This is a genomic window from Halorubrum trueperi, assembly GCF_042662525.1.
In the GTDB taxonomy this organism is placed as follows: Archaea; Halobacteriota; Halobacteria; order Halobacteriales; family Haloferacaceae; genus Halorubrum; species Halorubrum trueperi.
In genome coordinates this window covers 1-56,141 of record NZ_JBHSXI010000001.1, presented here as the reverse complement: position 1 = coordinate 56,141, position 56,141 = coordinate 1, and the positions used below count along the sequence as shown (strand labels likewise).

Genomic DNA, 56,141 nt, shown 5'->3' with positions numbered 1-56,141 from the left:
GGATCGCCATCACGAGCACGTAGCCGACGGCGAACGCGTTGATCGTCTGCGCGAGCGCCGGATCGAACGCGCCGGCCTCACCCGCGCTCACCGCGACCGTCGCGATGATCAGCGAGAACTCCCCGCGGGTGGTCATCCCGAGGGCGACGCGGGTCGATCGACGAGCATCGAGGTCGAACGCGCGCCCGGCGAGGAAGCCGGTGACGAGCTTCGTCGGCGTCGTCACGAGCACCGCGAGCGCGATCAGCGCCGCCACCCCGCCGAACAGCAGCGGGTCGGTGACGAGCCCGATCCAGAAGAAGAACACCGCGGCGAACAGATCGCGAACGGGTTCCAACATCGCTTCGACGTCGTGAGCGTACTCGGTCGAAGCGAACGCCATCCCGACGAAGAAGGCGGCGACCGCCTCGCTCACCCCGAGCGCGAGCGCCGCGCCGGCGATCAGCACCACGGTCGCGATCGTCCGGAGCGCGAGGAACTCGGGGTTGTCGGTCGCGACCAGCCGGGAGAAGATCGGCGTGCCGAAGTGAACGACGCCGAGGAGGACGAGGATGAATCCGATCGCGACTCCGATGTCGACGACCGCCGCACCCACGTCGCCGCCGCCGAGCGCGATCGCGGACGCGACCGCGAGGTAGACGGCGATGAACAGGTCCTCGTACACCAGGGTACCGAGCATCGGTTCCGCCTCGTCGTTGGCGATCCAGCCGAGGTCGATGAGCGACTTCGTGATCACCGCCGACGAGGAGATGTACACGATGCCGGCGATCAGGAACGCCGGCAGGAACGCGCCGAAGACGAGCCAGCCGAGGACGAACCCAGCACCGAAGTTCGCGAGGTCGATCGTGCCCGCCGTCCCGATCTGGACCCGCCGGTCGAACAGCCGGTCGAGGTTGAACTCCAACCCGAGGAAAAACAGGAGGAACACGATCCCGAGCTCCGCCCCGATCGCGATGAACTCCGACTCTGGGACGTAGACGGTGCCGAGCGCCGGTAGCGAGGCCCGCCCGAGGACGAACTCGCCGAGCAGCATTCCGGCGACGATGTAGAAGGGGATCACCGACTGGTCGAGCCGGTTCGCGAGCCCGCCCACGCCCGCGATCGCGGCGAACACGATCCCGAGTTCGAGGAGGGCGTCAGCCACCGATCGCCACCTCCGTGCGGAGTCCGTCGGCGTTTCGACCGCTCATTCCGTCAGGATCTCCTCGAACGCCGCGCAGTTCTCGGGAGTGCCGACGCCGATCAGCGTGTCGGCCTCGCGGAGGGTGGTGCCGGCTCCGGGGCTGTCGATGACCTCGTCGCCGCGTTGGATCGCGACGATCGCGATCCCGGTCCGGTTGCCGATGTCGGCGCTCTCCAAGGTCTCGCCGATCAGCGGCGACCCCGGCTGGAGCTCGTACCACTCGAGGAGGATCCCGCCGGGGAGCGTCGTTTCCTGGGTTTCCGGTTCGACGGGCTGGAAGTACGCGCCCTCGATGATCGACCCGATCGTCCGGGCGAGGTCGTCGCTGAACTCGAACACCTTCTCGGAGTCGGCGTCCGGGTCGGCCCGCCGGAACACCTCGCGTTTGCCTGTGTTGTGGATGACGACGATCATGTCGTCGCCTCGGAGCTCGATCTCGAACTTCTTCCCGACGCCCGGGAGGTCGGATTCCGTGATCGTCATACCGGTGGAAGCGGGGCCACCCTAATAGGCGTGTACGTCGAGGTCGGCGCGGTCGGAATCGTCTGACGGGCGTCAGCCGCCGCACCAAACGCTAAGTGCGGTGGGGTCGAGGCCAGCAACATGTGGCGAGCCCGGAGGAACCGGGACCGGCGGACGGTGATCTGCATCGCGTGCGGAGACTCGGTGCTCCGGGAGGATGCGCGCGAGTACGACAAGGAGGGTGACCGGTGGAGCCGGCGAGACAAGACGTTCGAGTACCTCTGTACCGACTGCGACGACGAGATCTGCCACCAGCCGCGGGACGGGCTCGAATCGCTCCTCCTCTCCATCGAGTCCGACGGAATCGCGCGCGGGGAGTTCCTCGGCCGCTACGCCGACGCCGTCGACGACGCCGTCGACGACGCCGGATCGGCGACGGGCTCCGATCGAGATCGGTGACCGCGGCCGCGGGACGCAACCGCCCTCCACCGCCCGACAGGCCTTTCTAACGGACCCGCGTTGGTGACGGTATGTCAGACGACGAGCCGAAACCCGGGTCCGCCGAGGACCAAGGCCCCGTGACGATCACGGCGGAGTTGGCCGACCGCCTCGCCGAGAAGCGGGCGGATCTGTTCGAGGAGTTCGAGATCCGCGACGAATTCCCGAGCGAGGTCCTTCGCGAGGCCGAGACCCGGACCGAGGGCGTCTACGACGAGATCGAATCGGAGATCGACGAGCGACGAGACCTCCGTGACCTGACGACGTGGACCACCGACCCGATCGACGCGCAGGACTTCGACGACGCCATCTCCATCGAGCGCGAGGAGGACGCCTACCGACTGTGGGTCCACATCGCCGACGTGACGCACTACGTCACCCCCGACACCGCGATGTGGGAGGAGGCCGTAAAGCGGGCGAACACGGTCTACCTCCCCGACTACACGATCCACATGCTCCCGCCGGTTCTCGCCGAGACCGTCTGCTCGCTCGTCCCGAACGAGGACCGGCTGGCGCACACCGTCGAGATGGAAATCGACGACGAGACGCTCTCGTTCGAGGACATCGACATCTACAAGTCCGTCATCAACTCCGACGAGCGGCTCACCTACAAGGAATGCGAGGGGCGGTTGGAAGACCCCTCCTTGCCCCTCGGCGAGGAGAACGAACTGGCCTACGAGCTGGCGGACCGGATGCACGAGCAGCGCAAGGAAGATGGCTCGCTCGTGTTGAACCCCAGCCGCGACCGCGCGCACACCATCATTGAGGAGTCGATGCTCAAAGCGAACAAGGCAGTGACGCACACCCTGATGTGGGACCGCGGCGTCGAGGCCATGTATCGCGTCCACCCGCAGCCCACGCCCGACCAGTGGAACGAGGCGCTCCGCGAGATCCAGGAGCTCGACTCCGTGTCGATCCCCGGCGACGCGTGGGGCGACGACCCGCGCAAGGCCGTCAACGCCGCCCTCGAAACCGCGCCGGACCGACAGCTCAACAAGATCCAGCGCGCCGTGCTGAAGGTGATGCCCCGGGCGAAGTACATGAACGACCCGTTCGGCGGCCACCACGCGCTCAACTTCGACATCTACGGCCACTTCACCTCTCCTATCCGCCGGCTCTCCGACACGATCAACCACTGGATCGTCCACGAGAACGACGTGCCCGAGAACCTCCTCGAACTCTGTGATCACGCCAGCGACAAACAGAAGGACGGCGAGACCGCAGAGCGGCTCTACAAGCAGTTCCTCCAGGAGCAGGGGCTCGACCCGTACGCCGTGAACAACCGCGGCGTCGAAGTCGTCGACGATCCCGAGGAAGCGAAACACGCGGTCTGACCGCGAGAGCGGTGCGTCGCGTCGGCGGTTCCGTTATTTCAGGTCTTCCGGCTGGGTGCCGATCCCCTCGGGCCACCCCGTCGGTCTCGCCGCGCTGGGCTCGGCGTGCGACCGTTTCAACACCATGGGGGTGCGCTCCAACGAGAGCACGAGGTCGCCGTCCTGGTTGTACGCGCGCAGCTCCGTGGTGACGATGCCGACGTGGTCGCGCGAGGACGACTCCCGCTTTTCGAGCACCTCCGACTCAGCGAACAGCGTGTCCCCGTGGAAGACGGGCGCGTGGTGGCGGATGTCGTCGTAACCGAGGTTCGCCGTCGCGTTCGCGCTCACGTCGACGACGCTCATCCCGACGGCGAGCGCGATGACGAAGGTGCCGTCGACGAGGCGCTCGCCGAACTCCGTCTCCGCGGCGTACGCCTCGTTGAAGTGCATCGGGTTGCAGTTCATCGTGACGTTCGTGAACCAGACGTTGTCCGTCTCGGTCACCGTCCGCCCGTAGGGGTGTTTGTACACGTCGCCGACGGCGAAGTCCTCGTAGTAGCGACCCTCCCACCCGCCGACCAGCCGGCGATCGGAGCCGCCGTCGGTCGCGGCGGTGACGGCAGTTTCGGTGGTCGCATCGGCCGCGGCGGTTTCGGCGGTCGTATCGGCCGACGCACTCGATTCCGCCTCCCCCGATCCCGTGCTATCGTGTGCACTGCTGTCTCGGACCATACGGCTAGCGACGCCGAAGGATCAAAAGAGGGTTGCGTTCGCGGCTCCGCTCGGCTTCGCTCGGCGTCGGGGCGACGAGATCGACACCTCACGGGTCAGTCCCGGCGCGTCGCGGCCCGCACGACCGCGGTCGCGGAGAGCGCGCCCACGGCCGCGATCCCCGCCAGCACGACGAACAGCTCGCTCGCTCCCGCCCGGGTGAGCACCGTCCCCGCGAGGGCCGCGCCGAGCGACCCGACGCCGAAGATCGCGAGGTAGGCGTATCCGAACGAGAGCCCCCGAGCGTCGGGCGGGGAGTAGGCCGCGACCGTCGCCTGCGAGAGGGGTTGGACCGTGAACAGCGCGACGCCGAGGAGCAGCGACACCGCGAGGAACGTCGGCGCGCTGCCGCTCGCGGGGACGAACAGCAACGCGAGCACGACCAGCGCGGCCATGAGGCCGATCAGGGCGCGCTCCGGCCGGATCCGGTCGGCGATTCGACCGCCGAGGTACTGCCCGAGCACGCCGACCGTGAGGATCGCGACGTAGAGATACCGCGCCAGGTCGAACTCCTCGGCGTACGGGCTTTCGGGGTCGATCAACTGGACGTCTATCAGCCCGGAGAGCACGTCCCCGAGCAGGTCCGGGAGGAACGTGAGAAACGTCCGGTAGTAGAGCCCGCTCGACGTGGCGAACGCCAACACGATCAGGAACCCGCCGCCCATGAGAACGCGCGTGTCGCCCACGACGCTCGACAGCGTGACCGCCTCGTCGGCGTCGGCCTCCTCCTCGTCTCCTCCCGTCTCCCTCTCCCCGTTGGTGTCGACCGTTGCACCGTACGCGGCGACGACGACCGCAGGGATCGTGAGAAGGGCCGCGACGATCTGCCAGTCAAAGGCCAAAAGCAGGAGCGCGGTCGCGAGCGGGCCGAGTGCGATCCCGAGGTTTCCGCCGATTCCGTGGTATCCGAGGGCGGTCCCGCGCTGGTCGATGGTCTTCGAAATCAGCGCGAGCCCCGCCGGGTGGTACACGCTCGCGGTGACGCCCCACAGCGCGATCGCGAGTCCGAGGGTGAGGAGGTTCGGCGCGAGGCTCACGAGCAGGAACGACCCGGCCATCCCGGCCAGACACGCGAGGATGAGCGGCTTCGATCCGAAGCGATCGACCAAGATCCCGCCCGGAAGCGCACCCACGCCGAACAGACCGTAGCCGATCGTGACGACGACGCCGAGCGTCGCGGCGGTCGTCGAGAACTCCGCGATCCACACCGTGAGCAGGATCGGGATCGAGAGCTCGTAGGTGTGAACGAGCCCGTGTGAGCCGGCCGTGAACGCGACGATTCGCCGCTCGGCGGTGTCCATTGAAATCGTCGTTCTCGACGCCGCGGGATAGACCCGGTGGTAGCTGCCGGGGTTGCCGGGAGGTCCTCTCTGGTCGGTCGGACGCTCGACGCGTGGAAAACGGAACTGTGGGAGTGGGAAGAATGGACCGTCGGAATGGGCGGGCGAGTCACGGGCGCGTTCGCGAAGAGCGCAGTCTGTCTACCCGAGGTTGAACGACGTGTAGAGCAGGAGTCCGACGGATATGGCGATCACGAGCACGAGCCAACCGATCATGATGGCACCCATCTGGCGATGCGTGAGGTTCTGTCCCTCGAGTATCTCGGAGACGCTCATGGTCGAACTAACTCACTGAGAGTATATAATGGGTCTGTATCTAATGGGTCCGTATCGAACGATCGGGCCGAACGCGGCGAGAAGATCGTGCCGAACGCGACGAGGACGGTCCGACCGAACGCGGCCAGGACGGTCCGTGCAACGTGCAGGCGGATGTCACAGGCACAAAGCGGTATCCCCGGAGGCGATCGGCTCGCCCGTCCAATTTTCACGACTGATATTAGTGCCAATAAGTACATAAGTCCGCTCGTCGTCTGCTCTCATAACCAGCGCCCGGTCGGAACGGACGCGGGGCGATGTGGGCGTCGACGGTGGCGCGCTACAGTCCCCGAAGCGCCGTTCCGGCGGTGTACAGCTGGGTTCAACCAATCATGAAACCAACCACCCAATCCGACTCGGACGACCGTGCGGTGAGCCCCGTTATCGGGGTTATCCTCATGGTCGCCATCACGGTTATCCTGGCCGCCGTCATCGGAACGTTCGTGCTCGGACTCGGCGATCAGCTCGGCGAGAGCGCACCGCAGGCATCGTTCTCGACGGATAACGTGACGTACGACGGTACTAACATCAGCTTCGACATCGAGAAGACCGGTGGGCAGGACCTGACGACGAGTGAAGTCGTTCTCTCCGTCGGTGGGGAGAGATACGGTGATGTTAATGCAACCTCATCGGGAGACCTCGGCGAATCGTGGCAAACTGGGACCACAGTTTGGTTCGACGACTACGGTGGAACCTTAGAGAGCGATGAACGCGTCGATATCCAACTGATCCACGAACCCTCGGGACAAGCAATCTACCAAACGACCGTCACCGTTCCAGAGCAATAATCTAGCGGCTATTCGCGGTTTTACTTTTAAATATACACCAACGATTCGAGTAGTCGAATCACCGGAGATCGACCTCCGTATCTAGGGTGACTATTAGATTTCCGGCGTTAATCGCTTATACCCGTTGACAATGCGTTGAGTATCTCCAAAGTTCCATTTGTTCGCTTATCTGTCGTTGCTGGCGCAGTGACCACCCACAAAACCCCAGCTGCGAGGCACGGAGCGCCTCTGGCAGCCGGCGCGCAGCGCCGGCGACTGCCCCTTTGAATCCCGCCCGACCGCAACCACACAGCACCTCACACCTCCCCAACCTCGCGGTTCGCGCTCTCCGAGCGCTCACCGCGTCCCTCGCGCGGTCTGCTCGCGCCCTACCGGCCGCTCGCAGGCACGCGCCACCGCCACGTTCATTTATAAGTAGTCGTCACCATCGCGCTCGCCTATTTAAATAAGCCGTCACCGGCGACGATCTGTAAGACTTGCTCCGAGTGTGAATTCGATGCATGTTGCGCCGCTTGTGCGTTACTTGCGGTGTGAAAGCATGAACTCGCGGGGTCCCCGCGAGCGCAGCGAGCGGGGGCACGCGAGGGAACGAGACGAACGAAGTGAGTCGAGTGGACTCGCGGGGATTTGAACCCCGGGCCTCTTCCTTGCGAAGGAAGCGATCTGCCGCTGATCTACGAGCCCTCATCGTCGAACAATCGCCGTTCGTATTTGTACCTTACCTTTCGAGGACTCGCGCGCGAGTGGATCCCACCCGGAACGGCCGTCGCGGCCCGCCGCAATCCGCCACGGTGACCGCCGGAACCGACGGGGTTAGGTATCCGCCGCCGCGAGTTCGAGTCGAAGCGGACCGGCGTCGTGAAGACGACGCCGAACGTAAACGTGATTAACGTTTTTGGGATGCGTTCCATATTCGTTACCCTTTTGCGTGCGGGCGACCCAGATCGAGGTATGGCAGAAGCGACGGCGACGGCGGATCCCGACCCGGCCGCGATAGCGGCCCTGAAACACGTCGGGCTCGTCGGCGGCCTGACCGAGACGAAGGTGTCGTGTGCGGCCCTCGGCGACCGCCTCGACGCCTCGACGCAAACCGCCTCCCGACGACTCCAGACCCTCGAATCCGCGGGGTACATCGAGCGCGACGTCGTGGGCGACGGCCAGTGGGTGCGCGTCACCGGCGCTGGCGAGGCCGCGCTCCGCGCCGAGTACGCCGACTACCGCCGGCTGTTCGAAACGGAAGTCGACCTCGTCCTCCGCGGGGCCGTCACCGGGGGAATGGGCGAGGGCCGCCACTACATCACGCTGCCCGGCTACGCCGAGCAGTTCCGCTCGCGGCTCGGCTACGAGCCGTTCCCGGGAACCCTCAACGTCGATCTCGCGGAGGAGAGCGTCCGCCGCCGCGGCGAGATGGCCGGCATCGACGCGGTCCCGATCGACGCGTGGGAGGACGAGGACCGGACCTACGGCGCTGCGTCCTGTTACGCGGTCACCCTCGTCACCGACGACGAACGCTACGAGACGGTCCACGCGATCGTCCCCGACCGGACCCACCACGACGACGACCAGCTCGAACTGATCGCCCCGGACCGACTCCGCGACGCCCTCGATCTCGCCGACGGCGACGGCGTCGAGATCCGGGTGGCGGCGACGACGCGGGCGGACGCCCCCGAGACCGACGCCGTCGAGACGGAGGTGGCCTGATGCGGGCGGGCGTCGACGCAGACGGAGAGACGAATGCGGAGGTCGGGGGAGAGGCGGATACAGAGGTGGGGGGCAATGCCGAAACCGCGACCAACCCCGACCGCGGCGATCGCGGCGACTGCGGTGAGTGGCCGACCGCGGTCGACCGCGCGCTCGACGCGTTCCGCGCCGGCGACCCGGTCTGCGTCCACGACTTCGCTGACCGCGAAGGCGAGACGGACATCGTCTACCCCGCAGATGCCGTCGACGAGGCGGCGGTCGCGCACATGCGCAACGACGCGGGTGGACTCATCTGCGTCGCGGTCGACGACGCCGTCGCGGACGCGTTCGAACTCCCGTTCCTCGCGGACGCGCTCGACCATCCCGCCGTCGACGACGACCCCGCCTACGACGACCGCTCGTCGTTCTCGTTGCCCGTGAACCACCGCGAGACGTTCACGGGGATCACGGACGAGGACCGCGCACGGACGATCGTCGAACTCGCGGCCGCGGCCGCCGCGGTCGACGCCGACCCGGCCGGATACGGCCCCGCCGAGTTCGCTGCCGAGTTCCGCGCCCCCGGACACGTCCACGTGCTTCGGGGCGCGCGCGACGGCCTCGGCGGCCGGACCGGTCACACGGAGCTGGGCCTGGCGCTCGCGGAGGCGGTCGACGCCGCGCCCGCCGCCGTGGTCTGTGAGATGCTCGACGACGAGACCGGCGAGGCCCTGACGCCCGAGGACGCCGCCGTCTACGCTCGCCGCCGAGAGATCCCCTACGTCGAGGGGGCCGACCTCGTCGAGGCACTCAAATAACCGACCAGCATGCTGTCGGCATGCGCCGTCCTCACGGCTGGGGTTTTGGAGGAGTCGACTGCGCTGTCAGCTGCTTACAAGCGAACGGCTGGAGCGTTCGCAGTGGATAATCGGTGGTCGCCGCGTTCTCCGCATGTCACAGATTTAAGCCCGCCCACCGTGACCTCCGGGTATGGGATTCGACGAGATGGACGTCGACACGATCTGGAAGAACGGTGAGTTCCTCGACTGGGAGGACGCGACCACTCACGTTCTGACCCACGCGCTCCACTACGGGAGCGGCGTGTTCGAGGGCGTCCGCTGTTACGACACCGAGGAGGGATCGGCGATCTTCCGCTGGGACGAGCACCTCGACCGACTGTTCGACTCCGCGAAGATGTACGACCTCGACATCGGCCACTCCCGCGAGGAGATCACCGAAGCGACCCTCGAACTACTCGACCGACAGGACCTCTCGTCCGGGTACATCCGGCCGATCGCCTACTACGGATACGACTCGCTCGGCGTCTCGCCGGCTGACTGCCCGACCGACCTCGTCGTCGCGGCGTGGCCGTGGGGCACGTACCTCGGCGAGGAGGCCCTCAACGACGGCGTTGACGTGATGGTCTCCTCGTGGCGGAAGCACGCCTCCTCGCAGGTCCCCACGAACGTGAAGACCACCGGCCTCTACGTCAACTCCATGCTGGCCGGCGAAGAGGCCCGTCGGAACGGCTACGTCGAGGCCATCGTTCTGAACAAGGAAGGCAACGTCGCCGAGGGGCCGGGCGAGAACATCTTCATGGTGAACGACGGCGAGATCTACACGACCGGTCCCGCTCAGTCCATCCTCGAAGGGATCACCCGCGACACCGTCATCACCCTGGCGAGGGATCGCGGCTATCAGGTCCACGACGAGGCCGCCATCTCCCGCGGCCAGTTGTACACCGCGGACGAGCTGTTCTTCACCGGCTCCGCGGCCGAGGTGACCCCGATCCGCTCCGTCGACGACACGGAGGTCGGCACCGGTACCCGCGGACCGGTCACGGAGGAGCTGCAGGACGCCTTCTTTGACCTCGTCGAGCGGCGGACTGACGCCCACGACGACTGGTTCACATACTTATAAACAGCAGCTCGGTCGCCGTTCCGCTCCGCGACTCGTCTTCTCCGATCAGTCATCGTCGCCGCTCCCGTCCGTCGTCGATCAGTCGTCGTCGCTGATCAGTCGCTGGCGCTGATCAGTCGCTGTCACCACTTCCGTCCGGTGACGGGCGATCGGACTCGCCCGGGGTTCCGTCAGTGCGGACGCCGCCGACGCCGCCGGGCCGTCCGGTGGTTCCCTCGGGCGGGCGCTCCTCCTCGACGGGGACCTGATGCGCAGATTCAGCGAAGCCGGCGGAGAGGACGCGGGTCATTCCCTCCTCGACGGTCTCGCCGGTCTCCTCGACGCGCTCTGGTTCGACCTCGATCACGAAGCCGGTGGTGATGTTCGGCGCGGTCGGCATGAACAGGACGATCTTCCCGTCTCTGGTCTTCTTTCCGGTTCGGAAGGCCGTCATTCGGATCCCCGGCCACGTCTCGATGTATACCGGACTCTGGAGTTCGTCCGTCCCGGAGACGGCGGTCTCGATGGCGAGCTTCGAGGCGTTGTACACCACTCGAAGGGCGGGAATCCGGTTTATCGCGCCGTCGACGGCCGACTCCGCCAGCCGACCGAACGTCGTCCGCATGAAGTACCCGACCGCGAGGACGACCGTGGCGAACACCGCGAGCGCGATGATCACGCGGGAGACGGGCTCCAGCGGTCCGGGGATGATCGCCGGCTGGAGGTCCTCGATCAACGGGATCGACGCGATATAGCGGTAGATCCACTGGATGACGAGAAGGAGAACTAACAGCGGGGCCAACACGATGAGGCCGCTGGCGAAGTCGCGTTTCCACGTGGACATCTATCGAATTGATATGCGACGGCGATGTTTAAGAGGGCTTCTACGCGACGGCACCGCGACGCGTCGGCTCCGGTGGCGCGACCGCTCCGGCCTCGCGCGACTCGTTGCCTGATCCGGCCTCGCTCGGCTCACTGCCTGATCCGGCCTCGCGCGGCTCATCGCCCGAATACCGCTCGCACGGCGAACGTCAGGTTCTCCCTGCGCTCGCGGACGCGCCGGTAGAAGTAGGAGATCCACTTGTCGCCGTACGGCGCGTACTGGGACACGTCCACGCCCTGCGTGGCCAGGTCGCGCTGGGCGTCTTCGCGAACCCCCATTAGCATCTGGACCTCGTACGCGGTCCCGTGTTCCCGAGCGAGTCGGTCCGAGAGGGCGATCATCGCCGGATCGTGGCTGCCGACGGCGACGCCGCGTTCGCGGCGCTCGAAGAGGAACGCGAGGTCCTCGCGGTACGCCTCGTCGACCCGCGATCGCTTTTTATAAGCGATCGCTGCCGGCTCGTCGTACGCGCCCTTCACGAGTCGAATCTTCCCCGGAACGTCGACTAGCCGTTCGAGGTCTTCGCGGGTGCGCTTGAGGTTCGACTGGAGGCACTGGCCGACGCTCCACGGGTAGTCGGCGGCGATCGATTCGAAGGCGTCGAGGGTCGCGTCGGTGGTGTCGGCGTTCTCCATGTCATACCAGACGAAGGCGTCGTGCTCGTGCGCGCGAGCGACGATTTCGCGATAGTGCTCCTCGAACAGATCCGCCGAAACGTCGAGGCCGATCTGGGAGGGCTTCACGGAGACGCAGGCGTCGAGTCCGCTGTCGGCGATGTCGTCGAGCAGCGCGAGGTACGCGTCGACGTCGGCGCGAGCGTTTCCGGGATCGTCGTAGTGCTCGCCGAGCAGGTTCAGCATGACGGCGACGCCGTCCGCGTTGCGCGCCCGGACGTGATCCAGCGCCTCCGGGACGCTCTCGCCCGCGACGAACCGCCGCGCGATCGGAGGGATCATACCGGAAGTGGGGGCGCTATCGACTTCATTGTTTTCGGCCCCGCGACCCAAGTATCGAGCCGAACCCTCGGCCCCGACCCGAACCCTCGGCCCCGACCCGAACCCTCGGCGGCGATGTGGACGGCGGCTGCCTGAGGTTCCGCGGTCGTCGATCGTGGTTTATAAGCCCGGGACGGGCGTGGACCGCGTATGATCGGTTCCCTCGTCGCGACGGCGTTCTGGGCGATGTTGCCCGCCTACGTGCCGAATAACGCCGCGGTGCTCGCCGGCGGCGGCCGCCCCATCGACGGCGGTCGCGAGTGGCGGGGGACCCGCGTGCTCGGCGACGGGAAGACCTGGCGCGGAACCGCGGTCGGCACCCTCGTGGGGGTCGTCCTCGCGCTCGCGCTCAACGCGCTCAACGACCCCGCGAGCGCCGCGCTCGGTGTGGACCTGCCGACGTTCGCGCTCCCCGCCGCGATCGCGCTCGCGTTCGGCGCGATGTGCGGCGACATCGGGGCCTCGTTCCTCAAGCGACGCTCGGGACGCGAGCGCGGAGCGGCGTTCCCCGGCCTTGACCAGCTCGACTTCGTCGTCGGGGCGCTGGCGCTGGCCTTCGTCGTCGATCCCGACTGGGCGCTCGACGTGTTCACGCTCCCCGTGCTCGCGGTCGTCCTCGCGATGACGCCGGTGCTCCACGTGGTCACGAACGTCGGAGCCTACGCGCTCGGACTGAAGAACGAGCCGTGGTGATACCGAACGAGCCGTGGTGACTACTCGTCGTCGCGGTCGACGATGACCGTGCGACCGGTGAGTCGGTCGGGAACGAACCGGTAGAGGTTGATGTCGAGGTCCGACTTCCCGTCCGCCCATATCTCGAACAGGGGGCGACGGGTTTCCCCGTACTGCGCGATCGTCTCGGGCGTGAGTTCGTCGAGGTCGACGCGGCGGAGCGTCCCGACCCCGACGACGCTGCCGTACTCGTCGCCGTCCTCGTCGTACACCACGATCCGAGCCTGCGGGCTCGACCCGAGGAACTCTCGCTTCTCGCTGTCCGGCGTCGACACCAGCCGGAGGAAGGCGTCCCGCGATTCCGTGTCGAAGCCGTACGAGATGGGGATCGCGTACGGTGTCTCCTCGCGCGCGAGCGAGAGCACGCCGGTCTCGTGTCGGGACAGGAACGCGTCGACCTCCGCGGCGGACATCTCGACCTCGCTGTTCGTCGCCATACGCACCATCTCTTCGCACGCCGGGATAAAGGATACGAGACGAGCGAGCGATCGGGAGTCGACAGGCGACCGGACGACGGAGGGACGGCGAAGAGACGGCGACTGAGCGCGCGGTTAAACTACGCTGGAGGGGGATCCGCCATGTCTCCCTCGGTGACGGGCGCGCCGCAGACGACACAGCCCACGTCGAGCAGCGTCGCCCGCATCGGGTCGTCCACCTCTATCGACCGACGACACTCCGGGCAGACGAAGGTGTGCGTTCGTGGACTCGTCATGGGCGAAATTACGGTACAGACACTCATGAAGGATGACTCGGATTCCTGTCGGTTCAGAATCTGGTCCGCGCAGGATCTGGTCCGCGTGGGATTCGAACGGCGAGGAATTCGATCCGCTCACGGGGCGGATCCCCCGCGGCCCGCTCAGTCGAGGAGCGTCGAGAGCAGCTTCCGCTGTGCGGCCGCCATGTGCTCCGAGAACGTCGACCGGTCGATGCCGAGCAACTCGGCGACCTCGCCGGCGTTCGCCCCCTTCGGATGGTCGAAGTAGCCGGCCTCGTACGCGGCCGTGAGCACCTCCCGCTGGCGCTCGGTCAGGTCGCTCCGGTCGACGGTGACGAGGTCGGACTCCTCCGGTGTCGATGACGACTGGAGCAGCCGCAACACCTGCATGTCCGCGCAGGACTCCCGAAACGCGTCGAGCACCGACCGGAGCGTCGGGAGATCCGTGGCGTGGAAGGTGACGAGTAATCGCCCGTCGCGGATGGTGGTCTCAGCGACGGGCACCCCGTGACGATCGAGCACGGAGAACGGCGAATCGTCCGCACACGGCGTCTCGAATCGGTAGGCGGCCTTTGCGCCGTAGTCGAACACCACGTCGACGCACTCGGGGACCGGCAGGTCAGCGTCGGCGACGAATTCGAGGACGACCGATCCCGAATCGCCGTTCGGACCGCTGCGTGCAACACTGTAGATCGGTCTCGATCCGTCGACGATTCCGTCGAAAGGCGACGGAGACCCCGTCGGGAGCGAGACTTCCGCCCTAATGCCGGATCCCATCTGCATCCGTTCGTATCCGCGGCCGGGCAAAACGTTGACGCCGTTGGCGCGGGAGCGGCACGGGAGCAGTAGTGAACTACCCCACCCTACTCGCTCACCGCTGACGCGGTTCGCTCCTTGAGGGTGGGGCTTCCTGTTTCCACGACGTGCTTTGCAGACACCGAATTGGTGTCCGTAGGGAGCGCAGTCTCCACAGGCGTTGATTCGGAGTGTCCCACTCCTATGTCTTCGAGACCGCGAGAAAGGATGTTCCACGCCGCGTTCGCGTCCCTGTCCGCCTCGAACCTACACGACGGGCACGAGTGTTCACGGACCCACAGCGGCTTATCCGTCTTGACACCGCAGGACGCGCACTCTTTCGTCGTGTCTTTTGGGTCAACTGCGACGAAGTACGTCCCTTCGCGCTCGCACTTGTATTGAAGCATCCGCAAGAACGTTCCCCACGCCGCTCCTGCCCGGTTGCGCGAGTTACCCGGCAGTTCGACCAAGCCCTTCGCGTCCAAGTCTTCAACCGCCACGAGGTCGTACTCGCAGGCGTAGTAGTTCGACAACTTGTGAAGGAAGTCCCGACGCTTCCGCTTGAGGTCGGCGTGACGTTCGGCAACAACCTGCCGTTGTTTCTTCCAATTCGCAGAGTTGTGTTCCTTCCGCGTGAGGTCGCGTTGTGCGCGTTCGAGTCGCTCACGTTCCTCGCTGAAGTCGGGACTCTCGATGGCGTACCCATCGGTGTCGTGGGCGTACTTGAGGATTCCCACGTCGATGCCGACGACCCGCTCGGGATTCTCCGACTTCTCTGATGTATCCTCGTCCACGTCGATGCCGAACGTGGCATACCACTCGCCCGTGGGTTCGCGTTTGACCGCGACCTGTTTGATGGTCGCGTTCTCGGGGATGTCTCGGTGGAGGTGAATCGGGATCTCGCCGATCTTGCTCAACCACAACGTGGGCCGACCACTCGTATTCTTGAGTTCGAAGCCGGACTGGTTGTAGGTGAGCGACCGATACTCCCGAGGTGGTTTCCACTTGAGCATTCCCACGGTGCGTCCATTCTCCTTCTGTGCTTTGAGCGTGGAGAGGTTGTCGTAGAGGCGCTTGACGACCATCTGGAGAACTTTCGAGTGGACATCTCCGAGGTCGTTCCACCACGATTTGAGGTTGGGGAGTCGCCCCTGCACCTCGTAGCGGGCGGGGATGTCGTCTGCCTCGTTGAGCTGGTGGAGGACGTGGTTGTAGAGTTGCCTACAAGTATCGACGTGGTACAGAAGCTCCTCTTCGAGGGCTTCTGGCGGGTTGAGTCGATACTTGTAGTTGTAGTGCATGGGCTATTCGTCTGGGTCGGGGTCGGAGATGCGGACGACTTTCACGTCGGCTCCGCGCCAGCGTTTGGGGACGATGACGTGGGCACTGTTCCCCGAAGGTTTTGCGGTTCCGTCGAGGACTTCTTCTCCTTCAATTTCAAACCTATCCATCATCGACGTATAGACTTTGGATAGACATAAAGGTGGGGGTGGCCTGTGGGCCGAGCGGCGAACGTGTTTGAGGATCGTGCGGCGCTGTATCCCCTCCCTACTGCGCTACTCGGTCGCTTTGCTCCCTGCGTTGCTCCTTGAGGAAGGGGACTTAGCGCCTAATTCCAGTTAAATCGGCGGGGGAGCGCCGCGGGAGCGGAACCCGATCCCGGCCGCTGCCGGCCGATTACTTATAAAACACCCCCTATATGCAGGGCCGGTGTTGGGGTGGGTGGAGTCGGTACCTCCATCCATGAAGCGAAACGAGCGGCGGGCGACCAGTACGACGGCGACGACCGATACGACGACGGCAACCGAGGGGGACGAGATCCTCGATGAACTGTTCGACCTCCTCTCCGACGCGGACTGCCGAGCGATCCTCGGCGTCGCCGACACAGCCATGACGACGAGCGAGCTCGCTGATGCCTGCGACATCGCGCTCTCGACCGCCTACCGCAAGGTCGAGCGGCTGAGCGAGACGCCGCTTTTGATCGAGGGCGTCCGGTTCGATCCGGACGGGGACCACGCCGCGGAATACGCGCGCGGAGTCACCGACGCGGCGGTCGAGCTCACCGACGACGGCGTCTCGCTTACCATGGAGGGATCGACGGCGACGGACCGCGTGTCCGCCGCCTTCGAGACGACGAGCGTCTCGGCGGACTGATCCGTCGGTTCGGATTCAGTTCTGATAATCCGGTAAACAGCCTTATTATTCCGTACAGACCCCGATTCGGTATGTGTGACCGGCCGGACCCAGCGACCCTCCTCGACCTCGCGCAGGACAAGGTCGTGGTCCTCGATGCGAGCGGGGTCTACCAATACCTCAACGCGGCCGTCGTCGACCTCCTCGGATTCGACCCCGACGAGCTGGTCGGCACGGACGCGTTCGCCCTCGTCCACCCCGAGGACGAGCGCTGGCTCCGCGGCGCGTTCGACGCGATCGTCGCCGGCGAGCGCGAGACGACCGACCCATTGGAGTTCCGCTACGGCACCGCCGACGACGAGTGGGTCTGGCTCCGAACGACGGTTCACGTGCCCGACGAGACCGGCGTCGACGGATACGTGTTGACCTCGCGGGACGTCACGCAGGAGGTCGAATCGCGGCGGCGGCTGGAGACGATCACGTCCGCCTCCTCCGACGTGTTCTGGATGTTCTCGGCCGACTGGAGCGAGCTGCTGTTCGTCAACGACGCCGTCGAAAGCGTGTTCGACGTGTCGGCCGCGGAGCTCGAACGCCGACCGCGGCGGTTCCTCGATCGGGTCCATCCCGACGATCGCCCGTACGTCGAGCGGGCGATGGAGCGGCTCTCGAGCGGCGAGTCGACGTTTCTCGATTATCGCCTCGGAGCGGGAGACGGCCCGACGAAGTGGGTCCGCGTGCCCGGCGAGCCGGTGACGGAGAACGGGGAGGTCGTCTCGGTCGCCGGCTTCGCCCGCGACGTCACCGAGGAGTACCGACGGGAACGACAGCTCGCGGTGATGGACAACCTGCTCCGGCACACGATCCGCAACGACATGAACGTCGTCGACGGGACCGCGGAGCGGATCGCCGACCGCGTCGCGGCGGCGGAGGACGAGGAGGTATCCGCCCTCGTCGACGAGATCAGCGAACACGCGGAGACCATCCGTCGAGTGGCCCGAGAGCTGTTGACGACCGCGGAGAAGCAGCGCGGCGTGATCGACCTGCTCCGCCAGCGCGGATCGCCTCACCCCATCGAGATCGAACCCGTCGTCGAGACCGCCGTCGACATGGCGGTCGACGATCTCGACGCCGCGAATCCGGAGGGAGACGCAGACCCGCCAGCTCCCGAGGTATCCGTCTCGTGCCGGTCGGACGTTCTCGCCTTCACCCATCCGGAACTAGACTACGCGATCGCCGAACTGGTGGCGAACGGCCTCGAACACGCCGAATCGACACCCGTCGTTCGGGTGACGGTCACGGAGTCAGCCGAGGTCGTCGAGATATCGATCCGCGACAACTGCTCACCGATTCCGCCAGAAGAGCGCTCGGCGATCACCGACCGGTGGGAGATGGACGACCTCCACCACACCGAGGGGATGGGACTGTGGCTCGTCTACTGGATCGCCGACCGCTCCGGCGGCGATCTTTCGTTCGACACTCACGACGACGGGAACGTCGTAACGCTCACCGTCCCGAACGCCAAGAGCGATGAGGGGGCGAGCGGCGACGAAGCGCCGATCGGCGACGAAGCGGCGATCGATCGGCCGCCCAGAACGTCGACGGGGCGGGGCGAGGGGAAATCCAACTGAAGCGCGAGAGAATACGCGGATCGGAAATTTATCGGAGACACGAGACGAGAGACGTCGCCCGGGCGCGGATCGTCCCGATCGGTCGTTCATTATTGACTCGGCTCCTGAAAATCCTCCCACCGATCTTAAGCCGCGGGTGCGCGTAGGTTAGCGGTGATGGGTACGCTCAACGAGCTGTTCGACCCGGATCGGGTCGCCGTCGTCGGCGCGACGTCGCGCGAGGGGGCCGTCGGTCGGGCCGTCACGTCGAACCTGCTCGACGACTTCGACGGCGACACCGTTCCCGTCAACCCGAACTACGACGAGGTGCTCGGGACGCCCTGTGTCGACGAGGTCGCCGACGCGGACGCCGACGTCGCCGTCGTCGTCGTCCCGCCCTCGATCGTGTTGGACGCGATCGAGGCGTGCGGCGCGGCCGGCGTCCGCAACGTCGTCGTGATCACGGCGGGATTCGGCGAGACGGGGGAGGACGGGGCGGCGAGGGAGCGACGCCTCGCGGAGATAGCCGACGAGTACGACCTCAGCCTCGTCGGCCCTAACAGCCTGGGGATCATGTCGACGCCCTCGGGGCTAAACGCGACGTTCGGCCCGGAGAACGCGCTCCGTGGCGGGCTCTCTTTTATGAGCCAGTCCGGCGCGTTCGTCACCGCGGTCCTCGACTGGGCCAACGACAACGGGATCGGCTTCAAGGACGTCGTCTCGCTCGGGAACAAGGCCGTCCTGGACGAGACGGACTTCGTCGACCACTGGGGCGACGACGACGAGACCGACGTGATCATCGGCTACCTGGAAGGGATCGAGGACGGCCGGCAGTTCATCGAAACCGCACGCGAGACCGCACGGGACACCCCGATCGTCGCGGTGAAGTCCGGGCGGACGAGCGCCGGCGCGCAGGCCGCCTCCTCGCACACCGGGACGCTCGCCGGCTCCGACGAGGCGTACGAGGCCGGTCTCGATCAGGCGGGCGTCATCCGCGCCGAGTCGGTCGACGAGCTGTTCGACTCGGCGGGCATCCTCGGGAGCCAACCGCTGCCCGACACCGACAGCGTCGCGATCGTCACGAACGCCGGCGGCCCCGGCGTGATGGCCACCGACGCCGTCGGCGACGCGGATCTCGAGATGGCGTCGTTCACTCGCGAGACGAGCGACGCACTGGCCGAGTCGATGCCGGCGGAGGCGAACATCCACAATCCCGTCGACGTGATCGGCGACGCCGACGTGGAGCGGTTCCGCGAGGCGCTGGAGATCACCGTCGCCGACGACAACGTCGGGGCCGCGCTGGTGTTGGCCGCGCCGACCGCGACGATCGAATTCGACGACCTCGCGGAGGCGATCACCGACGTGAGCGACGAGATGGACGCCCCCGTCGCCGCCTGTCTGATGGGCGGCGACCGAACTCGGAAACCGAAACGGCGGCTCCAGGCGAAGGGGATCCCCTGTTACTTCGACCCCGCTCGCGGGATCGAGAGCCTCGCGACGCTCGCGGAGTACCGCGACGTCAAGGAGCGAGAGTACGCCGAGCCGATGTCCTTCGACGTCGACCGCGAGCGCGCCCGCGAGATCCTCGGAACGGTGCGCGAGCGCGACGACAACCGTCTCGGCGTCGAGGCAATGGAACTGCTCGACGCGTACGGCATTCCGACGCCCGCCGGCGAGATCGTCGACAGTCCCGAGCGCGCACGAGCGGTCGCCGCCGAGATCGACGGCGACGTGGTGATGAAGATCGTCTCGCCGGACATCCTGCACAAGTCCGACATCGGCGGCGTCGCCGTCGGCGTCGCAGACGCGGACGTGGCGGACACCTACGAGGACCTCATCACTCGCGCGAGAAACTACCAGCCGGACGCGACCGTCCTCGGCGTGCAGGTCCAGGAGATGGTCGATCTGGACGCCGGCGTCGAGACGATCGTCGGCATGAACCGCGACCCGCAGTTCGGCCCGCTACTGATGTTCGGGCTCGGCGGTATCTTCGTGGAGGTGATGGAAGACACCACCTTCCGCGTCGCGCCCGTCTCGGAGCCGGAGGCCAGAGAGATGACCGAGGAGATCCAGTCGGCTCCCCTGCTGCGGGGGGCTCGCGGCCGAGACCCCGTCGACGTCGACGCCGTCGTCGACGCGATCGGTCGGCTCTCCCAGCTCGTCACCGACTTCCCCGCGGTAGTGGAACTCGACATCAATCCCCTCGTCGCACTGCCCGATGATGACGGCGGCACGAACGCCGCCGCCGTCGACGTGAGACTTACGGTTGACCCGGAGGAACTCGACCCATGACAGACACACCCACGACACTCGTCACCGCGACCGGAGACAGCGCCGGGAAGACGGCGATCACCGTCGCGCTCGCGCGACTGGCCGCCGACCGCGACCGCAGCGTCGGCTACATGAAACCGAAGGGGACGCGGCTCCAGTCGAACGTCGGCAAGACGCTCGATCAGGACCCCATGCTCGCCCGCGAAGTGCTCGGTCTGGACGCCGAGATGCACCAGATGGAGCCCGTGGTCTACTCGCCGACGTTCGTCGAGGGCGCAATTCGAGGTACCGAAGACATCGGCGCTCTCCACGACCGGATCCGCGAGGAGTACGAGGAGCTCGCCGCCGACCGCGATCAGATGTTCGTCGAGGGCGGCGGGAGCTGGACCACCGGCGGCGTCGTCGACCTCACCGACGTCGACGTCGCGGAGCTGCTCGACGCGCGCGTCGTCCTCGTCGCCGAGTACGGCTCGCCGAACGACCTCGACGACGTGCTGGCGGCCGCCGACGCGTTCGGCGACCGCCTCGCCGGCGTCGTGTTCAACAAGGTCTCCGACGACGCCTTCAAATCGCTCGATCAGGACGGGATCCCGTTCCTCGAATCGAAGGGAATCACCGTGTTCGGGGCGATCCCGCACGAGAAGGAGCTCGCGGGCGTCACGGTCGGCGAACTTGCCGACGAACTGGGTGCGGATCTGCTCACCGACGCGCCGACCGACGCCTTCGTCGAGCGCTTCCTCGTGGGGGCGATGGGCGGTGACGAGGCGCTCCGCCACTTCCGGCGCGCTCGCGACGCCGCGGTCATCACCGGCGGCGACCGCGCCGACGTGCAGGCCGCGGCGCTCGACGCCTCCGGCGTCGCGTGCCTCGTCTTGACCGGAGGGCACCGTCCGTCCGGGGCGGTGCTCGGGAAGGCGGCCGAGGCGGGCAAGCCGGTCCTCGCGGTGAACACCGACACGGTCACCGCGATCGACCGCGCCGAGGGCGTCGTCCGGGGCGGCCGCACCCGCGATGCGCGCACCGTCTCGCGGATGGCGGAGCTGCTCGACGCGCACGCCGACGTCGACGCGCTCATCTGAGACGACGCTGAGTCGACGCACGCGGCTGAGGTGGTCGCGGAGTCGCGGGGGCGCGCGGCCCCGTCACACCGGGTGTCGGAGGCGAACGTCTGACATACTGTTTTGAGGGTGGACGCCATAGACCGCGTATGACCAGTCTCTCGGAGGCGTACGGCGGACGGGGACGCTCCGAGGTCGACCCGCGTCGCCTGTCGCTCGGCGTGGGCTCGTTCGTCGCCGGAACGCTGCTGCTCGTCGCCGGAATCCTCGTGGCCGCGGAGGTGCTCCTTCCCGGAGGGTACGGCTCCGGCGCGGCGAGACGGCTCGGCGGCGTGCTCGGCGGCGTGGGCGTCCCCCTGCTTTTGATCGGCGTGATGACCGTACTTCCGGCGGATCGAAGCACCCGCGCGACCGCGCTGATCGGCGCGGCCGTCATGTGCCTCGGCGTCGCGCTGTTCGCGCACGCCTACCCGTACCAGTGGGTCGGCGGTCCGCGCCCGGAGCTGACGGACCTCACGCTGCCGACCGCGGGGCTGTACTTCCTCGGTGCCGCGACGACGCTCTGGAGCGTGTTCGTCGGCGTCGCCAACTTCAAGACCCGAAACGATCCCGGCGGAACCGTCACGATGGAGGTGACCCACAAGGGGGAGACGAAAATCATCGAGGTCGGGCGCGATCAGCTCGACGGGATGGGCGGCGTCGGCCTGCTCGGCGGCACCCCCGACGGCGAGGTCGAGACGCAGACCAACCGGCCGAACTCCTCGAGAGAGGGCACGAGCGGATCCGGATCGGCCGGAAACGGGCCGCGGACGGAACGCTCGCCACCGACCGGCGGATCGCAGTCTGCCGGCGGGGCGGGCCCCGGAAGCGTCGCGAACGGACCGGGCGTCGGATCCGCGGGCGTGAGCGACGGCGGGAACACGACCGCCGACATCACGTCTCCCCTCGACGCTCCCGGGGGATCAACCTCAACCGGTCGGGCCGGTCGGAGCAGCCCGTCGTCCCGCTCCGACCCGTCGTCCTCCGGGCCGTCTCCCACCGATCCGACGCGCCCATCGGCCGAGGCGTCCGCTCGCGACGGTCCCGGCGACACCTACTGCGGGAACTGCGCGCAGTTCGATTACGTCCGCACGGACGACGGGATGCAGCCGTACTGCGGGCACTACGACGAGCTGATGGACGACATGGACGCCTGTGAGGAGTGGACGCCGCGATAGATCCCCCTCCGTTTCTCCTCGAACGTTTTTCGCCGATCACGCCGGTTCCGCGGACGGGAGCTGCGACTCCGCGACGGCGAACGCGAGCGTGCTCAACACGGCGGTGAGCGTTCCGGCCGCGAGCGCCATCGCGAGGTCCGGCAAGCCGAGCGACGTCACGCCCGGCGCGGCCGGGAGGAAGAATCCGGAGACCGCGTAGAGCACGACGGCGATGGATAGGACGTAGAACGGGGCGTTGAGGTACCGCCACCGGAACCGACCCGCGAGGTACTCGTCGGTTATCTGTCCGAGGCTGGAGGTGATCCCGGCGACGGCGAGCCATTGGACGAAGCCGTGAACGAACGCGGCGATGCCGAGTCCGGTCGTTACCTCGGCGTTCTGAACGGCCGTGACGGTCTCGACGGTGTCGAGCCCCTGGACCGCCCCGACGACGATCAGCGCCAGCGCGACGACGTAGGTGACGAGCGTCACGCGCCCGGTGTAGAGGACGTTACGGACGGTCGCCGCGGTTCGGTCGACGGAGTCCTCCAGGCCGAGCCCCCGGAACAGCGAGTAGAGCCCCACGAATCCCGAGAGGATCCCGAGTACGGCGGCACCCGCGACGTCGAACAGGTTCGCGACGACGACCAGCGGGTAGATGAGGAGGAGCACCCCGAGCGGAACGAGGATGGTGCCGCGGGTCTCCGGGTCGGCGAGCACCTGCTTGATCGTGTAGTAGAGCGATTCGAGGTCCTGTGCCTGCCGGACGACGACGCGGCGCATCCCGTCGATCGGCATCCGCGAGCGGATCACCGGAAGCACCGACTCGTCCTGTGCGCCGTCGGTGATGACGACCGCGGACACCTCTTCGCCGGTCGACAGCTCCGCGAGGACGCGGTCGACCTCCTTGCCGACCGCCCGGTTCGCCTTCACGTCGGAGCCGTCGACGCCGGTGACCGCGGCGACCTCGACCGCCTCGCCGTCGGCCGCAAGCTCGTCGTGGACGTTCACGCCCTGAAACAGCACGTTCACGTCGGAGTCCTCCGGGTCGGCGGTCGCGAGCGCGACCGCGGCCTCGGTGACGTCGGGGGCACCGATGACCGGAGTGGGAATTCCCGTCTTGCGGCCGAGGTCGTCGTCGAGATCGACGCAGAGGACGAGCAGCATTACGGGGAACTACGCGACTGGTCGGCATAGGCTTTCGGCTCGCGGCGGCCCCGGCGGACAGGTGGAACGAGGCTCGGGAGGTCGGGCGGGCATCGCTCGAATCGTCGGACGGGCACCGCTCGAATCGTCGAACGGGCGGGCACGCGCTCGCGTTTCGAATCGTGTTCGTGGCGATGCCACAGCGGCTCCGTGACAACGTATCTCCCGGGTGAGAGCGCTTCGGACGCTTTTTCAAGCCGGAGCCGGTATTACCGCGTAGATGATCTCCAAGGGCTGTGAACAGTGCGCCAAGGGCGGCAAGATGGTGCTTTTCGTCTACGGCTACTGCGACCAGCGGGACTGCTTCTACTGCCCTCTCGGAGAGAACCGGAAGAACGTCACCGACGTGTACGCCAACGAGCGCAAGGTCGAGTCCGACGAGGACGTGATCGCCGAGGCCAAGCGCATGAGCGCGCTCGGCACCTCGATCACCGGCGGCGAGCCGCAAGAGGCGATGGCGAAGACGACCCGGTACCTCGAACTGCTCAAAGACGAGTTCGGCGAGGACCACCACACCCACCTCTACACCGGGATCACGGGCGGCCGCGAGAACATGCGCCGCCTGAGCGAGGCGGGACTCGACGAGATCCGCTTTCACCCACCGGTGGAACTGTGGGGCGACATGCACGGGACCGAGTGGGAGGACATTCTGTACATCGCCCGCGAGGAGGGGCTCACGCCGGCCTTCGAGATCCCCGGCATCCGCGCGGAACCAGAGTTCCTGGAGTTCTTGGACGAGGGAGCCGCCGAGTTCTGCAACATCAACGAGTTCGAGATGAGCGACGGGAACTACCGCCGGATGCAGGAGGAGGGATTCGAACTGCAGGAGGACCACATGTCCGCCGTCGAGGGGTCGAAGGACGACGCGCTCGTCTCCGAGATGGCGAGCCACGAGAAGGTGTACTTCTGTACGTCCGTGTTCAAGGACGCCGCGCAACACCGAAACCGTCTGAAGCGGATGGCCAAGAACATCCGTCGCGCGTTCGACGAGGTGACCGACGACGGTACCCTCGTCTACGGGAAGGCCTCCGTCGACGCCGATCGATTCGAGGCGCTCGGCGTCCCCGAGGAGTTCTACACCGTCAAGTCGGAACACGTCGAGATTGCGTGGTGGCTCTTAGAGGAGATGGTCGAAGACGGCGACCTCGACGAGGGCGAGATCGTCGAGCAGTACCCGACCGTGAACGGCACCGTCGTCGAGCGGACGCCGGTCGCGTAGTCTCTCGTCGTTCCTTCCGTTTGGAGTCTCGCCTCGTCGCCCTTCGCGTTCGTTTCACGTCGCACCGTACTCAGTAGTCAGTTCTCAGCTCTCAGCTCTCAGTTCTCAGCTCTCAGTTCTCAGCTCAAATATTGGGAAGAGACTACGTACCATACTTATGGGGGATCGGTCCGTATATCCGCACATGGCCTCCGAAGAACCCGTATTCGCCGACGTGAGCATCGGACAACCGGTGTATGACGCGGAGGGCGAGAAGCTCGGGACGGTCCGGGGCGTCGACGACGACGGCTTCTACGTCTCGTCGCCGGCGGGCTCGGAGCCAATGCCGCTCACCGACGCGCGCGACGTGTTCGGGACCGCCTACGTGATGTGGCGGTGCTGGGAGTGCGGTGAGATGGGCGAAATCGGTGGTGAACTCCCGGCTAACTGTCCAAACTGTGACGCGCCGCGGGAGGAGTTGTACTACTGGGCCGAGGACTGAGCGGAGCGTTCGCGAAGGAACCGCGACGCCGGCGGCCGGTACCGCAGCGTGGATCGCCGCCCAGTCGTCGGATTCACCCGCGCCTACAGCCGCAGATATTCTCCTTGCATCCGTGTGACGGTCGCAGCTCCGCGGTCGAGATCGGTCGAGGGCGGACGTTGGCGGGAAACCGGAACAAGACATATATATCTGCGTGCCATTCACTAACATGCATGTCTAGTAGTGCACCCAGCTCGGACGACGACGTGCTCGACGAGTTCCTGTCCGATCGCGGCCACGAGACAGAAATCGTACGCTGGGAGCGATCCTATAACAAGCTTCAGTGTCCGGAGTGTGGTGCACTCCATCCCGAAGGAACCGCGCGCTGTGGCGTCTGCGACTGGCGTCCAACCTGACGACGAGGACGGCGCACGACCGATTAGCGAGTTTCTTTCGATCGATTTGGCCGGCAGTATTATATATCATTAATAGAGAGTCACGACTATGCCGACCTGCCAGAACTGCGGTTCGTTCGTCACGACGGATTACGTTCGGGTGTTCACCCCGAACGAGGTCGACCGTCCCCGCGTCTGCCCCGCCTGTGAGGATCTCGTCCGCGACGGTGCCGACGTCCGCGAGGCCCGCGCAACACGAAGTAACTGAGCTACTGAGCGCACCGGCGTCCGACGAGCGCGGAACGCCCAACCGGGTGTTTCGTCCGGAGCGCCCCCGAGCCACGGCGTTTAAGGAGAACCGGGATCTGGAGTATACAATGACCGATCCCACGGTGACGCGACTGTTCGGCGGTCCGGGCAGCGGGAAGACCACGGCGCTTCTGGACCGCGTCGAGGGGATCCTCGAAGACGAGGGTACCGACGTCCGCGACGTCCTCGTCGTCTCGTACACGCGAGCGGCCGCCGCGGAGATCCGCGAGCGACTCGCCGAGCGACTCGACGTCTCCCCGCGGAGCCTCCAGGGGAACGTCTCCACCATGCACGCGAAAGCGTACGAACTGCTCGACCTCTCCCGCAACGACGTCGTCGGCGACGACGACAAGGAGGCGTTCTGCGAGGATTACGGTATCGAGTTCGAGGACCAGCACGGCGGCGCGGGCCGCCGAACCGCCCGATCGACGACGATCGGGAACAAGATCATCGCCACCTCCCAGTGGCTTCAGCGCACGGAGCGCGACGTGGCCGACTGGTACGACGTCCCCTTCCAGTGGAACGTCGAGGAGGTCCGGCTCCCGCCGGAGGAGGACCCGAACGCCCAGCAGGGGAACAAGTACACCCCCACGTGGCCCTCCGACGACGACCGGATCGACATCCCCGACACGATCCGAGCGTGGCGGGGCTACAAGGGAGACAACGGCCTCGTCGGCTTCGCGGACATGCTCGAACGCGTCGCGCAGCGCTCGCTCGTGCCGAACGTCGAGTACCTGATCATCGACGAGTTCCAGGACATCACGACGCTGCAGTACAACGTCTTCGAGGAGTGGCGGCCGCACATGAAGAAGGTCCTCATCGCCGGCGACGACGACCAGGTCGTGTACGCGTGGCAAGGTGCGGACCCCGACCTCCTGCTCGACACCGACGTCGACGAGGACGTCGTCCTCCCGAACTCCTACCGGCTCCCCTCCGAGATTCTCAACGTCGTCAACGCGGAGATCCGTCACATCGACAAGCGACAGGAGAAGGACCTCCACCCGCGCAAAGAGGGCGGTGCCGTCGAGGCGATCGAATCGCCCTCGATGATCGAGCTCGTTCGGAACGTCCGGTACACCGTCGACGACGACGAGGGGAGCGTGATGTGCCTGTTCCGCGCGCGCTACCAGATGTTCGATTTCATCGACGAGTTCATCGACCACGGCATCCCCTTCACGATGTTAACCGACGGGCGGATGTGGACCGATCGCGTACAGGACTACGTCAGCGCCATCGAGAAGACCGACGAAGGCGATCCCGTCACCGGCCTCGAAGCCCGGAGACTCGCCGATATGCTCCAGGACTCCGCGTTCGGGACCCACGATCGCGACGAGTTCTACGACTTCCTCGACGACCGCGAGGAGGACGCGGACGCGGACGACATCTCCCTGATCGAGGTGACGACCGACGAGCTCGACGAGTTCATCCCCTTCATGCCGGACGCCGCGAGCGCCGACGACATGGTCCGAAAGGTGACGAGCTTCCAGCGGAAGTCGATGGGCGCGTACTTCGACGGCGACTACGAGGGGATGGATCCGACTCGCGTCCGCGTCGGCACCATCCACTCCGCGAAGGGTCGCGAGGCCGACCACGTGTTCGTCGCGACCGACCTCACGGAGAAGGTCGTCGAGCAGATGGCGGCCTCCATCGAGGACCCGACGGACGTCGACGGCGTCGAGGAGTTCACCAAGTCGACGAGCCCCGTTCCCGTTCTCACGGACAACGAACGGCGCGTCTTCTACGTCGGAATGTCCCGCGCCCGCGAGCGGCTCGTGATCATGGAGAGCCTGATAAGCGGTGCGCCGACGCTCCCGATCAGCGTCCTGCTATTCAACGAACTCCGCGACGAGCCCGCACAGGAGCTGATCGAGGAAGTCCAGGCCGAGCTGGCGGTCCCCGAACCCGAGCCGTGAGCGACGGGTGCGACGGTCGAGGAAAGGGCGACTGCGGGGACGGAACCCCGAAGCACGATCCGGCCGATGGGGCCCCACTCCGCACCGATCTCACCCCGATCATCGGGGCGATCGCGGAGGCTGGCGCGGACGCCTTCGTGGCGGTCGGCGACCGCTTCGACGACGGTCTCCGCTACCTCACGCGGTTTTGTGGCCCCGATCGCGCCTACGCGCTGGTCGTGGTCCCGGTCGACGACTTCGCGGGTCGCGCCGTCCTCTGTGCGCCGTCGCTGTTCCGCGAGCAGGCGGAACGCGATTTCGTCGCGAGCGCGCGCACTCGAACCGACGACCGCGACTTCCACGACGGGGTCGTCCGCGAAGTCCGAACCGACGGCGTCGGCGATCACGCGGGGGAGCGCGCAGCGGCCGTCGTGTGTGACTTGCTCGCCGACAGCGACCGTGACGGCGACCGCGACGGGGCCGCCGAGAGCGACGGCGACCGAACCCTCCTCGTTCCGCCGTCGATCCCGCACGACGCGGCGGTGTACCTCGAACGCGCCGGCAACGACCTCTCCTCGACCGACGCCGTCGAGACGGCTCGCGAGCGGAAGACTGACGCCGAGATCGACCGGCTCCGACGGGTCCAGCGCGCGGCCGTCGCGGGAACGGCGCGCGCCGAGACCGTGTTGGCCGAAAGCGAGGTCGGTGAAGCGGAGCCCGCCGGGGAGACGGACGCGGGACGCCGACCCGCCCTTCGCTGGAACGGCGGCCGTCTCACCACCGAACGGCTTCGGCGCGAGGTGAACGCGGTTCTCGCCGCCCGCGGCGTCGGCGACGCGGGCGACACCGTGATCGGCTCGGGGCCGTCGGCCGCCGACCTCCACTTCGTCGGCGACGTCCCGATCCGCGCCGGGGAGACGGTGCTTCTCGACGTCTCGCCGCGGGGGCCGGACGGCTACCGCGGCGATCTGACTCGAACGTTCGTCGTCGACGGCGACGGCGGCTGGGAGCGGCGAGCGTCCGTCGCGGTCGAGTCGGCCCGCGAAGCAGCGCTCGCTGAGATCGAACCGGGTGCGACCGCCGCGCGCGTTCACGGCGAGGCCGCCGCCGAACTGGCCGCGTACGGATTCGACCCGAACGCCGGGGAGGGCGGAGTCGGCTTCACTCACGACACCGGTCACGGCGTGGGCGTGAGCCTCCACGAGTGGCCGTCGCTGTCGGGCGGAGCCGAACTTCGACCGGGGACCGCGGTCGCAATCGAACCGGGCGTCTCCGACCCGAACGTCGGCGGGGTTCGAGTGGCGGACCTCGTCGTCGTCACGGAAGACGGGTACGAGGTCCTTGCGGAGTACCCGATCGGGATCGTCCCGCGAACGCGGTAGCCCGCCCTTCGCCGCCGATCACCTTCTTCGAGGCGTCGCTCACGATCATCTCCCCCGACGCGTCGCTCACGAGCACTTTTCGGGGGCATCGTCCGCAGTCATTCCTCAGGAGCATCGCCCGACGTCGAGTCGGCCGACTCTCGATCGGCCGCACTCCCGCCGCGGAGCTGCCGCGGAAGCAGCCCCGAGACGAGTCCGCGGAGGATCCGTCCGGGATCGAGGAAGTACTGCGGGAGCACGACCATCGCGGCGGCGACGACGAGCAGCGCGGCACCGAGAGCGATTTCACCGGCGGCCACTCGGATCACGGCGTAGTTCGCGAGCGGTAACGCGAAGACGAGCGTCGCCGCCAGTCCGATCATATCCAGCAGCCCGAGTCTCATTGGGCGAGCGTTGGCCCCCGAAGGGCAAAAGGAGCGCGACGGCGACCGCCGCGCCGGTGGGCTTCGCCGACGGACGAACACCGAACCGATATGTGTCGCGCGCACCCAGTTCGGATATGTTCACCGGCATCGTCGAGGAGATCGGCGAAGTCCGTTCTCGGACCGAAACCGAGGACGGGCTTCGCCTGCAGATCGGCGTCGACGGGTTCGACGACCTCCACCACGGTCAGTCGATAAGCGTCAGCGGCGTCTGTCTGACCGTCGAGGAGTACGGGCCGATCGATGATACGGAAGCGACCGACGACCAGAAAGCGACCGACAGCTCGGAGGGCGTCTGGTTCGAGGTGTTTCTCGCGAGCGAGACCGTCGCCAAGACGTACCTCGGCGACCTCCGCGAGGGCGACGCGGTCAACGTCGAGCGTGCGATGCCCGCAGACGGGCGGTTCGACGGCCACGTCGTGCAGGGTCACGTCGACACCGTCACGGAGGTGGCGGCGATCGAGCGGATCGGGGAGGACTGGCGGTTCACGTTCGTCATCCCCGAGGGTCACGCCGACTACCTCGTCGACAAGGGATCGGTGACGCTCGACGGGATCTCGTTGACGATCGCCGAGAAGCGGGCGGACGAGTTCGACGTCGCGATCATCCCGACCACCCGCGACCTGACCACGCTCTCCGAGAAGTCCGCCGGCGATCCGGTTCACCTGGAGGTGGACGTGATCGCGAAGTACGTCGAGAACATGATGGACGGGTACGTCTAGGGTTTTCGTTTGAGAGGAGAGGACGGCATCGGGTTGGTTCTCGATCGCGTTGATCCCACCAGAATTACCGGTGAAACAGCTAGCAGATAGAGCGTTCGAATTGACCGATCCCGGGAGTGGGGATCGCAGACCGCCGCCGGCGACGTGATATTTAAACGGACGAGCGCGACAGCGACGGCTACTTATAAATGAACGAGGCTGTCGGCGCGCCTCTGAGCGCCCGGCAGGGCGCGAGTAGGGAGGGACCGAAGGTCCCTCTGACAGCCGGCGGCGAAGCCGCCGGCGAGAGCCCGCGAGGGAGCCCGCGGCCGCTTATAAGCGGCCGCGGCGAGGTTGGGGAGGTGTGAGGTGCAGTGCTGTGCGGGGTGGGGCTCAAAGGGGCAGTCGCCGGCGGCTCTGCCGCCGGCTGCCAGAGGCGCTCCGCGCCTCGCGGCTGGGGCTTTGTGAGTGTTCACCGCACCGTCAATCACTTATAAACACTCAACGCCAGAAACACACCGATTCACCGCGCCAGCAACGATATATAAACAACCGCCAGCGACATCACTGTCTCACTGATAAACGACCACTCCTCCGAATTGACATACCTACTCCCGCAATCGATCAGCACCCCTTCTATCTTGAGCATCCGCGAGCGAAGCGAGCGGTTCACCGCCGGCGAGGCGAACGCCGAGCCGGCGGCTTTTTCCCTCCAGGTTTTTCGAGAAGCGGTTCGCGAAGCGAACCCGACGAGAAAAAGGTGGAGGGTCAGGCGTCTTTCGCGCCTTTTACGGTCTCGCGGACGGCGTCGACGCCCTCGTCGTGGAGCAGGTCGCCGACGACGATCACGTCGCTGTGGGCGGCCATCTCGTTCGCCGACTCGTAGTCGCGAATCCCCCCGCCGTAAAACAGCGTGGCGTCGGCGAGAGCGTCGTGGGCGGCCGCGACCTTCTCCGCGTCCCCGAACGTGCCGGAGTACTCGACGTAGACGATCTCCTGACCGAACATGCGCTCTGCGACCTTCGCGTAGGCGGCGACGTCGTCCGCGTCGAGGTCGCAGTTGGCCTCGGTCAGCTGCGCGACGGAGGCCTCCGGGTTCAACACGATGTACGCCTCGGTGTGGGTCCGACTCCAGTCGAGGTCGTCGATGCGAACCCACTCCTTGTGCGCGCCGGTGATCCAGAACGGACCGCCGGCGTTGAACACGGTCGGGATCAGGTACCCGTCGAGCGCCGGCGAGTCGATGACGACGCCCGGGTTCGACGGCTCCTGGTAGAGCGGCACGTCGTACTCGGCGGCGGCGTCGACGACTCGAGTCATCTTCTCCGCGGTGATATCGAGGGTCCCGCCGATCTCGATCGCGTCGGTCCCGGTCCGGCACACGTCCTCGAAGGTCTCCCCCTCCCGCAGCGCTTTGTCGGGATCGACCTTCAGCACGTGGTCCCAATCGTCCCACGGATTGCTCATCGGGAACGAGTCCACCGGGCGGGACCAAAAAGGTGCGGAACCTGCCTCGGCGGCGGATCGCCGCTCCACGCCGGAAGATCGCCGTCCCATGTCGGAAGATCGCCGTCCCATGTCGGAAGATCACCGCGCAATGTCGGAAGATCACCGTTCGACCGCCCAATTCCGGCCGTCCGATCAGGGCGTCAGAGCAGGTCGTCGAGCTCGTCGTTTCGGAACGCCTCCGCGGGATCGAGCGCAACCTCCGGTTCGTCGCGGACCGCCTGTCTGGCCCGTTCGAGAAACTCCTCCACGCGGCGCGAGCGCCCGACGCCCGCGAGGAGAACGAGCGACGCGATCCGCTCCGAGTCGAGCGGGAAGTCGCCGCCGCGGACCTGCATCGATCCAGTCTCCTCCTGAAGCCACTTTCGCCCCTTCTCTGCGCCCTTTCTGGATATCCGGTCGGGATCGCCGGCGACGGCGATCAGCGCGGCGTCGGCGTCCGTCGCGTTCGGCAGGGACAGTCCGGTCATCACCGCGCTCCGAGTTGTGCTCATCACCGTCGTGACGTTCTCTTCGGGGTCCTCGGCGGCCGGTGCGGATGCGAATCCGATCGCCGCCATCCCGCCGGAGCGGAGCGTGTTGATCACCTCGCTCGTGTCGACGACCGACTCGGCGACGCCCTCGACCGACTCGCCGGCGGCCAAGAGGAGACCGACGCGCTTGGCCATCGAGTCGTTGATCGCGGCGTATCCCCCTTCGACCGACTCGCCCGACGCGCGCCACGCGTCGTTGTCGAGTAGTATCGTCGCGTCCGCCTCGCGCACCAACGTCTTCAGCGACCGTCCGGCGTTCACCTGATACATCGCGCCCTCGTCGCGGCCGGGCAGGATTCCGAGGGCGTATATCGGCACGTCGTACACCCGACGCAGCTCGCGAACGAGTACCGGCGCGCCGCCGGAGCCGGTTCCGCCACCGAGCCCGGCGACCACGAACACCGCCTCGACGTCGGCGGTCACCTTCGGATCGAGCGCGTCCAGTACCTCTATCGCGTCCTCGTCCATCACCTCGGCACCGAGTTCATTGTCGCCGCCGACGCCGTGAGCGTTCACGCGCGATTGACCGACGAGGACGGTATCCAGAGGGAGCGGGTCCAGGTCCGTCGAGGCGGTGTTCACCGCGAGGGCGTCGAGCACTGCACCGTACCCGGCGTCGGCGTCGAATTCGGCGAGCGCGGTCGTGAGCTTCCCGCCCGCCTGGCCGACACCGAGGAGGACCGCCTTCATGTACGTACACTCTCCGAGGCGGTCCTAATACGTTTCCCCCGTCACGTTAAGTACCGGACCGCGGCAACCCCCCGCATGCCAAGCGATATTCGCGAATCCGACCGCGCGTTCGCCGACCGTGAGACGAAAACGAGGATCGAGGGTTCGACGGAGCGTTCCGCGACGCCGACCGATCAGACGGCGATTTCGGTCGGCGACGAGCACGGCCCCGGCGGTCGAGATGACGCTCGAAACGACCGTGGCGGTCGCAACGACGGCGGCGACCGGATCGACGAACGTCTTCGTGCGGTCGAGCGGGCGCTCACGGGATCCGACTCCACCGTCGCCGATATCGAGGATTCAGCGGCGGCGACCGCCGAGAGACGGGAGATCGAATCCCGTCTCGGCGATCTCGAAGCGCGCGTCGAGGAGCTGGAGGCGGCGACGCAGGCACTCCGCGGGTACGCGGGATCGATCCGAGCGGTCAACCGCGAGGTCGAGCGCCGTGCGGACCTCGCGCTCGCCAGAGCCGGTAGCGGCGGAACACGAACTGTGGATCCGGAGGACGTGAACGCGAGAGACGCAGGCTCGGGAGGCCTGACTGCGGAAGATCTGGACTCGAAAGACGGGGAGATGAGAGATGAACGTCTGGAAGAGAGAGGCCTGCAAGGATCGGATCTCACAGCCGAATCAACCCCGGACCCTGTCGACGAAGTACCCAGCGAGTCCGCGCTCGACGCCGCGGTTCCGTCCGATCGCTCGCGGGGAACGGCGGGGAAAATCGAAGACGTCGAACGCGACGAGACCCACGGAACCGACCGCGCGACCGACGACCGGTCGTGGCGAACCGAGACGCTCGCCCGCCTCCGTGAGTCCCTGTAACCGCGCGCGGGAAGCGGAGTCGGGACGGTGATTCGCGTCGTCCTCACGGTCGCGGTCGCCGTCGCGCTCCTCGCCGCTTCGATGCCGGTACTGGAGGCCGCACGAACCGATACGACGGTCCAGCGGCTCGATACCCAAGCCGAGCGGATCGAGCGGGCCGCCGCCGGCGTCGTCGCCGGATCGGCCGCCGTTTCGGACCCGTCGCTCGCCGCGCGGACGACGGCAACCGTTCGAAGCCCGAGCGGGATCACCGCGGCTCCCGTCGATCGGCTCGCGCTCGTCGAGAGCGACCGAGGAGAACCCACGGCGACCGTGGCACTCCGATACCGGATCGACGGCGGACCCGAGCGAACCGTCCCGGTCGTGCCCGAGACGGTACCCGCAAACGTCGAGATCGAAAGCGGACCGATCGAACTCCGAACGCGCGGCGACAGTCGGATCGAGTTCCTGTTCGTTAACGACGGTGAGCCGACGATCCGGATCGCGCGCCTCGGGTGACAGTTTATAAATGATACCGCGGCCACGGCCGGCGTGAGCTTCGATATCTCCTCCCTGACGCTCCTCGGAGGCGGCGATACGCCACTTCGGTCGCTGCCGTGGATCGGCGACGAACGAGGTGACTGTCGGTGTACGCCGTCGTTCAGAGAGCCGGTCGGAACCGGCGTCGACGACCGCGTCGTGCTCGCGGTCGACGCCGAAAGCTGTCCGGGACGCGGCGACCTCGCCACGAGTCCGAATTGCCTGGCGACGGTCGTCGAGGCGGTGAGCGAGCGCGACGCCGACGTGATCCGGACGCGACATCGCGGACGGGAGCGGACGTACGCCGGGCGGGCCGCGGCGTGTCTGATCGCCGCGGGCCGGTTCCGCGAGCAGGTGGAGTTCCACGAGACGCGGCTCGCGGAACGGGTGGCGAGAGAGCCCGTCGAGGCGGCTCGCGAGGCCGGCGGACGCGCGGGACCGCCGAGCCGGATCGCCGCGGAGACCGGATTGACCGAAATCGTCTCGGGCGCGGACGGGAGCGGCGACGTGTTGCGCGCGCACGCCGGACCGCGGATCGCGGCCACGCGAGTTGCGACAGCGCCTCCGCCACGGGCCGCGCTCGCCGATCGGTGGGAGCTCGACACCGGTGCGACCGTACGGCTGTACGAGGGGAGCGAGACGCTTCGCACGTACCACCTCACACCCCCCTCGACCGATCTCGACGACGGAGCGATCGAGCGGCTCGCCGCCGCCAAGGATCGGCTCCTCGACGACCCGGCCGGCGGCGACAGGGCACCCGGACGGGCGGTACGCGAGGTCGCTGAGGCCGGTGATCCGATCGCCACGCTCGTCGACGTGCTCCGCCGGCACACCCGAGGATACGGCGCGTTCGAGCACGTGTTCGCGGACGATCGTGTGAGCGACGCGTCGCTGTCCGCACCCGTCACAGAGAATCCCCTTCGGGTCGTCGTCAACGGAGAGCGCTGCCGGACGAACGTCCGACTCCCGCCGGAGGGAGCCGCCACGCTGGCGTCCAGGCTGCGGCGGACGAGCGGGCGCGGTTTCTCACGCGCGAGTCCGACCCTCGACGCGACGCTGAAGACGGAGTCGGGGCGCGTTCGGGTCGCCGCGACCACCGACCCCGCCAGCGACGGCCTGTCGTTCGCCTTCCGTCGCGGGGATCCGGACGCGTGGACGCTCGCCCGGCTGGTGGACGTCGGAACGGCCACACCGGCAGCAGCGGGGCTCCTCTCGGTCGCCGTCGAGCGCGGCGTGGCTGGACTCGTCGCGGGCGGCCGCGGTGCCGGGAAGACGACGGCACTCGGGTCGCTCCTCTGGGAGCTCCCCGCGGAGACACGGTCGATACTGATCGAAGACACGCCGGAGCTTCCGGCGGACGCCTTGACCGCGACAGGACGTGACACGCAGCGTCTCCGGGTGGGAGACGGCGCGGAGCCGTCGCCGAGCGAGGCGGTCCGAACCGCGCTTCGATTGGGTGGCGGCGCGATCGTCGTCGGCGAGGTTCGCGGCGAGGAGGCGCGGGCCCTGTACGAGGCGATGCGGGTCGGAGCCACCGGCGAGACGGTGCTCGGAACCATCCACGGTGAGGACCCGGCGGCGGTCCGTGAGCGGGTGATCACCGACCTCGGCGTCTCCGCCTCGTCGTTCGCCGCGACCGACCTGATAGTGCTCCTCGACGATCACGAGATCACCGCGATCGCCGAGATCGTCGGACGCGGCGAGGAGGTCACGTTCGAACCGCTGTACGAGCGAACCGGAGCAGGATTGCGGGCAACTGGACGGATCGACCGCGGAGAGAGTCGGCTCGTCGGTGCACTCGCCGAGACCGGAGAGACTTACGCGGCCGTTCGCGGCGTGATCGATCGGCGGACGGATCGGATCCGGAAGGCGGTGTGTGAGGGGAGAACCGCACCCGAACGGTACGTCGACGGGAGCACAGTCGTCGACGGCGGAGCCGACGACGTCGATGGGCGCGGTCGATGAACGAACCGGGTGCCACGGCCGAAACCGAAGCGGTTCGTCGACGCGGGAGCGACAGCGACGACACGGGATCGACAGAACTCCGACGAGCGGTCGCGTTCCTCGGGTGGGACTGGACCGCCGATCGCGTGATCGAGATCGGGTACAGAACGGGGATCGCCGTCGGACTCGCCGTCGGACTCGTCGCCGCATTTGTGGGCGGCCTGCTCACTGGGATCCTGTTCGGGCTCCTCGGCGGACTCGTCTCGGCCCATCTCGTTCACCGCGGTCCGGTGTGGCTCGCCGCGCTTCGGCGGACCCGGGCGCTCGGGGCCGCGCCCGGCCTCGTCGGTCGCCTCGTGTTGCGGATGCGACTCGATCCATCCACGGAGCGCGCCGTCAGATTCGCCGCTCGGACCGGCGACGGTCCGCTGGCCGAGGGGCTGGCGCGCCACGAGCGGGCAAGCGCGGACTCCCCGACGAGCGGGCTCCGGAGGTTCGCCCGCGAGTGGCAGCCGTGGTTCCCGGCGATAGATCGAGCCGCCGCCCTTGTCCGAACCGCCGCGTCAGCGCCGGCGGAGCGGCGAGGGCGGTGTCTGGATCGCGCGCTCGACGCGACGATTGCCGGAACGACGGAACGGCTCGCTGCCTTCGTCGGCGCGGTCCGCGGTCCCGTCTCCGCACTGTACGCCTTCGGGGTGCTCCTCCCGCTGGCGTTGATCGCCCTGCTGCCCGCCGCCGCGGCGACCGGCGTTCCGATCGGACCAAGGGTCGTGGCCGTGCTGTACCTCGTCGTGCTGCCGTCCGGCCTGATTGTCGCCTCGGGGTGGCTGCTCTCCCGACGGCCGGTCGCGTTCGCGCCGCCGTCGATCGGTCCTGACCATCCGGACGTCCCGAAACGTGGGGTCCACGCCGTCGGGGTCGGGATCGGAGCCGGCGCTGTCGCCGCCGCGGTCACTGCGCGGCTCGTCACGCAATGGGCCGCGCCCGTTTCCGGCCTCGGCGTCGGGTCGGGCGTGGCGATGCTCGTCGCCGTGAGACGCCGCCGGGCGGTTCTGTCCGACGTGCGGGCGGTCGAGCGGAGCCTTCCGGACGCGATGACGGTGATCGGCGGCGACGTCGCCGAGGGAGTCGCCGTCGAGACGGCGATCGCGAACGCCGGCGAACGGCTCGACGGTGCGACCGGCGAGTTGTTCGAGCGCGCCGGACGCCGGAGCAACGCGCTCCGCGTCGGCGTCCGAGAGGCGTTCCTCGGCCGCGGCGGACCGGCGGAGCCGATCCCGTCGCCGCGCGTTCGCGGGACGGTGGCGCTCCTCGCCGTCGCCGCGAGAGAAGGTCGCCCGGCCGGTGACGTTCTGCTCGAGCTCGCGGATCAATTGGAGGCGCTTCGCGAACTCGAGGGCGACGCCCGCCGGCAACTGGCGACCGTGACGGGGACACTGACGAACACCGCGGCGGTGTTCGCACCGCTCGTCGGCGGAGCGACGGTCGCGCTCGCGACCGGGATCGATGCGGTCGACGCCGGCGGAATGGGTGCCGGAGCGACGGCCGGTGCGGACGCCCTCGGACTCGGAGGCGGGGCCGGAGTCGATGCCGGCGGCGGTGCGGTCGGAACGGCCGGCGAAACGGCGGGGGAATCGGGGCGATCCGGACGGCCTGGTGCGCTCTCCGTACCGGTTCTCGGACGGATCGTCGGCGCGTACGTGGTGATCCTCGCGACGCTGCTCACCGCGCTGGCGACCGGGTTGGAACGCGGGTTCGATCGGACGCTCGTCGCCTATCGGATCGGGATTGCGCTGCCGACCGCGACCGCGACGTACCTCGTCGCGTTCGTCGGAGCGAGGATGCTCCTGTGACCCGTCGTCGAACCGGCATCGAGTGGGTGGTCTACGGGACGATCCTTTAAATACCAAGCCGCGGCCAGCCGCCCCATGTTCGAGACTCACCTCGACGCCACGTACGCGTGGTTCGGCCTTGCGCTGGTGAGCGTCGCGACGGTCGGCGTCGCCGCCGCGCTGCCGGCCTCACCACCCCCGGATGCGAACGGCGTCGCGCACACGATCGACTCGGTCGCAGACGGCGAACACCCTGCGACGGCCGAGCACGGGATCGCGGCGACCCGGATCCGCCTCACCAACCGCTCGATCGCGCTCAGCGGGAACGGCGGAACCGCAACCGCTGCGCTTCGCGCGCCGCGGATCACGCCCGTTTCGACCGACGTGGGAATGACTGCGGACGACGACCGGCTCCGACGGGTGCTCGACGGCGTTCCCCCGACCGCCGCGTTCGACGATCCGGATTCGCTCGCGGCGGCCGCGAAGCGCGCGCGAACGACCGAGTACGAGTGGCGGCCGGCCCCGAATCGGGTCACCGTGAGACGGGTTCACTACGGAGGGGTCCATGTCACGCTCGTCGGATGAGCGCCCCCTCGCTCGGAATTGCACCGCAACCCGCGCCGGGGACCGGGCCGCGGTTGAGCCGCTCGCCGCGCTCGTCGCGGTGCTCGCCGTCGGAGCGGCGCTCGGGCTGTACGTCGTCGCCCTCGACGACGCGAGTCCGGAACGGGAACGACCGGCCGCCGAGGCGACGCTCGATCGGATCGAACCGGAAGTGACCGTCGGCGGGATCGTCGATCCCGAGCGACTGGATCATGTCGAGCCGATCCACCCCAATGCGGTTGTCGAACTGGAAGCCGGCGGTCGGACGTGGCGGCTCTCCGGTGCCGAACCGCCGGGGACGGAGGGGACGAGGGAATCGGCCGGCGTCGCGGTCGCCCAGCGGTCGGTGACCGTTCGCACCGGACCGGGTCGGAACGCTCACGGACGGCTCCTGGCGGTGGTTCGGCGATGACAAGTACCGTGCTCGACGTGACGGTGCTGCTCCTGTGCGTGTCCGCGAGCGCGGTCACGCTCGGCGCGACCGGAAGCGACATCGGCGGATCCGAGCCCACGGCCGCCGAGGTCGCTGACCGACTCGCGACGGAGACGGTGACCGTGACATACCGATCCGAAGGTGCGCCCGACAGAACGCGGACCGTCCACGCGACGCGTGCGGAGATGCTGGCGATCCTCGCATCGGAGCGAGGCGGGGGGACGAACGCGTCCGAATCGAACGATCGGTTCGGAACGACGGTGGAAGCGGCAATCGGGAACGGACTCGGGAGGAGAACGCGGATCGACGCGGAAGCGGTGATGACGTCCACGAACGAAGAATCCGCAACGTCGTCCGATCGGACGGCGGATGAGGCCTTCCGGTGGGCGACGAACGGTGCCGAGACCGCGACTCGATCTCCGAGTGATCAGGGGATACCGTGGCGGCTTGATCGGGCTCGCGGTAGCGGTTCGGGAACGAACGACAAAGACGAAACGGGGAGCGAGGGAGAGAAGGCGATCGAACCGGTCGCCGTCGGTAGCGATCCCCCGCGAAACGCCGATGTCACAGCGGCAGTCGTCACGCAGCCGGTATCGAACGAGATTGACGACGTCGAGTCAGTTCGGATCGTGGTCAGGAAATGGTGAACGTGGGACCGTTTGGGAAGAACGGAGGGAGCAGATCCGACGGGCGGCCTCGGACGTTCGCCGTCGACGAGCGGGCTCGGATCCCCTTCGCGCTGATCGGCGTCCTGCTGCTCGTAACGAGTTCGACGTACGCCGCGGGGATCGCGGATCAGGGTCTCGTGGCGGAGGACCGTAGCGTCGAACGGGCGGTCGAACGAGTCGACGTGGACTCGACCGCCGCGCTCAGGGCCGCGGCTCGCGAGGCGGCCCATGACGCAGCTGCGGAGCCGGTGACCCGCGCTCCGGGCGACGACGGAGCCGGAACGAAGGCAGTCCGGGAGAAGTCCGCTTTCGAGGACGCGTTCCGGATTCGGCTGGCGATCGCAGGCGCTGAAGCGCTATCGGCGGTCGATGCAGATATCGGCGGGGTCGACGCAAACGCGTCGCTGCCGCGGGTTGCCGATCCGAACCAGCTGGCGGCGGCGCGCGATCGCGTCCGGATCGAGTCGGTCGCGAACGGAACGGCGACGCGAGTGACGTTCGAGGGCGTCGAGACGACCGCGAGACGGAACGGGCGAACGGTCGCCAATCGGACCGGAGACCGGACGGTCGTGGTGGCCGTCCCGACGCTCGCGGCGCACCAACGGATGAATCGGTTCGAGACGCGACTCGATCGGGGACCGGTCGAGGGTCCCGGACTCGGTCGTCAAGTGACGGCGAGTCTCTACCCGATGGCCTGGGCCCGCGGGTACGGTCAGTACGCGGGTGCTCCCGTCGAGAACGTCATCGCGAACCGACACGTGGAGCTTTCAACGAACGCGGGGATCGTCAGGACGCAACGCGACGTCTTCGGAACGAGCGACCCGAACGCCCGCGGTGGAGTCGCGCGAGCGACGGCTGAGACCGGAATCACAGATCTCTTGAAGCCGACCGGCGTTCACGAGACCTCGTGGACCGAGACGGTTCTCGGTTCGCCGACGACGACACCGGCTGACGGGACCGAAGGAGGAGAACGAGCGGGTGAAGTCAGCGGAACTGACGGCACACCGACCGAGGACAGCGCGTTCGGACCGGGTACGCAAGGCACGGATAGAACGGACGAGCGAACGTCGGTCCGTGTCGGCCACGCGGCCGACGTGGGAGAAACGTCAGTCCACGATCGGCTCGACGATATCGTCGAGGGGACGTACAGAGTCCGTGCGGACGTCGAAACGTCCACGGAGCAGATCGCCGACGGGGGACGGCCGACACCGCCGAGGCCGTCTCCCGTGCCCGGCGGAGCGTGGGAACGGATCGACGTGTCGCGCACGGAACGGTCGCCGACGATCTCCGGGACCGACGTTCCGGAAGCGGTGCCGTCTGGAACGGTACGCCCCGGGGAGGTGGTCACGTTCGGAACCGCGACGCGGGATGCGTCAGTCGAGCGCGTCGCGGTCGCGGAGTGGAGGCGGGAAGTCGTGGAGCGCGGACCCAACGGAAGCATCGTCGACGTCGACGTTCACCGGACGACGACCAGCGACGAGACGACCGACCGCTACCGGGTTCGCGTGGCGGTCGCCGGGGAACACGCCCCGATGGACCGCGCGCCGGATCGACCCACCGCGACCTTCGGTTCGGGGCGCGCCACCGACGGACCTGACCTGCGCGACGCGCCTCCCGCGGCTCGATCCGACCTCGGCATCGACACGCGAGCCGGAGTCGATCGCATCGCGAACGACGCGGTCCGACACGGAGACGTCACCCGGTCGACCACCGTGTACGGCGACGTGACCAGCGGCGATCGCGATCTGGCCGCGAGGGGCGTCGCGACGCTCGCGTCAGATGTCCGGGAAATCGAGGTCGAACCGTCGATGGAGGACGCGGCCGTCGGCGACGCCGAACCGTACGCGAAACTGGCGAACGAGCTCCGAGAGCGCCGCACCGAGCTCGTCGACGCGCCGTCGACGTACGACGGGGCGGCCGATCGCGCTCGAGCTGCCGCTCGCGAAGCGTATCTGGACGCTGTCATCGACGAGTTGGACGCTGCCGCGGACGATCAGGAAACCGCGACCGACGCGTTCCTCGATCGGGTAAACGGGGCCTTCGACGGCCCGCCGGTCGGCGACGTGATAGCCAGCCGCGAGGCCGCTCGCGACCCCGGAACGTACACCGTCGCCGACGACGGACCGGGGGGTGCCGTAACGTTCGCACCCAACGGTTCGCCCGGGTACCTCCCTCGAACGACCGTCGACGGGGCGACCGTCGAGGGGCTGAACGGGACGACGACGCGACCCCTCGCGGTCCGGAACGTGAACTACGTGACAGTCCCGTACAGCGACGTATCGAGCGGCGTGGTCGATCGGGTGCTCGGAACCGAAGACACTGTTCGCCTCGAAATGGCCGGGAGGGCGCTCCTGATGGCGAACGACGCCCTCGAAACGGGAGACGATCCCGATCTGCGTGCGGACAGAGACGCCCTGTCGAGACAGATCGACGGGTCGTTGCGGGCCGTCGATCGAGAGTTGGCGTCCGCGCTTCGGAGCCACACGTCCCTGTCGAAGAGCGAGCGACGCGACGCGCTCGACGATGCCGCTGCGGCCTCCGAATCGAGGGGGGAGCGAGCGATCGCGGTCGGGGACGGCTCGTACCCCGACCGCGTCGCGGCTGAGGCCGCGTCCGCGGGATTCCTGTCGACTGCGGCTGAGAAATCGCTCGCCGCGCGGCTGCGGGTCGAGACCCGAAGTGCGGCGGGACGGGACGCGGTCCGCGTTCCGACTCGATTCGTCGACGGTCCGACGAACGGCGCGCGGCTACTGCTCAGAGATCGGATGGAGGACTCCATCGAAGGGAGCGCCGCGGAAGCCGGTGGACGGGCGACGGAGAAGGCCAGCGAAGCGGCGGTCGAGGAGTTCGGCGAGAAGTGGTCGGGGAAGCCGGCCCGCAGCGTCGGAGCGGGGCTGCCGGTCGCACCCGTTCCCGGGTATTGGGTGACGACGGTGAACGCCTGGCGCGTCCAGATCCGCGGGGAATATCCGCGGTTCGCGCTGCACGCCGACGTGGGAACGCCCGGGGAGCCGTTCGAGTACGTCAGGACGGAAAACGAGGTGACGATTGACGTGGGCGGGGAGCCGGTTCGACTCGGTGCGACGGAGCCGATCCGGTTCGAAACGCAGACGGTCGTCGTGGTCGGCGTTCCGGCCGGACCGCCGGGCGTCGGCGATGTTGACGGAACTCGCGACGAAACGTCCGGCGGATGGCCGTGTCCGGGATCGATAGGTGAATCGACGCCAGCGAACGACGACTGTTTCGCTTCTGAGGCCGTTTCCGGGACGGATCGGTCGGTAGCCCGACCGTAGCTGTTTTGCGACGCGACGACCGAGGGAACCCATGTTTCACGAGGTCATCGACGACGGGTTGGCGGTGGGAGATGTCTCGGATGCCGCCGACGGCTCAGCGGTGGGAGACGTCGGGGGCGTCGGCGATGGGGGAGAGGACGCCGCGGTGACCGCGGTGGGGCTGCTCGCGGCGTTCGAGACGCTGGTGGCGGAGGCCGCGGCCGAGGTCGGACGCGAAGGGCTCGCCGATGAGACGGATTTGGACGAGTCGACTATCGAGGCAGCCGCCGCCGGGGAGGTAGCTGATATCGCGGTCGCCGACGGTGCGACCGTGGTGGCCGTCGCTCGCGACCGCGACGGCGACGCAATCGTCGCAGAGCTTCGCGATCACCTGTTGATGGGAATGGCGACGGCGGTGCTCGACGTCGACACGATCGCCGCCTCGATCGACGCGGACCTCACCGGTCAGGAGGTCCAGCAGGCGCTGGAGGGTCGGGCCGCGATGACGCTCGGGCAGCTCGCGGAGATCATGGCGGTCGTCGAACGCCGCAAGCGATGAGGGTCGTCGTCGTCGGCTGCGGCTACGTCGGGCTCGAACTCGCGCGCCAGCTCGCCGAGTGCGATCACGACGTGACCGGCGTGCGGCGATCCGACGCCGGTCTCGACGCGATCGAATCGATCGGCGTCGACGCCGTCCGCGCGGACGCGACCGAGCGGTCGTCGCTCACCGCGCTCCCCGACGCCGATGCGGTCGTGTTCGCGGCCAGTTCCGGCGGCCGCGGTGCCGCGGCCGCGCGCGAGGTGTACGTCGAGGGGCTCCGAAACGTGATCGGGGAGTACGGCGAGCGGCCGTCCGAACCAGACAGGCTCGTCTACACGTCCTCGACCGGCGTGTACGGCGACCACGACGGCGGATGGGTCGACGAGGATACTCCGATCGATCCGACGACCGAGAAGACGCGCGTCCTCGCCGAAGCGGAGCGGACCGCGTTGGAAACGGCAGCCGGGGCCGGGATCGACGGCACCGTCGCGCGCTTTGCGGGGCTGTACGGTCCGGACCGCTATCGACTCGACCGCTACATCGACGGGCCGGTCACGGCCGGATACCTGAACATGGTCCATCGAGACGACGCCGCCGGTGCGGTGCGATACCTCCTCGAAGTCGACCACGCCCGGGGCGAAACCGTCCTCGTCGTCGACGACGAGCCGGTCGACAAGCACGCGTTCGCCGACTGGCTCGCCGACGAGTGCGGCGTTCCGCGACCCGAGAAGCGCTCGAAACGCGAACGGGTCGCTGCCGGGGATCTCTCGGCGGCGGCCGAGCGGCGGATCCGGACGAGCAAGCGCTGCTCGAACGACAGACTCCGCGCGCTCGGCTACGAACTAGCCTATCCGACCTTCCGTGAGGGCTACCGCGACGCGGTGCGGGCGTTCCGGACTCTGCGCGGGTGAGCGACTCGTCCGGCCCGGCCGCGCAGGAAGCGTCGCGTCGGCACCGTCCGGTCGGGACCATGACGAACCTTCATGTGCCGGGAGCGAGTCGCGGAAACACATGTGGTCACTGAGCGCGGCCGACGGGGGACTCTCACAGGCCGAGGCGCTCGCCCGAGAGAACCCGGAGTTGACGGTCGCGGCCGTCGTCCTCGCGCTCGTCGCGGTCGCCGGCGCGTACGTCCTGTTCCGCGCCCGTCGGACGCCCGGCGTCAGATTTCGTCGGCTGCTGGCCGAGCAAGACGAGATCGCGGTGGTGATGCATCCGAATCCGGATCCGGACGCGATGTCCGCCGCGCTGGGCGTCGCGTCCCTCGCGGACCAAGTCGGCATCGATGCGACCGTTCAGTATCCCGGACAGATCCGCCACCAAGAGAATCGCGCGTTCCGCACGGTGCTCGACTTGGAATTGGATCCGATCGAACACGTGAGCGATCTGGCCGCCGAGTCGGTGGTGTTGGTCGATCACAACGAGGCGCGGGGGTTCGCCGGGGCCGACGGCGTGCTCCCGACGGCGGTGGTCGACCATCATCCGGGAGACGGCGCAGGCGAAGCGTTCACAGACGTGCGAACTGACTACGGCGCGACCGCCTCCGTCGTCGCGGAGTATTTCCAAGAGAACGACGCGACGCCGGTACCGCCGGACAAGCACGCGAGCGAAACCGACAGCGACCTCACCCTCCCCACGGACACGGCCACCGGGCTGTTGTACGGGATTCTCTCGGATACCAAACACCTCACGGTCGGCGCGAGCGAACCCGACTTCGCCGCCGCCGCGTACCTGTATCCCGGCGTCGACCAAGATCGACTCGATCGGATCGCCAATCCGGCGGTCGACGCGGAGGTGCTGGAAGTGAAGGCGCGGGCCATCGCGGGCCGGCGGATCGAGGGATCGTTCGCCGTCGCGGACGTCGGCGGCGTGAACAACGTCGACGCGATCCCGCAGGCCGCCGACGAGCTGATCCAGTTGGAGGGAGTCAGCGCCGTCGTCATCATCGGCGAGCGCGACGGGACGGTCCACCTCTCGGGCCGGTCGCGCGACGATCGCGTCCACATGGGTAACGCGATCGAGTCAGTGCTCTCCGAGATCGACAACGGCGACGGCGGCGGCCACTCGCGGATGGGCGGCGGGAGGATCACCCCGACCGTCGATCCGACCGGCGACGAGGAGCCGAGCACCGTCGATCGGGACAGCCTCACGGACGCGCTGTTCCGAGCGATGGCCGGGGACGTGTGACGGTTCAAAGCGTCGGGGGAAGACGCCGGGTCGGTCACATACTTTTACCTCTCGAGCGCCGAAGTCGTCCACATGACTCTCGACATCTCGATCGACGACGGCTGGCGCGCGCTTGCCGGCGTTGGCGTCGGATACGCGATCTCGACCGCGCTGATCTTTGCCCTCTTTTTCGTGCTTCCGTATCTAGCGATACGAGGTCTATAGTACTGAAAATCGGAGATATTAGCTCTAGTGAACTCATCGGTAACTGATTCATCGTTCTCAGATCACGGCCAATGTGGTAAGCAGTGAGTGATAGCGGGAGTGGATTTTGCAAATCGCTGCCATCGACGTGGTATTTAAACGAGCAAGCGTACGAACGACAACTGCTTATAAATGAACGGTGCGGTGGCGTCGCCGGACTACGTCCGGCTTCAAGCGAGAGCTTCGCTCTCGCCCTGTGCGCCGGTGAGCGGCCGTTAGGCCGCGAACTGCCCGCACGAGGGACGCCGCGAGCGAAGCGAGCGGCAGCGAGGCGCGAAGTACGGTGACGCAAGGACCGCAGGGAGAGAGTATCGCGAGCGACTGAGGACCGCAGCGAACCGCACGAGCCGTCGCGGCTGGGGCTTTGCAGGTGTTCACCGCGTCGCCGATAGCAACGATCCCTTATAAGGAATCACTGCCAGAGACACAACGATTCACCGCGCCAGCAACGATATATAAACAGCTGACGGCAACACCACTCGTTTACTTATAAAGGTCCACTCCAACGCACTGAGATCCCTCTCTCGTAATCAATCAAGGGACAGTTTCAGCGTCCAGCTGCTTCGAACGAAATATCTCTGAAGAATGGGGCTACAACAGCGGCGAGCTATCGGATAGAGAAGACGAACGCGATCGGACGAAGTCGACGAGTTTACGGGACAGATGCGGGCCCTACGCGAACGCCAGCGAATCGTCTGCGCCGGTCTCCTCGTCCTGTTGGAGCTTCTCGTGAGCTTCGAGGAAGTCGTCGAGCGTGACTTCGGTGCGGTCGTCGCGGATGGCGAACATTCCGGCTTCGGTGCACATCGCCTTGATGTCGGCACCGGACGCCTCGGGCGTCATCGCGGCGAGCTCGTCGAAGTCGATGTCGCTGGCGAGGTTCATCTTCCGGGTGTGGATTTGGAAGATGATCTCGCGCCCGGCGGTGTTCGGCTTGGGAACCTCGATGAGCCGGTCGAAGCGTCCCGGGCGGAGGATGGCCGGATCGAGCATGTCGAAGCGGTTGGTCGCGGCGATGATCCGGACCTCGCCCCGCTCGTCGAAGCCGTCCATCTCCGAGAGCAACTGCATCATCGTCCGCTGAACCTCGGCGTCGCCGGAGGTCTTCGAGTCCGTCCGCTTCGAGGCGATAGCGTCGATCTCGTCGATGAACAGGACGGCGGGCTGGTTCTCCCGGGCGACTTCGAACAGATCGCGGACCAGCTTCGCTCCCTCACCGATGAACTTGTGAACGAGCTCCGAGCCGGCCATCTTGATGAAGGTCGCGTCCGTCTCGTTGGCGACGGCCTTCGCGAGCATCGTCTTCCCTGTCCCCGGCGGGCCGTACAGCAGGACGCCGCTCGGCGGGGTGATGCCGACGTCCTCGAACATGTCGGGGTGCTCAAGCGGCATTTCGACGGTCTCGCGGACCTCCTGCATCTGGTCTTCGAGTCCGCCGATATCGGCGTAGGTGACGTCCGGTGAGTGTTCGACCTGCATGACGCGGGCGCGAACGTCGGTCTCCTTCTCCAGTTTCTTCACGACCGACAGGGAGTTGTTGACCGCGACCCGGTCGTCGGGATCGAGCTTCTCGCGCATCTCGTCCGTAACCTCGGTGAGCGCCTCCTGATTGTTCCCGTGCTGTTTGATGACGGCACCGTCGGGCGTAATCTCCTGGACCGTCGCGACGAACAGCGGGGACTGTTTCAGCTTCTTGTTCTCGTGGGTAAGCCGTTCGAGCTTCTGCTGGTACTTGTTGTTCTCGGCGTTCGCGTCGAGAAGCTTGTCCCGCATCTCCTCGTTCTGTGACTCGAGCACGTCGAGCTCCTCCTGGAGCGACTCGATCTGTTCCTGTCTCGACGCCGACCCATCATAGGGCATGTCGACGTCGTCGACGGTGTCTGTCATTGTGCATAATAAGGCGTCTCGCGCGTAAGAGGTTTCGGGTAGAAACGCTCGGGTACCGATAAAAGACGATCTGAAAGGTCGGTCGGTATAAAAGATGCTCCGTGGTAATTAAACTGGATAGTAAATATTATCTTCCAGCATGAGATAGTGGGGACCACGCATGAGCACCACCGACGCCGTCGCAGCCGAGGAAAACGTCGCGGATCGCTGGAGTGCCGTTCGAGACCTACCACCGAGTGCGAAGCTCGTCGCGAAGGTCCTCGACTACAACGACACGCTCACCCAGAGCGAGCTCGCCGAGGAGACCCTGCTCCCGCCTCGAACCGTTAGGTACGCGCTCTCGCGGCTGGAAGAGGAGGGCGTCGTCGACTCGCGGTTCTCCTTCACCGACGCGCGCAAGCGGCTGTACACGCTCTCGGTGTGAGTGGGCGCTCCCCTGGCGTGAGTGGACGCTCTCTCGGCATGAGTGGACGCGCTCTCGGCGTGAGTCGCGGGCGACTGTCCCCCGTCGCCCGAGACTTATAGCCGATAGCGACGCAGGAAGCACGTGGTCTCGACTACCGCGGTCAAACGGGCGCTCTCCGCGCTGGCAGCTCGCACCGACACCGCGACCAAGCCATCGGCCGCCGTTATCGACGAGGCCGATGCCGCGCGAACCGATCTCCGACGAGCGGCGGCGTTCGTCGACGCCGGCGGGCTCGACCGACTGTCGGATGCGATCGCGGCAGCCGAGCGCGACGGCGACGTGCCCGCGGCCGAGCGCGGCCGGGCGGTCCTCGACGCGTACCATCGGTTCCGCGAAGCGGCCGCCGCGGACGACGAGTGAGAGGTGATCGCACGGACGCGACCACTTTCGCTCCGCCCCCGGAATCCCTAAACCCGATACCGGCCAAGACCCGGACAGATGACACGGGTGATCCACACCGGCGACACCCACGTGGGGTACGCGCAGTACCACTCACAGGTCCGACGCCAGGACTTCCTCGACGCCTTCGGTGCCGTGATCGACGACTCGATCGACGGCGACGTCGACGCGGTGGTCCACGCCGGCGATCTCTTTCACGACCGCCGACCGGAACTCCCCGACCTGATGGGGACGATCTCGGTCCTCCGCCGGCTCGACGACGCCGACATCCCGTTCCTCGCCGTCGTCGGGAACCACGAGTCGACGCGGGGCGGCCAATGGCTCGACCTCTTCGAGCGGCTGGGGCTCGCGACCCGCCTCGGCGACGAACCGACCGTCGTCGGTGACACGGCCTTCTACGGGCTCGATCACGTCCCAGTCTCTCGTCGCGACGATCTCGACTACGCGTTCGCGGGCCACGGCGTCGATCACGCCGCGCTCGTCGCCCACGGCCTCTTCGAGCCGTTCGGGTACGCTGACTGGGACACGGCGGAAGTGCTCGCCGAGAGCGACATCGACTTCGACGCGATGCTCCTCGGCGACAATCACAAGCCGGACGTCGCCGAGGTCGACGACACGTGGGTTACGTACCCGGGGTCCACGGAACGCGCGAGCGCGAGCGAGCGCGAGGGGCGCGGATACAACCTCGTCACCTTCGGCCCCGATGCTGCCGGAGGCGACGATTGCGTCGATATCCGCCGCAGAGCGCTCGACACGCGCCCGTTCGCCTTCGTGGAGGTGGAACTTCACGAGGGCGAGGGAGAGTCGCGAGTCCGCGATCGGATCCGCGAGCACGACCTCGCGGACGCGGTCGTCCTCGTCGACGTGACGGGCGGCGGCGACCCCGTCACGCCCGCCGCGATCGAGACCTTCGCGACCGACGAAGGCGCGCTCATCGCTCGCGTGAACGACCGTCGCGAGGTGGAGACGGACGCCGAGATCGAGGTGAGCTTCGCCGACCCCGAGGACGCTGTCCGCGAGCGTCTCGACGGAATGGATCTCTCGCAGGCCGCTCGCGACGTCGAGGGGGCGGTACGCACCGATTCCATCCCGGACGCCAACGTCAGGGAAACGGTCAAGGACCGGGTAGAGGAGCGGATCGACGATGTCGCCGCATTCGAACGAGTGGAACCGGATGACTCCGAGGGGGACGCCGACGAAAACGATGCTGATGGCGACGAGGGGGACACCGACGAAAGCGATGCCGACGACGACAACGCTGACGGCAACGATGCCGACGGCGGCGTCACCGACGAGATAGGGAAGGACGGCGAGGAAACGAATTCGGGGGCGCGCGACGGCGACGGACAGGTCTCCATGGAGGACTATCTGTGAACTTCGACCGCATTCGGCTCTCGAACTTCAAGCCGTACGGCGACGCCGACCTCCGACTGAGAGAGGGCGTCACGGTCATCCACGGGCTCAACGGAAGCGGAAAGTCCTCCCTTCTAGAGGCGTGCTTTTTCGCGCTATACGGATCGAAGGCACTCGACGGCACCCTCGACGACGTGATCACGAACGGCGAGGAGGAGACGGAGGTAGAGCTGTGGTTCACCCACGACGGAACCTCGTACCGCGTCGAGCGTCGCCTCCGGGATTACGGCGACCGCATCGACCACCAGTGCACGCTCGAAGCGATTGACGGAGGCGACGTCACCCGCGACGGTGCACGTGCGGTTCGCGAGTTCGTCTCCGGTCTGCTCCGGATGGACGCCGAGGCGTTCGTCAACTGCGCGTACGTCCGGCAGGGTGAGGTGAACAAGCTGATAAACGCCTCTCCGCGCGAGCGACAGGACACGATCGACGACCTGCTCCAGCTCGGAACGCTGGAGGAGTACCGCGAGCGCGCCGGCGACGCGCGACTCGGCGTCGAAGACGTTCGAAACGCCAAGCGCGCGGTACTGGAGGACAAGGAGACACAGATCGAGCAGAAAGAGGACCAGAACCTCCACGAGCGGCTCAACGGCCTCGAAAGCGAACTCTCGGAGGTGACCGGGGAGATAGACCGCTACGAGGCCCAGCGAGAGCAGGCAAAAGAGACCCGCGACGAGGCGGCCGAGACGTTGTCGACCTACGAGGAGAAGCGGGCGGATCTGGAGGCGGTCACCGACAAGATCGACGAGATCGAGGCGGCCGTCCGCGAGACGGAGCGCGAGCGCGACGAGCACCGAGAGGCGATCCGCGAGGCGCGAGAACGGATCGATGGGCTCGAGGCCGAGATCGACGACCGGCTAGATGCGGCCGATCTCGACGCAGCGAAGCCCGAGGCGATCGCGGAGCGCCGCGCGGCGCTCGACGACCGCGAGACCGGGATCCGCGAGGAGCTCGACGACCGCCGGGTGAGCGCCGAGGCATATCGCAATCAGGCGACGAACCTCGCGGAAAAGGCGGACGACCTCGCCGACCGCGCCGAGCAGGCCGAAAGCGAGGCCGTCGACCTCGCGGACGAAGCCGACGCAGCCGGGACGGAGGCCGACGAGCGCGAGTCGGCCCTCGAGGAGCTCCGCGAAGAGGGAGCGTCCCTTCGCAACCGATTCGCCGACGCCGAGACCGATATCGACCGCGACGAGGTCACGGAGAGACGCGAGAGGCTTCGCGAGAAGCGGGGCGAATCGCGCGAGCGGAGCGCGGAGCTCTCCGCGGAGCTGAAGAACGCCCGCGAGCGCGTCGCGGAGGCGGAGGAGCTGCTCGCGGCGGGCAAGTGTCCCGAGTGCGGTCAGCCCGTCGACGAATCTCCGCACGCCACGGGGATCGAAGAGGATCGCGAGCGGGTCGCGGAGCTGGAGACGGCACTGGAGGAGACCCGCGAGTGGACGAGCGATCTCGACGCCCGGATCGAGGCCATCGACGCGCTCGTCGACGCGGCGGAGCGGCTCGGCGAGATCGACGAGACGATCTCGATGTTGAACGAGCGGATCGAGGAGAAACGCGAGGAGGCAGAGACGAAGCTGGACGCCGCCGCTGAGAGGCGCGAGCACGCCGCGGACCTCCGAGAGCAGGCCGATGAGACGAGAGAGGTCGCCGAGTCGAAACGCGAAGACGCCGTCGAGACCGCCGAACGGATCGCCGAACTGGAGGACGCGCTCGATGCGGTCACGGACGCGAGAGAAGCCGTCGATGCGGTCGAAGAGCGGTTGGAGGCGGTCGAGGAGGCGGAAGATCGAATCGAACGACGCCGCGAGCGGCGCGAGAACCTCGACGAGGTGAACGACGAGCGGCGCGGCCGACTCGCCGACAAGCGTGAACGGCGCGACGAGCTGACGGCGGCGTTCGACGAGGACGCGGTCGGCGAGGCCGAAACGAGGAAGGAAGAAGCCGAGGCGTACCTCGAACGCGTCGAGGCGGAACTCGATCGGCTCGCGGAGCGACGAACCGAGCTCGATAACGCCATCGGCGAGGTCACCGGCGATCTGAAACGGCTCGAGGCGCTGCGTGAGGAGCGAGACGAGCTGGCCGAAACCGTCGAGGCGCTCGAATCGCTTCACGAGGAAACGAGCGAGCTGGAGTCGATGTACGGCGACCTCCGCGCGGAGCTACGCCAGCGCAACGTCGCCGAGCTGGAGCGAACCCTCAACGAGACGTTCGAACTGGTGTACGGCAACGACGCCTACTCGCACATCGAGCTCGACGGCGAGTACGTCCTCACCGTCTACCAGAAGGACGGCGAGCCGCTCGACCCTGAACAGCTCTCGGGCGGCGAGCGCGCCCTGTTCAATCTCTCGCTGCGCTGTGCGATTTACCGGCTGCTCTCGGAGGGTATCGAGGGGGCAGCGCCGACCCCGCCGCTCATCCTCGACGAGCCGACCGTCTTCCTCGACTCGGGGCACGTCTCCCGGCTCGTCCGGCTCGTGGAGGAGATGCGCGGCTTCGGCGTGAAACAGATCCTCATCGTCAGCCACGACGACGAGCTGGTCGGCGCGGCCGACGAACTGGTGACGGTAGAGAAGGAACCGCGCTCGAACCGGTCGACGGTTCGACGGGAGGACGCCGTCGAACTCGACGTCGCGTCGCTCGCTGACGACTGAGCGGCGGGATCCGACGAGAGCACCGCTCGCTGTAGATCCGGGCGCGCTCGAAAATTGTAGTACGAGCGCGCCCGCGAATTCCCGCGCTCGCCGACGGGTCTTTCCGGCGTCCGGTGCTCCAGAACGTATGCCGACCGTCAGCGACACGTACATCGAGAACCGCCAGCGAGTTCAGCCCACCCACACGAACAACTACGAGTCGGCACACGGGGGCAACGTCGTCAAGTGGATGGACGAGGTGGGCGCGCTGTCCGCGATGCGCCACGCCGGCGAGACCTGCGTCACCGCCAAGATCAACGAGCTCGATTTCAAGCGCCCCATTCCGCAGGGCGACACGTGCGTCATCGAGTCGTACGCGTACGCGGCCGGGCGAACGAGCGTCCGCGTCCGTCTGCGCGCGTTCCGGGAGTCCCCGCGCACCGGTGAGCGTGAAGTGACGACGGAGTCGTACTTCGTGTTCGTCGCCGTCGACGAGGACGGTTCACCGACGCCGGTCCCGGACTTGGAGACCGCCGGGGCCCGGTGCCGACGGCTCCGCGACACCGCGCTCGCGGCCGAGCCCGACGAGGAGAGATAGCGGCGACGGCGACGAATTGGCCCACAGTCACGGTTGGTGCGGACCGACGTTGAGCGGACGCCCGCCGAAATTCCCTTCATTTCGCCCGATAGTTCCTGCGGGAAGTCGAGGATTTATAATTAATGACTGTGATGCACGTCGCGTTGCATGTGGATGTCAACAGGTGACACGAGCCGTCGACGGTATCGAACGAACGAGAACGAACGTGGGGGAGACGTATGACGACCGGAGTCGACATCGTGGTGGCGGCGCTCCCGCTTCTGCTCGCTGGCGTCCTACTTATCGGATTCCTCTGGCCGGCGACCCGCGCGATGCCGCTGGCGTGGGTCGCCGCGCTCGTGGTCGGGTACACCGCGTGGAGCATGCCGGTGAACTGGCTGGCCGCGGCGTCAGCGGTCGGGGTGATGACCGCCTTCGAGATCCTCTGGATCGTCTTCGGCGCGCTCGTCCTCCTGTACACGCTGATGGAGGCTGGTGCGTTCGATCGGATTAACCGCGGATTCGCAACGGTCAGCGACGACAGGCGCGTACAGATCGTGTTGATCGCCTTCTTCATGGCGACCTTCATCGAGGGAGCGGCCGGGTTCGGAACGCCCGCCGCAGTCGTTGCGCCGCTCCTCCTCGGACTCGGCTTCCCGGCACTCGCCGCCGTGGTCGCCGGGATCATCGGCCACATCATCGCCGTCACGTACGGCGCGGTCGGAACGCCGATCGTCGTCGGTATCCAGGACCCGCTGGAGAGCGTCGAATTCACCCGCCAAGCGATCGAGGGAGGTGGGATGACCGTTCAGGAATTCTCCTTCGAGGTGGCAGCGTGGGCGGCGACGTACCATGCCCTGGTCGGGTTCGTGATGCCGCTTTTCGCGGTCGGGATGGTCGTCTACTTCTTCGGCGATCCGGACGACCGCTCGCTCGCGCCGGCCTGGGAGGTCGCACCGCTGTGTTTGCTCTCCGGGATCGCCTTCGCGGTCCCGTACTGGCTCTCGGCGTGGTTCCTCACGGCCGAGTTCCCGTCGCTCATCGGATCGATGGTCGGCGGCGCGATCATCCTGAGCATCCTCCGCGCGGGGTACCTCCTGCCTGACGACGAGTGGGAGTTCCCCGAGCGCGAGAAGTGGGAGGATCATTGGGTCGGAACGATCGAGCCGGGACAGTCGAACGGATCGAACGGCAAAGACACCTCGATGGAGGCCGAGGCCGCCGACCTCAGCGGCGGCGAGGACATGACCCTCATGAGGGCGTGGTCGCCGTACGTCCTGCTCGTGCTCCTGCTGGTCGTGACGCGTGCGGTCGCACCGGTCTCTAATTTCATCAACCGCGACATCTTCATCCTCAGCTGGAACGAGATTCTCGGGACCAGCCTCAGCGGAGCCGTCGCGTGGATGAACGTGCCGGGGTTCTGGCTGCTCGTGAGCGCCGTGCTCGCGATTCCGATCTTCGGCATGTCAGGCGAGGAAGTTGGTGAAGCGTGGAAAGAGGCCGCCCGAAAGATCGTCTCGCCGTTCATCGCGCTCATCTTCGTCATCGCGATGGTGCAGGTGATGCTCCAGTCCGGCGCTCATCCGGGCGCGCCGGAAGCCGGGAGCATGATCGTCCTGCTCGCGCAGACGACCGCCGACACGCTCGGCGTGGCCTACCCCGCCGTCGCGTCGCTGATCGGCGCGCTCGGCGCGGCGATGGCCGGATCGAACACCGTCTCGAACATCACCTTCGGCGCGTTCCAGTTCGAGGCGGCGACGCAGCTCGGGCTCCCGCGGACGATCGTCGTCGGCGCGCAGGCCGTCGGCGGTGCCATCGGGAACCTGGTCGCGATTCACAACCTCGTCGCCGCGCTGGCGACGGTCGGTCTCCTCGGACAGGAGGGCCGGGTGATGCGACTGAACATGATCCCGCTTCTGTACTACGCGACGGGCGTCGGCGTGCTGTGCGTGCTGTTCAGCTACGTGCTGTTCCCCGGCGTGTTCTGAGCCGGGACGCGACGCCGCGACGCGGATTTTTTTATCGACGCCGACCCGAGAGCGACGGAATCGTCGGACGGTGAGAACAGAAGACGACCGACAGCGGTTGTGATGAGGGCATTATAGAATGGTTATTCTCACCTAGATCAGGCTGAACATACTGCTGACCAGACCTCCGTCTTGATCGATTGCGGAAGTGAGGATCGCAGACCGCCGTCGGCGACGTGTATTTAAACGGCCGAATGTGGCGGCGACGGCTATTTATAAATATAGAGTCGGTGGCGTGCCTCCGAGCGGCCGATAGGCCGCGAGGAGCCCGCGAGGGAGCCCGCGGCCGC

53 protein-coding genes, 1 tRNA gene and 1 pseudogene (1 of these 55 running past the window's edge) are annotated in these 56,141 nt (G+C 67.2%); 37 read left to right on the top strand and 18 right to left on the bottom strand.

All coding sequences use genetic code 11. The features are described 5' to 3' along the window. Window positions 1–1,144 carry the 5' portion of a cation:proton antiporter gene (locus ACFQEY_RS00275; protein ID WP_379763603.1) on the bottom strand. 71 nt of this gene lie to the left of the window's left edge, so only the first 1,144 of its 1,215 coding nucleotides appear in the window; its start codon is at window positions 1,142–1,144; its stop codon lies beyond the left edge, outside the window. 42 nt (window positions 1,145–1,186) lie between these two features. Further along, complete coding sequence (locus ACFQEY_RS00270; protein ID WP_379763601.1) at window positions 1,187–1,666, bottom strand: cation:proton antiporter regulatory subunit; 480 nt, start codon at window positions 1,664–1,666, stop codon at window positions 1,187–1,189. A gap of 120 nt (window positions 1,667–1,786) precedes the next feature. Between ACFQEY_RS00270 and ACFQEY_RS00265 the strand changes: the two genes are divergently transcribed. Then, window positions 1,787–2,104, top strand: a complete 318-nt coding sequence (locus ACFQEY_RS00265; protein ID WP_379763599.1) for a DUF7562 family protein — start codon at window positions 1,787–1,789, stop codon at window positions 2,102–2,104. 71 nt (window positions 2,105–2,175) lie between these two features. Next, window positions 2,176–3,477: a ribonuclease catalytic domain-containing protein gene (locus ACFQEY_RS00260; protein ID WP_379763597.1), complete on the top strand. Its 1,302-nt coding sequence runs from the start codon at window positions 2,176–2,178 to the stop codon at window positions 3,475–3,477. A gap of 33 nt (window positions 3,478–3,510) precedes the next feature. Here ACFQEY_RS00260 and ACFQEY_RS00255 read toward each other — a convergent pair whose 3' ends face one another. The 3 genes from ACFQEY_RS00255 to ACFQEY_RS00245 all read right to left on the bottom strand — a co-directional run bounded on the left by ACFQEY_RS00255 (window position 3,511) and on the right by ACFQEY_RS00245 (window position 5,846). Next, window positions 3,511–4,191 (bottom strand): MaoC family dehydratase, encoded by a 681-nt coding sequence (locus tag ACFQEY_RS00255; RefSeq protein ID WP_379763595.1) that lies wholly within the window; start codon window positions 4,189–4,191, stop codon window positions 3,511–3,513. A gap of 95 nt (window positions 4,192–4,286) precedes the next feature. Then, a complete protein-coding gene (locus ACFQEY_RS00250) occupies window positions 4,287–5,531 on the bottom strand; it encodes an MFS transporter (RefSeq protein WP_379763593.1) in 1,245 nt (414 codons plus the stop codon). 180 nt (window positions 5,532–5,711) lie between these two features. After that, window positions 5,712–5,846: a hypothetical protein gene (locus ACFQEY_RS00245; RefSeq protein ID WP_379763591.1), complete on the bottom strand. Its 135-nt coding sequence runs from the start codon at window positions 5,844–5,846 to the stop codon at window positions 5,712–5,714. A 371-nt stretch (window positions 5,847–6,217) separates the two neighbouring features. Between ACFQEY_RS00245 and ACFQEY_RS00240 the strand changes: the two genes are divergently transcribed. Then, the gene (locus ACFQEY_RS00240) at window positions 6,218–6,673 is read left to right on the top strand and encodes a type IV pilin domain-containing protein (protein ID WP_379763589.1); all 456 of its coding nucleotides are present in this window, start codon (window positions 6,218–6,220) and stop codon (window positions 6,671–6,673) included. A gap of 612 nt (window positions 6,674–7,285) precedes the next feature. Here ACFQEY_RS00240 and ACFQEY_RS00235 read toward each other — a convergent pair. Beyond that, window positions 7,286–7,357 (bottom strand) — tRNA-Ala (locus ACFQEY_RS00235). Window positions 7,358–7,624: 267 nt separating this feature from the next. Between ACFQEY_RS00235 and ACFQEY_RS00230 the strand changes: the two genes are divergently transcribed. The 3 genes from ACFQEY_RS00230 (at window position 7,625) to ACFQEY_RS00220 (ending at window position 10,270) form a co-directional block, all read left to right on the top strand. After that, window positions 7,625–8,374 (top strand): DUF120 domain-containing protein, encoded by a 750-nt coding sequence (locus ACFQEY_RS00230; protein WP_379763587.1) that lies wholly within the window; start codon window positions 7,625–7,627, stop codon window positions 8,372–8,374. Further along, on the top strand, window positions 8,374–9,168 hold the full coding sequence (ribB, locus tag ACFQEY_RS00225) for a 3,4-dihydroxy-2-butanone-4-phosphate synthase (RefSeq protein ID WP_379763585.1): 795 nt from the start codon (window positions 8,374–8,376) through the stop codon (window positions 9,166–9,168). The genes ACFQEY_RS00230 and ribB overlap by 1 nt, the downstream gene beginning before the upstream one ends. Before the next feature lie 172 nt (window positions 9,169–9,340). Then, on the top strand, window positions 9,341–10,270 hold the full coding sequence (locus tag ACFQEY_RS00220; protein ID WP_379763583.1) for a branched-chain amino acid transaminase: 930 nt from the start codon (window positions 9,341–9,343) through the stop codon (window positions 10,268–10,270). Between the two features lie 112 nt (window positions 10,271–10,382). Here the strand turns inward: ACFQEY_RS00220 and ACFQEY_RS00215 are convergent, their stop codons facing one another. Together ACFQEY_RS00215 and ACFQEY_RS00210 are read right to left on the bottom strand one after the other, a co-directional pair. Continuing rightward, window positions 10,383–11,093 (bottom strand): DUF502 domain-containing protein, encoded by a 711-nt coding sequence (locus tag ACFQEY_RS00215; RefSeq protein ID WP_379763581.1) that lies wholly within the window; start codon window positions 11,091–11,093, stop codon window positions 10,383–10,385. 155 nt (window positions 11,094–11,248) lie between these two features. Continuing rightward, window positions 11,249–12,088 (bottom strand): proline dehydrogenase family protein, encoded by an 840-nt coding sequence (locus ACFQEY_RS00210; RefSeq protein WP_379763579.1) that lies wholly within the window; start codon window positions 12,086–12,088, stop codon window positions 11,249–11,251. A gap of 189 nt (window positions 12,089–12,277) precedes the next feature. Here ACFQEY_RS00210 and ACFQEY_RS00205 point away from each other — a divergent pair, with 189 nt between their 5' ends. After that, window positions 12,278–12,820 carry a CDP-2,3-bis-(O-geranylgeranyl)-sn-glycerol synthase gene (locus tag ACFQEY_RS00205; RefSeq protein WP_379763577.1) on the top strand — a complete coding sequence of 181 codons (543 nt, stop codon included), beginning with the start codon at window positions 12,278–12,280 and terminating at the stop codon, window positions 12,818–12,820. 20 nt (window positions 12,821–12,840) lie between these two features. Here the strand turns inward: ACFQEY_RS00205 and ACFQEY_RS00200 are convergent, their stop codons facing one another. The 5 genes from ACFQEY_RS00200 to ACFQEY_RS00180 form a co-directional block, all read right to left on the bottom strand. After that, the gene (locus tag ACFQEY_RS00200) at window positions 12,841–13,296 is read right to left on the bottom strand and encodes a pyridoxamine 5'-phosphate oxidase family protein (RefSeq protein ID WP_379763575.1); all 456 of its coding nucleotides are present in this window, start codon (window positions 13,294–13,296) and stop codon (window positions 12,841–12,843) included. Window positions 13,297–13,415: 119 nt separating this feature from the next. Further along, window positions 13,416–13,571 carry a DUF7560 family zinc ribbon protein gene (locus ACFQEY_RS00195; protein WP_379763573.1) on the bottom strand — a complete coding sequence of 52 codons (156 nt, stop codon included), beginning with the start codon at window positions 13,569–13,571 and terminating at the stop codon, window positions 13,416–13,418. Between the two features lie 144 nt (window positions 13,572–13,715). Continuing rightward, window positions 13,716–14,351, bottom strand: coding sequence for a helix-turn-helix domain-containing protein (locus tag ACFQEY_RS00190; RefSeq protein ID WP_379763571.1), 636 nt, complete (start codon window positions 14,349–14,351; stop codon window positions 13,716–13,718). A gap of 86 nt (window positions 14,352–14,437) precedes the next feature. After that, window positions 14,438–15,670: an RNA-guided endonuclease InsQ/TnpB family protein gene (locus ACFQEY_RS00185; RefSeq protein WP_379763569.1), complete on the bottom strand. Its 1,233-nt coding sequence runs from the start codon at window positions 15,668–15,670 to the stop codon at window positions 14,438–14,440. A gap of 3 nt (window positions 15,671–15,673) precedes the next feature. Then, complete coding sequence (locus ACFQEY_RS00180; protein ID WP_379763567.1) at window positions 15,674–15,820, bottom strand: DUF2080 family transposase-associated protein; 147 nt, start codon at window positions 15,818–15,820, stop codon at window positions 15,674–15,676. Window positions 15,821–16,112: 292 nt separating this feature from the next. On the opposite strand from ACFQEY_RS00180, the gene ACFQEY_RS00175 reads away from it, so the two are divergent. The 5 genes from ACFQEY_RS00175 (at window position 16,113) to ACFQEY_RS00155 (ending at window position 22,655) form a co-directional block, all read left to right on the top strand. After that, window positions 16,113–16,523, top strand: coding sequence for a helix-turn-helix domain-containing protein (locus ACFQEY_RS00175; protein WP_379763565.1), 411 nt, complete (start codon window positions 16,113–16,115; stop codon window positions 16,521–16,523). 71 nt (window positions 16,524–16,594) lie between these two features. Then, entirely contained in the window at window positions 16,595–18,130 is a 1,536-nt protein-coding gene (locus ACFQEY_RS00170; RefSeq protein ID WP_379763563.1) for a PAS domain-containing sensor histidine kinase, read from the top strand. A 156-nt stretch (window positions 18,131–18,286) separates the two neighbouring features. Beyond that, on the top strand, window positions 18,287–20,401 hold the full coding sequence (locus tag ACFQEY_RS00165) for an acetate--CoA ligase family protein (RefSeq protein WP_379763561.1): 2,115 nt from the start codon (window positions 18,287–18,289) through the stop codon (window positions 20,399–20,401). Continuing rightward, the gene (locus tag ACFQEY_RS00160; protein WP_379763559.1) at window positions 20,398–21,459 is read left to right on the top strand and encodes a phosphotransacetylase family protein; all 1,062 of its coding nucleotides are present in this window, start codon (window positions 20,398–20,400) and stop codon (window positions 21,457–21,459) included. Before ACFQEY_RS00165 ends, ACFQEY_RS00160 begins: the two co-directional genes overlap by 4 nt. A gap of 128 nt (window positions 21,460–21,587) precedes the next feature. Further along, window positions 21,588–22,655, top strand: a complete 1,068-nt coding sequence (locus ACFQEY_RS00155) for a cell division protein CdpA domain-containing protein (protein WP_379763556.1) — start codon at window positions 21,588–21,590, stop codon at window positions 22,653–22,655. A 36-nt stretch (window positions 22,656–22,691) separates the two neighbouring features. On the opposite strand, the gene ACFQEY_RS00150 is transcribed toward ACFQEY_RS00155, so the two are convergent. Beyond that, window positions 22,692–23,801, bottom strand: a complete 1,110-nt coding sequence (locus tag ACFQEY_RS00150; protein WP_379763554.1) for a DUF373 family protein — start codon at window positions 23,799–23,801, stop codon at window positions 22,692–22,694. Between the two features lie 259 nt (window positions 23,802–24,060). On the opposite strand from ACFQEY_RS00150, the gene ACFQEY_RS00145 reads away from it, so the two are divergent. From ACFQEY_RS00145 to ACFQEY_RS00120, 6 genes are all read left to right on the top strand, one after another. Further along, window positions 24,061–25,059, top strand: a complete 999-nt coding sequence (locus ACFQEY_RS00145; protein ID WP_379763552.1) for a radical SAM protein — start codon at window positions 24,061–24,063, stop codon at window positions 25,057–25,059. Between the two features lie 184 nt (window positions 25,060–25,243). Beyond that, window positions 25,244–25,540 carry a PRC-barrel domain-containing protein gene (locus ACFQEY_RS00140; protein WP_379763550.1) on the top strand — a complete coding sequence of 99 codons (297 nt, stop codon included), beginning with the start codon at window positions 25,244–25,246 and terminating at the stop codon, window positions 25,538–25,540. A 212-nt stretch (window positions 25,541–25,752) separates the two neighbouring features. Beyond that, a complete protein-coding gene (locus ACFQEY_RS00135) occupies window positions 25,753–25,935 on the top strand; it encodes an HVO_0416 family zinc finger protein (protein ID WP_379763548.1) in 183 nt (60 codons plus the stop codon). A gap of 88 nt (window positions 25,936–26,023) precedes the next feature. Further along, window positions 26,024–26,182, top strand: a complete 159-nt coding sequence (locus ACFQEY_RS00130; protein WP_008002314.1) for a DUF7563 family protein — start codon at window positions 26,024–26,026, stop codon at window positions 26,180–26,182. A 109-nt stretch (window positions 26,183–26,291) separates the two neighbouring features. Beyond that, the gene (locus ACFQEY_RS00125; protein ID WP_379763545.1) at window positions 26,292–28,136 is read left to right on the top strand and encodes a UvrD-helicase domain-containing protein; all 1,845 of its coding nucleotides are present in this window, start codon (window positions 26,292–26,294) and stop codon (window positions 28,134–28,136) included. Beyond that, entirely contained in the window at window positions 28,133–29,497 is a 1,365-nt protein-coding gene (locus ACFQEY_RS00120; protein ID WP_379763543.1) for a M24 family metallopeptidase, read from the top strand. Before ACFQEY_RS00125 ends, ACFQEY_RS00120 begins: the two co-directional genes overlap by 4 nt. 98 nt (window positions 29,498–29,595) lie before the next feature. Here ACFQEY_RS00120 and ACFQEY_RS00115 read toward each other — a convergent pair whose 3' ends face one another. After that, a complete protein-coding gene (locus ACFQEY_RS00115; protein ID WP_379763541.1) occupies window positions 29,596–29,880 on the bottom strand; it encodes a DUF7533 family protein in 285 nt (94 codons plus the stop codon). Between the two features lie 116 nt (window positions 29,881–29,996). Here ACFQEY_RS00115 and ACFQEY_RS00110 point away from each other — a divergent pair, with 116 nt between their 5' ends. Beyond that, the gene (locus ACFQEY_RS00110) at window positions 29,997–30,641 is read left to right on the top strand and encodes a riboflavin synthase (protein ID WP_379763539.1); all 645 of its coding nucleotides are present in this window, start codon (window positions 29,997–29,999) and stop codon (window positions 30,639–30,641) included. Between the two features lie 747 nt (window positions 30,642–31,388). On the opposite strand, the gene ACFQEY_RS00105 is transcribed toward ACFQEY_RS00110, so the two are convergent. Both ACFQEY_RS00105 and ACFQEY_RS00100 read right to left on the bottom strand, forming a co-directional pair. Beyond that, window positions 31,389–32,087, bottom strand: coding sequence for a phosphoglycerol geranylgeranyltransferase (locus tag ACFQEY_RS00105; RefSeq protein ID WP_379763537.1), 699 nt, complete (start codon window positions 32,085–32,087; stop codon window positions 31,389–31,391). A gap of 182 nt (window positions 32,088–32,269) precedes the next feature. Continuing rightward, complete coding sequence (locus ACFQEY_RS00100) at window positions 32,270–33,349, bottom strand: tubulin/FtsZ family protein (RefSeq protein WP_379763535.1); 1,080 nt, start codon at window positions 33,347–33,349, stop codon at window positions 32,270–32,272. A 75-nt stretch (window positions 33,350–33,424) separates the two neighbouring features. On the opposite strand from ACFQEY_RS00100, the gene ACFQEY_RS00095 reads away from it, so the two are divergent. The 12 genes from ACFQEY_RS00095 (at window position 33,425) to ACFQEY_RS00040 (ending at window position 46,413) form a co-directional block, all read left to right on the top strand. After that, complete coding sequence (locus ACFQEY_RS00095) at window positions 33,425–34,210, top strand: DUF7310 family coiled-coil domain-containing protein (RefSeq protein WP_379763532.1); 786 nt, start codon at window positions 33,425–33,427, stop codon at window positions 34,208–34,210. Between the two features lie 27 nt (window positions 34,211–34,237). Then, complete coding sequence (locus tag ACFQEY_RS00090) at window positions 34,238–34,708, top strand: DUF7311 family protein (protein WP_379763530.1); 471 nt, start codon at window positions 34,238–34,240, stop codon at window positions 34,706–34,708. Between the two features lie 33 nt (window positions 34,709–34,741). Further along, window positions 34,742–36,694, top strand: coding sequence for an ATPase, T2SS/T4P/T4SS family (locus tag ACFQEY_RS00085; protein ID WP_379763528.1), 1,953 nt, complete (start codon window positions 34,742–34,744; stop codon window positions 36,692–36,694). Continuing rightward, window positions 36,691–38,526: a type II secretion system F family protein gene (locus ACFQEY_RS00080; RefSeq protein ID WP_379763526.1), complete on the top strand. Its 1,836-nt coding sequence runs from the start codon at window positions 36,691–36,693 to the stop codon at window positions 38,524–38,526. The genes ACFQEY_RS00085 and ACFQEY_RS00080 overlap by 4 nt, the downstream gene beginning before the upstream one ends. 75 nt (window positions 38,527–38,601) lie before the next feature. Then, window positions 38,602–39,090: a DUF7283 family protein gene (locus ACFQEY_RS00075; protein ID WP_379763524.1), complete on the top strand. Its 489-nt coding sequence runs from the start codon at window positions 38,602–38,604 to the stop codon at window positions 39,088–39,090. Then, window positions 39,071–39,520 carry a DUF7285 family protein gene (locus ACFQEY_RS00070; RefSeq protein ID WP_379763522.1) on the top strand — a complete coding sequence of 150 codons (450 nt, stop codon included), beginning with the start codon at window positions 39,071–39,073 and terminating at the stop codon, window positions 39,518–39,520. Before ACFQEY_RS00075 ends, ACFQEY_RS00070 begins: the two co-directional genes overlap by 20 nt. Continuing rightward, window positions 39,517–40,188: a DUF7284 family protein gene (locus tag ACFQEY_RS00065; protein ID WP_379763520.1), complete on the top strand. Its 672-nt coding sequence runs from the start codon at window positions 39,517–39,519 to the stop codon at window positions 40,186–40,188. Before ACFQEY_RS00070 ends, ACFQEY_RS00065 begins: the two co-directional genes overlap by 4 nt. Continuing rightward, window positions 40,182–43,502, top strand: a complete 3,321-nt coding sequence (locus tag ACFQEY_RS00060; RefSeq protein WP_379763518.1) for a DUF7286 family protein — start codon at window positions 40,182–40,184, stop codon at window positions 43,500–43,502. The genes ACFQEY_RS00065 and ACFQEY_RS00060 overlap by 7 nt, the downstream gene beginning before the upstream one ends. A 31-nt stretch (window positions 43,503–43,533) precedes the next feature. Further along, complete coding sequence (locus tag ACFQEY_RS00055) at window positions 43,534–44,040, top strand: DUF5791 family protein (protein WP_379763516.1); 507 nt, start codon at window positions 43,534–43,536, stop codon at window positions 44,038–44,040. After that, the gene (locus ACFQEY_RS00050; protein WP_379763514.1) at window positions 44,037–44,933 is read left to right on the top strand and encodes an NAD-dependent epimerase/dehydratase family protein; all 897 of its coding nucleotides are present in this window, start codon (window positions 44,037–44,039) and stop codon (window positions 44,931–44,933) included. The genes ACFQEY_RS00055 and ACFQEY_RS00050 overlap by 4 nt, the downstream gene beginning before the upstream one ends. Before the next feature lie 100 nt (window positions 44,934–45,033). Next, the gene (locus ACFQEY_RS00045) at window positions 45,034–46,209 is read left to right on the top strand and encodes a DHH family phosphoesterase (RefSeq protein ID WP_379763512.1); all 1,176 of its coding nucleotides are present in this window, start codon (window positions 45,034–45,036) and stop codon (window positions 46,207–46,209) included. 72 nt (window positions 46,210–46,281) lie between these two features. Further along, a complete protein-coding gene (locus tag ACFQEY_RS00040) occupies window positions 46,282–46,413 on the top strand; it encodes a hypothetical protein (RefSeq protein ID WP_379763510.1) in 132 nt (43 codons plus the stop codon). A 711-nt stretch (window positions 46,414–47,124) separates the two neighbouring features. Here the strand turns inward: ACFQEY_RS00040 and pan1 are convergent. Then, entirely contained in the window at window positions 47,125–48,339 is a 1,215-nt protein-coding gene (gene pan1, locus ACFQEY_RS00035; protein ID WP_379763508.1) for a proteasome-activating nucleotidase Pan1, read from the bottom strand. Window positions 48,340–48,499: 160 nt separating this feature from the next. Here pan1 and ACFQEY_RS00030 point away from each other — a divergent pair, with 160 nt between their 5' ends. From ACFQEY_RS00030 to ACFQEY_RS00005, 6 genes and pseudogenes are all read left to right on the top strand, one after another. Then, complete coding sequence (locus ACFQEY_RS00030) at window positions 48,500–48,763, top strand: MarR family transcriptional regulator (RefSeq protein WP_379763506.1); 264 nt, start codon at window positions 48,500–48,502, stop codon at window positions 48,761–48,763. Window positions 48,764–48,886: 123 nt separating this feature from the next. Continuing rightward, window positions 48,887–49,247: pseudogene (locus ACFQEY_RS00025) on the top strand (DUF7966 family protein). Further along, window positions 49,244–50,578, top strand: a complete 1,335-nt coding sequence (gene mre11 / locus ACFQEY_RS00020; protein ID WP_379763504.1) for a DNA double-strand break repair protein Mre11 — start codon at window positions 49,244–49,246, stop codon at window positions 50,576–50,578. The pseudogene ACFQEY_RS00025 and the gene mre11 overlap by 4 nt, the downstream one beginning before the upstream one ends. Next, window positions 50,575–53,268: a DNA double-strand break repair ATPase Rad50 gene (rad50, locus tag ACFQEY_RS00015; RefSeq protein WP_379763502.1), complete on the top strand. Its 2,694-nt coding sequence runs from the start codon at window positions 50,575–50,577 to the stop codon at window positions 53,266–53,268. The genes mre11 and rad50 overlap by 4 nt, the downstream gene beginning before the upstream one ends. Window positions 53,269–53,395: 127 nt before the next feature. Continuing rightward, window positions 53,396–53,845 (top strand): acyl-CoA thioesterase, encoded by a 450-nt coding sequence (locus ACFQEY_RS00010; protein ID WP_379763500.1) that lies wholly within the window; start codon window positions 53,396–53,398, stop codon window positions 53,843–53,845. A gap of 218 nt (window positions 53,846–54,063) precedes the next feature. After that, window positions 54,064–55,812, top strand: coding sequence for an L-lactate permease (locus ACFQEY_RS00005; protein WP_379763498.1), 1,749 nt, complete (start codon window positions 54,064–54,066; stop codon window positions 55,810–55,812). Window positions 55,813–56,141 lie beyond the last annotated feature (329 nt).

Excerpts from the sequence above, each read along its gene's own strand:
- ACFQEY_RS00270 (WP_379763601.1), bottom strand. The coding sequence starts at position 1,666 with ATGACGATCACGGAATCCGACCTCCCGGGCGTCGGGAAGAAGTTCGAG.
- ACFQEY_RS00265 (WP_379763599.1), top strand. The coding sequence starts at position 1,787 with ATGTGGCGAGCCCGGAGGAACCGGGACCGGCGGACGGTGATCTGCATC.
- ACFQEY_RS00260 (WP_379763597.1), top strand. The coding sequence starts at position 2,176 with ATGTCAGACGACGAGCCGAAACCCGGGTCCGCCGAGGACCAAGGCCCC.
- ACFQEY_RS00255 (WP_379763595.1), bottom strand. The coding sequence starts at position 4,191 with ATGGTCCGAGACAGCAGTGCACACGATAGCACGGGATCGGGGGAGGCG.
- ACFQEY_RS00250 (WP_379763593.1), bottom strand. The coding sequence starts at position 5,531 with ATGGACACCGCCGAGCGGCGAATCGTCGCGTTCACGGCCGGCTCACAC.
- ACFQEY_RS00245 (WP_379763591.1), bottom strand. The coding sequence starts at position 5,846 with ATGAGCGTCTCCGAGATACTCGAGGGACAGAACCTCACGCATCGCCAG.
- ACFQEY_RS00240 (WP_379763589.1), top strand. The coding sequence starts at position 6,218 with ATGAAACCAACCACCCAATCCGACTCGGACGACCGTGCGGTGAGCCCC.
- ACFQEY_RS00230 (WP_379763587.1), top strand. The coding sequence starts at position 7,625 with ATGGCAGAAGCGACGGCGACGGCGGATCCCGACCCGGCCGCGATAGCG.
- ribB (WP_379763585.1), top strand. The coding sequence starts at position 8,374 with ATGCGGGCGGGCGTCGACGCAGACGGAGAGACGAATGCGGAGGTCGGG.
- ACFQEY_RS00220 (WP_379763583.1), top strand. The coding sequence starts at position 9,341 with ATGGGATTCGACGAGATGGACGTCGACACGATCTGGAAGAACGGTGAG.
- ACFQEY_RS00215 (WP_379763581.1), bottom strand. The coding sequence starts at position 11,093 with ATGTCCACGTGGAAACGCGACTTCGCCAGCGGCCTCATCGTGTTGGCC.
- ACFQEY_RS00210 (WP_379763579.1), bottom strand. The coding sequence starts at position 12,088 with ATGATCCCTCCGATCGCGCGGCGGTTCGTCGCGGGCGAGAGCGTCCCG.
- ACFQEY_RS00205 (WP_379763577.1), top strand. The coding sequence starts at position 12,278 with ATGATCGGTTCCCTCGTCGCGACGGCGTTCTGGGCGATGTTGCCCGCC.
- ACFQEY_RS00200 (WP_379763575.1), bottom strand. The coding sequence starts at position 13,296 with ATGGCGACGAACAGCGAGGTCGAGATGTCCGCCGCGGAGGTCGACGCG.
- ACFQEY_RS00195 (WP_379763573.1), bottom strand. The coding sequence starts at position 13,571 with ATGACGAGTCCACGAACGCACACCTTCGTCTGCCCGGAGTGTCGTCGG.
- ACFQEY_RS00190 (WP_379763571.1), bottom strand. The coding sequence starts at position 14,351 with ATGGGATCCGGCATTAGGGCGGAAGTCTCGCTCCCGACGGGGTCTCCG.
- ACFQEY_RS00185 (WP_379763569.1), bottom strand. The coding sequence starts at position 15,670 with ATGCACTACAACTACAAGTATCGACTCAACCCGCCAGAAGCCCTCGAA.
- ACFQEY_RS00180 (WP_379763567.1), bottom strand. The coding sequence starts at position 15,820 with ATGGATAGGTTTGAAATTGAAGGAGAAGAAGTCCTCGACGGAACCGCA.
- ACFQEY_RS00175 (WP_379763565.1), top strand. The coding sequence starts at position 16,113 with ATGAAGCGAAACGAGCGGCGGGCGACCAGTACGACGGCGACGACCGAT.
- ACFQEY_RS00170 (WP_379763563.1), top strand. The coding sequence starts at position 16,595 with ATGTGTGACCGGCCGGACCCAGCGACCCTCCTCGACCTCGCGCAGGAC.
- ACFQEY_RS00165 (WP_379763561.1), top strand. The coding sequence starts at position 18,287 with ATGGGTACGCTCAACGAGCTGTTCGACCCGGATCGGGTCGCCGTCGTC.
- ACFQEY_RS00160 (WP_379763559.1), top strand. The coding sequence starts at position 20,398 with ATGACAGACACACCCACGACACTCGTCACCGCGACCGGAGACAGCGCC.
- ACFQEY_RS00155 (WP_379763556.1), top strand. The coding sequence starts at position 21,588 with ATGACCAGTCTCTCGGAGGCGTACGGCGGACGGGGACGCTCCGAGGTC.
- ACFQEY_RS00150 (WP_379763554.1), bottom strand. The coding sequence starts at position 23,801 with ATGCTGCTCGTCCTCTGCGTCGATCTCGACGACGACCTCGGCCGCAAG.
- ACFQEY_RS00145 (WP_379763552.1), top strand. The coding sequence starts at position 24,061 with ATGATCTCCAAGGGCTGTGAACAGTGCGCCAAGGGCGGCAAGATGGTG.
- ACFQEY_RS00140 (WP_379763550.1), top strand. The coding sequence starts at position 25,244 with ATGGCCTCCGAAGAACCCGTATTCGCCGACGTGAGCATCGGACAACCG.
- ACFQEY_RS00135 (WP_379763548.1), top strand. The coding sequence starts at position 25,753 with ATGTCTAGTAGTGCACCCAGCTCGGACGACGACGTGCTCGACGAGTTC.
- ACFQEY_RS00130 (WP_008002314.1), top strand. The coding sequence starts at position 26,024 with ATGCCGACCTGCCAGAACTGCGGTTCGTTCGTCACGACGGATTACGTT.
- ACFQEY_RS00125 (WP_379763545.1), top strand. The coding sequence starts at position 26,292 with ATGACCGATCCCACGGTGACGCGACTGTTCGGCGGTCCGGGCAGCGGG.
- ACFQEY_RS00115 (WP_379763541.1), bottom strand. The coding sequence starts at position 29,880 with ATGAGACTCGGGCTGCTGGATATGATCGGACTGGCGGCGACGCTCGTC.
- ACFQEY_RS00110 (WP_379763539.1), top strand. The coding sequence starts at position 29,997 with ATGTTCACCGGCATCGTCGAGGAGATCGGCGAAGTCCGTTCTCGGACC.
- ACFQEY_RS00105 (WP_379763537.1), bottom strand. The coding sequence starts at position 32,087 with ATGAGCAATCCGTGGGACGATTGGGACCACGTGCTGAAGGTCGATCCC.
- ACFQEY_RS00100 (WP_379763535.1), bottom strand. The coding sequence starts at position 33,349 with ATGAAGGCGGTCCTCCTCGGTGTCGGCCAGGCGGGCGGGAAGCTCACG.
- ACFQEY_RS00095 (WP_379763532.1), top strand. The coding sequence starts at position 33,425 with ATGCCAAGCGATATTCGCGAATCCGACCGCGCGTTCGCCGACCGTGAG.
- ACFQEY_RS00080 (WP_379763526.1), top strand. The coding sequence starts at position 36,691 with ATGAACGAACCGGGTGCCACGGCCGAAACCGAAGCGGTTCGTCGACGC.
- ACFQEY_RS00075 (WP_379763524.1), top strand. The coding sequence starts at position 38,602 with ATGTTCGAGACTCACCTCGACGCCACGTACGCGTGGTTCGGCCTTGCG.
- ACFQEY_RS00070 (WP_379763522.1), top strand. The coding sequence starts at position 39,071 with ATGTCACGCTCGTCGGATGAGCGCCCCCTCGCTCGGAATTGCACCGCA.
- ACFQEY_RS00065 (WP_379763520.1), top strand. The coding sequence starts at position 39,517 with ATGACAAGTACCGTGCTCGACGTGACGGTGCTGCTCCTGTGCGTGTCC.
- ACFQEY_RS00060 (WP_379763518.1), top strand. The coding sequence starts at position 40,182 with ATGGTGAACGTGGGACCGTTTGGGAAGAACGGAGGGAGCAGATCCGAC.
- ACFQEY_RS00055 (WP_379763516.1), top strand. The coding sequence starts at position 43,534 with ATGTTTCACGAGGTCATCGACGACGGGTTGGCGGTGGGAGATGTCTCG.
- ACFQEY_RS00050 (WP_379763514.1), top strand. The coding sequence starts at position 44,037 with ATGAGGGTCGTCGTCGTCGGCTGCGGCTACGTCGGGCTCGAACTCGCG.
- ACFQEY_RS00045 (WP_379763512.1), top strand. The coding sequence starts at position 45,034 with ATGTGGTCACTGAGCGCGGCCGACGGGGGACTCTCACAGGCCGAGGCG.
- ACFQEY_RS00040 (WP_379763510.1), top strand. The coding sequence starts at position 46,282 with ATGACTCTCGACATCTCGATCGACGACGGCTGGCGCGCGCTTGCCGGC.
- pan1 (WP_379763508.1), bottom strand. The coding sequence starts at position 48,339 with ATGACAGACACCGTCGACGACGTCGACATGCCCTATGATGGGTCGGCG.
- ACFQEY_RS00030 (WP_379763506.1), top strand. The coding sequence starts at position 48,500 with ATGAGCACCACCGACGCCGTCGCAGCCGAGGAAAACGTCGCGGATCGC.
- mre11 (WP_379763504.1), top strand. The coding sequence starts at position 49,244 with ATGACACGGGTGATCCACACCGGCGACACCCACGTGGGGTACGCGCAG.
- ACFQEY_RS00010 (WP_379763500.1), top strand. The coding sequence starts at position 53,396 with ATGCCGACCGTCAGCGACACGTACATCGAGAACCGCCAGCGAGTTCAG.
- ACFQEY_RS00005 (WP_379763498.1), top strand. The coding sequence starts at position 54,064 with ATGACGACCGGAGTCGACATCGTGGTGGCGGCGCTCCCGCTTCTGCTC.